Source organism: Cellulomonas sp. APG4, from assembly GCF_009996735.1.
Lineage (GTDB): Bacteria > Actinomycetota > Actinomycetes > Actinomycetales > Cellulomonadaceae > Actinotalea.
In genome coordinates this window covers 1-53,065 of the sequence record NZ_JAACYI010000004.1, presented here as the reverse complement: position 1 = coordinate 53,065, position 53,065 = coordinate 1, and the positions used below count along the sequence as shown (strand labels likewise).

At 73.4% G+C, this 53,065-nt stretch carries 70 protein-coding genes and 1 tRNA gene (1 of these 71 cut by a window edge); 13 read left to right on the top strand and 58 right to left on the bottom strand.

Annotated elements, in window-relative coordinates; translation table 11 throughout:
• On the top strand, positions 1-990 hold the 3' portion of the coding sequence (locus GXB85_RS04840) for a mechanosensitive ion channel family protein (protein WP_161916630.1). It extends 420 nt beyond the left edge of the window; the window shows 990 of its 1,410 coding nt (coding positions 421-1,410); its start codon lies beyond the left edge, outside the window; its stop codon occupies positions 988-990.
• Between the two features lie 21 nt (positions 991-1,011).
• Here the strand turns inward: GXB85_RS04840 and GXB85_RS04835 are convergent, their stop codons facing one another.
• Positions 1,012-1,785 (bottom strand): SDR family NAD(P)-dependent oxidoreductase, encoded by a 774-nt coding sequence (locus GXB85_RS04835; RefSeq protein ID WP_161916520.1) that lies wholly within the window; start codon positions 1,783-1,785, stop codon positions 1,012-1,014.
• A 269-nt stretch (positions 1,786-2,054) separates the two neighbouring features.
• Here GXB85_RS04835 and GXB85_RS04830 point away from each other — a divergent pair, with 269 nt between their 5' ends.
• Entirely contained in the window at positions 2,055-2,336 is a 282-nt protein-coding gene (locus GXB85_RS04830) for an adhesin (protein WP_161916519.1), read from the top strand.
• 104 nt (positions 2,337-2,440) lie between these two features.
• On the opposite strand, the gene GXB85_RS04825 is transcribed toward GXB85_RS04830, so the two are convergent.
• From GXB85_RS04825 to GXB85_RS04815, 3 genes are all read right to left on the bottom strand, one after another.
• Positions 2,441-3,625: an EAL domain-containing protein gene (locus GXB85_RS04825; RefSeq protein WP_161916518.1), complete on the bottom strand. Its 1,185-nt coding sequence runs from the start codon at positions 3,623-3,625 to the stop codon at positions 2,441-2,443.
• Between the two features lie 141 nt (positions 3,626-3,766).
• The gene (locus GXB85_RS04820; protein WP_161916517.1) at positions 3,767-8,080 is read right to left on the bottom strand and encodes an AAA family ATPase; all 4,314 of its coding nucleotides are present in this window, start codon (positions 8,078-8,080) and stop codon (positions 3,767-3,769) included.
• A gap of 192 nt (positions 8,081-8,272) precedes the next feature.
• Positions 8,273-9,379, bottom strand: coding sequence for a DNA glycosylase AlkZ-like family protein (locus tag GXB85_RS04815; protein WP_161916516.1), 1,107 nt, complete (start codon positions 9,377-9,379; stop codon positions 8,273-8,275).
• Positions 9,380-9,453: 74 nt separating this feature from the next.
• On the opposite strand from GXB85_RS04815, the gene GXB85_RS04810 reads away from it, so the two are divergent.
• The 6 genes from GXB85_RS04810 (at position 9,454) to GXB85_RS04785 (ending at position 14,735) form a co-directional block, all read left to right on the top strand.
• A complete protein-coding gene (locus GXB85_RS04810; protein ID WP_161916515.1) occupies positions 9,454-10,404 on the top strand; it encodes a pseudouridine synthase in 951 nt (316 codons plus the stop codon).
• 50 nt (positions 10,405-10,454) lie between these two features.
• Positions 10,455-11,462 carry an LLM class flavin-dependent oxidoreductase gene (locus GXB85_RS04805; RefSeq protein WP_161916514.1) on the top strand — a complete coding sequence of 336 codons (1,008 nt, stop codon included), beginning with the start codon at positions 10,455-10,457 and terminating at the stop codon, positions 11,460-11,462.
• A 295-nt stretch (positions 11,463-11,757) separates the two neighbouring features.
• The gene (locus GXB85_RS04800) at positions 11,758-12,426 is read left to right on the top strand and encodes a hypothetical protein (RefSeq protein WP_161916513.1); all 669 of its coding nucleotides are present in this window, start codon (positions 11,758-11,760) and stop codon (positions 12,424-12,426) included.
• 99 nt (positions 12,427-12,525) lie between these two features.
• Entirely contained in the window at positions 12,526-13,191 is a 666-nt protein-coding gene (locus GXB85_RS04795; protein WP_161916512.1) for a GNAT family N-acetyltransferase, read from the top strand.
• Positions 13,192-13,375: 184 nt separating this feature from the next.
• Positions 13,376-14,245, top strand: a complete 870-nt coding sequence (locus tag GXB85_RS04790) for a tyrosine-type recombinase/integrase (protein ID WP_202627599.1) — start codon at positions 13,376-13,378, stop codon at positions 14,243-14,245.
• Between the two features lie 199 nt (positions 14,246-14,444).
• Positions 14,445-14,735: a DUF732 domain-containing protein gene (locus GXB85_RS04785; RefSeq protein ID WP_161916511.1), complete on the top strand. Its 291-nt coding sequence runs from the start codon at positions 14,445-14,447 to the stop codon at positions 14,733-14,735.
• Between the two features lie 8 nt (positions 14,736-14,743).
• Here GXB85_RS04785 and GXB85_RS04780 read toward each other — a convergent pair whose 3' ends face one another.
• The 33 genes from GXB85_RS04780 to GXB85_RS04630 all read right to left on the bottom strand — a co-directional run bounded on the left by GXB85_RS04780 (position 14,744) and on the right by GXB85_RS04630 (position 39,472).
• Complete coding sequence (locus tag GXB85_RS04780) at positions 14,744-14,980, bottom strand: hypothetical protein (RefSeq protein WP_161916510.1); 237 nt, start codon at positions 14,978-14,980, stop codon at positions 14,744-14,746.
• Between the two features lie 5 nt (positions 14,981-14,985).
• The gene (locus GXB85_RS04775) at positions 14,986-15,519 is read right to left on the bottom strand and encodes a hypothetical protein (RefSeq protein ID WP_161916509.1); all 534 of its coding nucleotides are present in this window, start codon (positions 15,517-15,519) and stop codon (positions 14,986-14,988) included.
• A 3-nt stretch (positions 15,520-15,522) separates the two neighbouring features.
• The gene (locus tag GXB85_RS04770) at positions 15,523-15,729 is read right to left on the bottom strand and encodes a hypothetical protein (protein WP_161916508.1); all 207 of its coding nucleotides are present in this window, start codon (positions 15,727-15,729) and stop codon (positions 15,523-15,525) included.
• Between the two features lie 253 nt (positions 15,730-15,982).
• On the bottom strand, positions 15,983-16,489 hold the full coding sequence (locus GXB85_RS04765) for a holin (RefSeq protein WP_161916507.1): 507 nt from the start codon (positions 16,487-16,489) through the stop codon (positions 15,983-15,985).
• Positions 16,489-16,614, bottom strand: coding sequence for a hypothetical protein (locus tag GXB85_RS18525; protein ID WP_255465745.1), 126 nt, complete (start codon positions 16,612-16,614; stop codon positions 16,489-16,491). The genes GXB85_RS04765 and GXB85_RS18525 overlap by 1 nt, the downstream gene beginning before the upstream one ends.
• Positions 16,615-16,617: 3 nt before the next feature.
• Positions 16,618-17,469, bottom strand: a complete 852-nt coding sequence (locus GXB85_RS04760; RefSeq protein WP_370524002.1) for a D-alanyl-D-alanine carboxypeptidase family protein — start codon at positions 17,467-17,469, stop codon at positions 16,618-16,620.
• Between the two features lie 2 nt (positions 17,470-17,471).
• Positions 17,472-17,834 carry a hypothetical protein gene (locus GXB85_RS04755; protein ID WP_161916506.1) on the bottom strand — a complete coding sequence of 121 codons (363 nt, stop codon included), beginning with the start codon at positions 17,832-17,834 and terminating at the stop codon, positions 17,472-17,474.
• Positions 17,831-18,289 (bottom strand): hypothetical protein, encoded by a 459-nt coding sequence (locus GXB85_RS04750; protein WP_161916505.1) that lies wholly within the window; start codon positions 18,287-18,289, stop codon positions 17,831-17,833. The genes GXB85_RS04755 and GXB85_RS04750 overlap by 4 nt, the downstream gene beginning before the upstream one ends.
• 28 nt (positions 18,290-18,317) lie before the next feature.
• Positions 18,318-20,390 carry a right-handed parallel beta-helix repeat-containing protein gene (locus GXB85_RS18760; RefSeq protein WP_161916504.1) on the bottom strand — a complete coding sequence of 691 codons (2,073 nt, stop codon included), beginning with the start codon at positions 20,388-20,390 and terminating at the stop codon, positions 18,318-18,320.
• Positions 20,391-20,394: 4 nt separating this feature from the next.
• Complete coding sequence (locus tag GXB85_RS04740; RefSeq protein ID WP_161916503.1) at positions 20,395-20,940, bottom strand: hypothetical protein; 546 nt, start codon at positions 20,938-20,940, stop codon at positions 20,395-20,397.
• Positions 20,930-21,052 carry a hypothetical protein gene (locus GXB85_RS18520; protein ID WP_255465744.1) on the bottom strand — a complete coding sequence of 41 codons (123 nt, stop codon included), beginning with the start codon at positions 21,050-21,052 and terminating at the stop codon, positions 20,930-20,932. Before GXB85_RS18520 ends, GXB85_RS04740 begins: the two co-directional genes overlap by 11 nt.
• Entirely contained in the window at positions 21,052-21,840 is a 789-nt protein-coding gene (locus GXB85_RS04735; protein WP_161916502.1) for a hypothetical protein, read from the bottom strand. Before GXB85_RS04735 ends, GXB85_RS18520 begins: the two co-directional genes overlap by 1 nt.
• Complete coding sequence (locus GXB85_RS04730) at positions 21,837-22,943, bottom strand: hypothetical protein (RefSeq protein WP_161916501.1); 1,107 nt, start codon at positions 22,941-22,943, stop codon at positions 21,837-21,839. Before GXB85_RS04730 ends, GXB85_RS04735 begins: the two co-directional genes overlap by 4 nt.
• On the bottom strand, positions 22,943-23,743 hold the full coding sequence (locus tag GXB85_RS04725; RefSeq protein ID WP_161916500.1) for a hypothetical protein: 801 nt from the start codon (positions 23,741-23,743) through the stop codon (positions 22,943-22,945). The genes GXB85_RS04730 and GXB85_RS04725 overlap by 1 nt, the downstream gene beginning before the upstream one ends.
• Positions 23,743-26,649 (bottom strand): phage tail tape measure protein, encoded by a 2,907-nt coding sequence (locus GXB85_RS04720; protein ID WP_161916499.1) that lies wholly within the window; start codon positions 26,647-26,649, stop codon positions 23,743-23,745. Before GXB85_RS04720 ends, GXB85_RS04725 begins: the two co-directional genes overlap by 1 nt.
• 3 nt (positions 26,650-26,652) lie before the next feature.
• The gene (locus GXB85_RS04715) at positions 26,653-26,985 is read right to left on the bottom strand and encodes a hypothetical protein (RefSeq protein ID WP_161916498.1); all 333 of its coding nucleotides are present in this window, start codon (positions 26,983-26,985) and stop codon (positions 26,653-26,655) included.
• Positions 26,982-27,452 (bottom strand): hypothetical protein, encoded by a 471-nt coding sequence (locus tag GXB85_RS04710; protein WP_161916497.1) that lies wholly within the window; start codon positions 27,450-27,452, stop codon positions 26,982-26,984. The genes GXB85_RS04715 and GXB85_RS04710 overlap by 4 nt, the downstream gene beginning before the upstream one ends.
• Positions 27,449-27,940: a hypothetical protein gene (locus tag GXB85_RS04705; protein WP_161916496.1), complete on the bottom strand. Its 492-nt coding sequence runs from the start codon at positions 27,938-27,940 to the stop codon at positions 27,449-27,451. Before GXB85_RS04705 ends, GXB85_RS04710 begins: the two co-directional genes overlap by 4 nt.
• Positions 27,941-27,943: 3 nt before the next feature.
• Positions 27,944-28,369, bottom strand: a complete 426-nt coding sequence (locus GXB85_RS04700; protein ID WP_161916495.1) for a hypothetical protein — start codon at positions 28,367-28,369, stop codon at positions 27,944-27,946.
• Between the two features lie 49 nt (positions 28,370-28,418).
• On the bottom strand, positions 28,419-28,871 hold the full coding sequence (locus GXB85_RS04695; RefSeq protein WP_161916494.1) for an HK97 gp10 family phage protein: 453 nt from the start codon (positions 28,869-28,871) through the stop codon (positions 28,419-28,421).
• Entirely contained in the window at positions 28,868-29,323 is a 456-nt protein-coding gene (locus GXB85_RS04690; RefSeq protein WP_161916493.1) for a hypothetical protein, read from the bottom strand. Before GXB85_RS04690 ends, GXB85_RS04695 begins: the two co-directional genes overlap by 4 nt.
• Positions 29,323-29,889 carry a hypothetical protein gene (locus GXB85_RS04685; protein WP_161916492.1) on the bottom strand — a complete coding sequence of 189 codons (567 nt, stop codon included), beginning with the start codon at positions 29,887-29,889 and terminating at the stop codon, positions 29,323-29,325. Before GXB85_RS04685 ends, GXB85_RS04690 begins: the two co-directional genes overlap by 1 nt.
• A gap of 167 nt (positions 29,890-30,056) precedes the next feature.
• On the bottom strand, positions 30,057-30,296 hold the full coding sequence (locus GXB85_RS04680) for a hypothetical protein (RefSeq protein ID WP_161916491.1): 240 nt from the start codon (positions 30,294-30,296) through the stop codon (positions 30,057-30,059).
• A gap of 95 nt (positions 30,297-30,391) precedes the next feature.
• Positions 30,392-31,639 (bottom strand): phage major capsid protein, encoded by a 1,248-nt coding sequence (locus tag GXB85_RS04675; RefSeq protein WP_161916490.1) that lies wholly within the window; start codon positions 31,637-31,639, stop codon positions 30,392-30,394.
• Between the two features lie 57 nt (positions 31,640-31,696).
• Positions 31,697-32,503, bottom strand: coding sequence for an HK97 family phage prohead protease (locus GXB85_RS04670; RefSeq protein WP_161916489.1), 807 nt, complete (start codon positions 32,501-32,503; stop codon positions 31,697-31,699).
• Positions 32,481-33,722 carry a phage portal protein gene (locus GXB85_RS04665; protein WP_161916488.1) on the bottom strand — a complete coding sequence of 414 codons (1,242 nt, stop codon included), beginning with the start codon at positions 33,720-33,722 and terminating at the stop codon, positions 32,481-32,483. Before GXB85_RS04665 ends, GXB85_RS04670 begins: the two co-directional genes overlap by 23 nt.
• On the bottom strand, positions 33,719-33,892 hold the full coding sequence (locus GXB85_RS04660; RefSeq protein WP_161916487.1) for a hypothetical protein: 174 nt from the start codon (positions 33,890-33,892) through the stop codon (positions 33,719-33,721). Before GXB85_RS04660 ends, GXB85_RS04665 begins: the two co-directional genes overlap by 4 nt.
• A gap of 11 nt (positions 33,893-33,903) precedes the next feature.
• Positions 33,904-35,445, bottom strand: coding sequence for a terminase large subunit domain-containing protein (locus GXB85_RS04655; protein ID WP_161916486.1), 1,542 nt, complete (start codon positions 35,443-35,445; stop codon positions 33,904-33,906).
• A 16-nt stretch (positions 35,446-35,461) separates the two neighbouring features.
• The gene (locus GXB85_RS18755) at positions 35,462-36,109 is read right to left on the bottom strand and encodes a P27 family phage terminase small subunit (RefSeq protein WP_161916485.1); all 648 of its coding nucleotides are present in this window, start codon (positions 36,107-36,109) and stop codon (positions 35,462-35,464) included.
• 817 nt (positions 36,110-36,926) lie between these two features.
• Positions 36,927-37,139 (bottom strand): hypothetical protein, encoded by a 213-nt coding sequence (locus tag GXB85_RS04645; protein ID WP_161916484.1) that lies wholly within the window; start codon positions 37,137-37,139, stop codon positions 36,927-36,929.
• On the bottom strand, positions 37,136-37,813 hold the full coding sequence (locus GXB85_RS04640; RefSeq protein WP_161916483.1) for a hypothetical protein: 678 nt from the start codon (positions 37,811-37,813) through the stop codon (positions 37,136-37,138). Before GXB85_RS04640 ends, GXB85_RS04645 begins: the two co-directional genes overlap by 4 nt.
• Complete coding sequence (locus GXB85_RS04635; protein ID WP_161916482.1) at positions 37,813-38,760, bottom strand: hypothetical protein; 948 nt, start codon at positions 38,758-38,760, stop codon at positions 37,813-37,815. Before GXB85_RS04635 ends, GXB85_RS04640 begins: the two co-directional genes overlap by 1 nt.
• Before the next feature lie 97 nt (positions 38,761-38,857).
• The gene (locus GXB85_RS04630) at positions 38,858-39,472 is read right to left on the bottom strand and encodes a hypothetical protein (protein WP_161916481.1); all 615 of its coding nucleotides are present in this window, start codon (positions 39,470-39,472) and stop codon (positions 38,858-38,860) included.
• Positions 39,473-39,576: 104 nt separating this feature from the next.
• Here GXB85_RS04630 and GXB85_RS04625 point away from each other — a divergent pair, with 104 nt between their 5' ends.
• Positions 39,577-40,275, top strand: coding sequence for a hypothetical protein (locus GXB85_RS04625; protein WP_161916480.1), 699 nt, complete (start codon positions 39,577-39,579; stop codon positions 40,273-40,275).
• Between the two features lie 62 nt (positions 40,276-40,337).
• Here the strand turns inward: GXB85_RS04625 and GXB85_RS17785 are convergent, their stop codons facing one another.
• From GXB85_RS17785 to GXB85_RS04530, 19 genes are all read right to left on the bottom strand, one after another.
• Complete coding sequence (locus GXB85_RS17785) at positions 40,338-40,868, bottom strand: DUF4326 domain-containing protein (protein WP_202627598.1); 531 nt, start codon at positions 40,866-40,868, stop codon at positions 40,338-40,340.
• Positions 40,861-41,244, bottom strand: coding sequence for a hypothetical protein (locus tag GXB85_RS04615; protein WP_161916479.1), 384 nt, complete (start codon positions 41,242-41,244; stop codon positions 40,861-40,863). The genes GXB85_RS17785 and GXB85_RS04615 overlap by 8 nt, the downstream gene beginning before the upstream one ends.
• Positions 41,237-41,536: a hypothetical protein gene (locus GXB85_RS04610; protein WP_161916478.1), complete on the bottom strand. Its 300-nt coding sequence runs from the start codon at positions 41,534-41,536 to the stop codon at positions 41,237-41,239. Before GXB85_RS04610 ends, GXB85_RS04615 begins: the two co-directional genes overlap by 8 nt.
• Positions 41,533-42,201 (bottom strand): hypothetical protein, encoded by a 669-nt coding sequence (locus tag GXB85_RS17780; protein ID WP_202627597.1) that lies wholly within the window; start codon positions 42,199-42,201, stop codon positions 41,533-41,535. The genes GXB85_RS04610 and GXB85_RS17780 overlap by 4 nt, the downstream gene beginning before the upstream one ends.
• A complete protein-coding gene (locus GXB85_RS04600) occupies positions 42,198-43,007 on the bottom strand; it encodes a hypothetical protein (RefSeq protein ID WP_161916477.1) in 810 nt (269 codons plus the stop codon). The genes GXB85_RS17780 and GXB85_RS04600 overlap by 4 nt, the downstream gene beginning before the upstream one ends.
• Before the next feature lie 124 nt (positions 43,008-43,131).
• Positions 43,132-43,884: a hypothetical protein gene (locus GXB85_RS04595; RefSeq protein WP_161916476.1), complete on the bottom strand. Its 753-nt coding sequence runs from the start codon at positions 43,882-43,884 to the stop codon at positions 43,132-43,134.
• On the bottom strand, positions 43,881-44,306 hold the full coding sequence (locus tag GXB85_RS04590) for a hypothetical protein (RefSeq protein ID WP_161916475.1): 426 nt from the start codon (positions 44,304-44,306) through the stop codon (positions 43,881-43,883). Before GXB85_RS04590 ends, GXB85_RS04595 begins: the two co-directional genes overlap by 4 nt.
• On the bottom strand, positions 44,303-45,016 hold the full coding sequence (locus GXB85_RS04585; RefSeq protein ID WP_161916474.1) for a ParB/RepB/Spo0J family partition protein: 714 nt from the start codon (positions 45,014-45,016) through the stop codon (positions 44,303-44,305). Before GXB85_RS04585 ends, GXB85_RS04590 begins: the two co-directional genes overlap by 4 nt.
• A complete protein-coding gene (locus GXB85_RS04580; protein WP_161916473.1) occupies positions 45,013-46,578 on the bottom strand; it encodes a ParB/RepB/Spo0J family partition protein in 1,566 nt (521 codons plus the stop codon). Before GXB85_RS04580 ends, GXB85_RS04585 begins: the two co-directional genes overlap by 4 nt.
• Complete coding sequence (locus GXB85_RS04575; RefSeq protein ID WP_161916472.1) at positions 46,575-46,883, bottom strand: hypothetical protein; 309 nt, start codon at positions 46,881-46,883, stop codon at positions 46,575-46,577. The genes GXB85_RS04580 and GXB85_RS04575 overlap by 4 nt, the downstream gene beginning before the upstream one ends.
• Positions 46,880-47,227 (bottom strand): hypothetical protein, encoded by a 348-nt coding sequence (locus GXB85_RS04570; RefSeq protein ID WP_161916471.1) that lies wholly within the window; start codon positions 47,225-47,227, stop codon positions 46,880-46,882. Before GXB85_RS04570 ends, GXB85_RS04575 begins: the two co-directional genes overlap by 4 nt.
• On the bottom strand, positions 47,224-47,502 hold the full coding sequence (locus GXB85_RS04565; RefSeq protein WP_161916470.1) for a hypothetical protein: 279 nt from the start codon (positions 47,500-47,502) through the stop codon (positions 47,224-47,226). The genes GXB85_RS04570 and GXB85_RS04565 overlap by 4 nt, the downstream gene beginning before the upstream one ends.
• The gene (locus GXB85_RS04560; protein ID WP_161916469.1) at positions 47,499-47,807 is read right to left on the bottom strand and encodes a hypothetical protein; all 309 of its coding nucleotides are present in this window, start codon (positions 47,805-47,807) and stop codon (positions 47,499-47,501) included. The genes GXB85_RS04565 and GXB85_RS04560 overlap by 4 nt, the downstream gene beginning before the upstream one ends.
• Positions 47,804-47,968 carry a hypothetical protein gene (locus GXB85_RS04555; RefSeq protein WP_161916468.1) on the bottom strand — a complete coding sequence of 55 codons (165 nt, stop codon included), beginning with the start codon at positions 47,966-47,968 and terminating at the stop codon, positions 47,804-47,806. The genes GXB85_RS04560 and GXB85_RS04555 overlap by 4 nt, the downstream gene beginning before the upstream one ends.
• Complete coding sequence (locus GXB85_RS04550; protein ID WP_161916467.1) at positions 47,965-48,213, bottom strand: hypothetical protein; 249 nt, start codon at positions 48,211-48,213, stop codon at positions 47,965-47,967. Before GXB85_RS04550 ends, GXB85_RS04555 begins: the two co-directional genes overlap by 4 nt.
• A complete protein-coding gene (locus GXB85_RS04545) occupies positions 48,213-48,434 on the bottom strand; it encodes a hypothetical protein (protein WP_161916466.1) in 222 nt (73 codons plus the stop codon). Before GXB85_RS04545 ends, GXB85_RS04550 begins: the two co-directional genes overlap by 1 nt.
• Positions 48,435-48,437: 3 nt before the next feature.
• Complete coding sequence (locus tag GXB85_RS04540; protein WP_161916465.1) at positions 48,438-48,719, bottom strand: hypothetical protein; 282 nt, start codon at positions 48,717-48,719, stop codon at positions 48,438-48,440.
• A 78-nt stretch (positions 48,720-48,797) separates the two neighbouring features.
• On the bottom strand, positions 48,798-49,121 hold the full coding sequence (locus tag GXB85_RS04535) for a hypothetical protein (RefSeq protein WP_161916464.1): 324 nt from the start codon (positions 49,119-49,121) through the stop codon (positions 48,798-48,800).
• On the bottom strand, positions 49,118-49,384 hold the full coding sequence (locus GXB85_RS04530; protein ID WP_161916463.1) for a hypothetical protein: 267 nt from the start codon (positions 49,382-49,384) through the stop codon (positions 49,118-49,120). Before GXB85_RS04530 ends, GXB85_RS04535 begins: the two co-directional genes overlap by 4 nt.
• Positions 49,385-49,674: 290 nt before the next feature.
• Between GXB85_RS04530 and GXB85_RS04525 the strand changes: the two genes are divergently transcribed.
• Positions 49,675-49,995, top strand: a complete 321-nt coding sequence (locus GXB85_RS04525; RefSeq protein WP_161916462.1) for a hypothetical protein — start codon at positions 49,675-49,677, stop codon at positions 49,993-49,995.
• A gap of 203 nt (positions 49,996-50,198) precedes the next feature.
• Here GXB85_RS04525 and GXB85_RS04520 read toward each other — a convergent pair whose 3' ends face one another.
• Positions 50,199-50,408 carry a helix-turn-helix domain-containing protein gene (locus tag GXB85_RS04520; protein ID WP_202627596.1) on the bottom strand — a complete coding sequence of 70 codons (210 nt, stop codon included), beginning with the start codon at positions 50,406-50,408 and terminating at the stop codon, positions 50,199-50,201.
• 79 nt (positions 50,409-50,487) lie between these two features.
• Here GXB85_RS04520 and GXB85_RS18750 point away from each other — a divergent pair, with 79 nt between their 5' ends.
• Positions 50,488-50,760: a helix-turn-helix transcriptional regulator gene (locus GXB85_RS18750; protein ID WP_161916625.1), complete on the top strand. Its 273-nt coding sequence runs from the start codon at positions 50,488-50,490 to the stop codon at positions 50,758-50,760.
• Here the strand turns inward: GXB85_RS18750 and GXB85_RS04510 are convergent.
• Positions 50,722-50,794, bottom strand: a tRNA-Lys gene (locus GXB85_RS04510). The two genes, GXB85_RS18750 and GXB85_RS04510, sit on opposite strands and share 39 nt — an antisense overlap.
• A 435-nt stretch (positions 50,795-51,229) precedes the next feature.
• Here GXB85_RS04510 and GXB85_RS04505 point away from each other — a divergent pair.
• Both GXB85_RS04505 and GXB85_RS04500 read left to right on the top strand, forming a co-directional pair.
• The gene (locus GXB85_RS04505) at positions 51,230-51,958 is read left to right on the top strand and encodes a YciI family protein (protein ID WP_161916461.1); all 729 of its coding nucleotides are present in this window, start codon (positions 51,230-51,232) and stop codon (positions 51,956-51,958) included.
• Positions 51,946-53,065 (top strand): sigma-70 family RNA polymerase sigma factor (locus GXB85_RS04500; protein ID WP_202627595.1); only part of this gene is annotated, 1,120 nt, incomplete at its 3' end. The genes GXB85_RS04505 and GXB85_RS04500, both read left to right, overlap by 13 nt.

Below are 53,065 nucleotides of genomic sequence, written 5' to 3'. Positions count from 1 at the left end.
GCCCTGTGCGCGGTCGCGGGCGTGCTGCTCACGTTCGAGGGTGCACGCACCTACGGCGCGACGCTGCTCGCGTCCGCAGGCGTCGCCTCGATCGTGCTGGGGCTCGCCGCGCAGAGCACGCTCGCGAACGTCTTCGCGGGCATCCAGCTCGCCTTCACCGACGCGATCCGCGTCGACGACGTCGTGGTGGTCGAGGGCGAGTGGGGGCGGGTCGAGGAGATCACGATGACCTACGTCGTGGTCCACGCGTGGGACGACCGGCGTCTCATCCTCCCGTCCACGTGGTTCACGCAGACGCCCTTCCAGAACTGGACCCGGCGGGCCGCCGACCTGCTGGGCACGGTCGAGCTCGACCTGGACTGGGCCGTGCCCGTCGACGCGATGCGGGCCGAGCTCGGCCGGCTGCTGCAGGACAGCGAGCTGTGGGACCACCGGGTGGGCGTGCTCCAGGTGACCGAGGCGACGGGCGGGCACGTGCGCGTGCGGGCTCTCGCGAGTGCCGCCGACGCCCCCACCCTGTTCGACCTGAGGTGCCACGTGCGCGAAGGGCTGGTCGCCTGGCTCCAGCGCGAGCACCCCGAGGCGCTGCCGCGCACCCGGTGGTCGGCGCTCGACGAGCGTCCGGTCGGCCGGACGTCCTCGGAACCGGTCGGCCGGACGGCCCCGGAGGACGGCGACGTCTCACCGAGCGGGGGCGGGCCCGATGCGCCGCTGCGCCGCCGCCGCGACCAGCGGGCCCCTACGCCGCCCGAGGGGCAGCCGGTCACGGAGCCTGGGCACGGCGCAGCCGCGCGGGTACCGGCGACCCCCGTGCAGCACGACACGATCCGGCTCGACCGCACGTCGCGGCTCTTCACGGGAAGCCTCCAGGCGGTCGAGCGCTCGAAGGCGTTCAGCGGCCCGGGTCAGGACGTGATCGAGGAGCGCGAGCAGACCGCCGAGGGTCTCGTGCCGCACGACGAGGGTGACGACGAGTCCCGTCGCGGGTGAGCACTCCCCGCCGCGCGGGCCTCAGCGCGGCAGGGTCACGCCCGTGAGCTCGGCGAGGCGGACGAGCAGGGCGTCCTGCGCGGCGACGTCGCGTGCGAGCGGGTGGGGTGTCTGGAGCTCGTGGCGCTTGAGGTACTCGCCGGTGACCCGCGCGGCGTCGTCGTCGGACGTGGCGAGCCACACCTGGGTCGCGGCGCCGTCGTCGACCTCGTCCCACGCATCGGGGCCGCCGAGGCGGGTCTTGATCCAGCCCGGGTCCACCGCGGTGCTCAGCGTGCCCGGCCACAGGCGCGCGACGGCGAACGCGAGCATCACGTCGTGCAGCTTGGAGTCGGCGTAGGCCTGCATCCCGTCCCAGGGCCGCCGCGTCCACTGCAGGTCGTCGAGCTCGAACGTGCCGTCGGACTCGAGGCCCGAGGTCAGGTACACCAGGCGCGCGGGTCGGTCCATGAGCGCGGTGAGCAGGTACGGCGCGACGGTGTTGACCGCGAAGATGTGCTCGAGGCCGTCGACCGTCTCCGTGCGGCTGGGCGCGCCACCGCCGACCCCCGCGTTGTGGATCACCGCGTCGTACGGACCGGCACCTCGCGCGAGGTCCGCGAGGTGCCGTGTCTGGGTGAGCGACGTCAGGTCGCCGACGACGACGTCCGCGAGGCCCGGGAGGGCGGCGCGCACCTCGGCGGCGCGCTCGGGGGTGCGGGCGTGCGCGACGACGTCGTGGCCCCGCTCGCCGAGCTGACGCGCCGTCTCGAGGCCGATACCTGCGGTGGATCCGGTGACGAGTACGCGTGCCATGAGGTCTCCTCGAGCAAGTTCGCAGGTCACAGGCACTCCCGGCGGTGGGCGCCCGCTGCGGCGGCCACTGTGCCAGGTATGGCCGGGGCCCGCGTCGAACCGATGCGACGGGCCACGGGCCGTCTTGCCCAACGGACTGCGGTCGTCCGATGGGTGAAACCACCCGGGGGTCCCGCTTGCGCCGCCACCCGGATGTGGTGACGGTGGAAAGGCCCGAGACGCCCGGGCGACGCTCGGGCGACACCCCCGGCAACACCGAAGGAGCAGCCATGCTCACCCTGACCGACAACGCCCGCCACGCCGTCCAGGACATCGCGAACCGTGCCGGTCTCCCCGAGGAGGGCGGACTGCGCATCGCCGAGTCGAGCCAGCAGGTCGGGAGCTTCGAGCTCTCGCTCGTGCCGGCCCCGGTCGACGGCGACGAGGTGATCGAGGCCGAGGGCGCACGCGTCTTCGTCGAGCCGAGCACCTCGACCGTGCTCTCCGACCAGCAGCTCGACGCCGCGCCCTCGGGCGACGGCACGGGCTTCATGCTCGCCCCTCAGGGCTGAGCCCCCGCAGTCTTCCGACCGCCTCGGCGGTCCCGCCGGCCGTCGCAGCCCCGTGCTGCGGCGGCCGTCGTCGTGCGCGGGGGTGTCGCGAGCGGGACGAGGGCTCAGCGGGTGCGCGTCTGCGCGATGAGGGGGCTGCTCAGGAGCGTGGGCAGCGGGCCCGGGCGACCCACGAGGTAGCCCTGGGCCGCGTGGGCCCCGAGCGAGGTCCAGACGTCGAGGTCGTCCTCGTCCTCGATGCCCTCGACCACCAGCAGGGCGCCGCTGGCCTGCGCGAACTCGATGAGCGCACCCGCGAGCGCGCGGCGCAGAGGGCTCTCGCCCACCTGCTGGGTGAGCGACATGTCGAGCTTGATGACCTCGGGGGTCAGCTGGACGATGTGCTGCAGGCTCGCGACGCCGGCACCCGCGTCGTCCACGGCGATGCGCACGCCCTCGGCGCGCAGGGCTCCGCAGTGCTGCTCGAGCAGGTGGTAGTCCTCGATGACGTCGTGCTCGGTCACCTCGACCGTGATCCGACGGGCCGTGCCGCGGACGATCTCGAGCAGACGCGGGTCGGCGATGGTCGCGGGTGAGGCGTTGACCGACAACGAGATGGTCGGCCCGAGCGCCTCCGCACCCTCGAGGGCCGCCTCGATCGCGGCGAGCTCGAGGTCGACGCCGAGCCCCACCTCCGCCGCCGCGGCGAACCACAGGTCCGGCGTGCGCGCCGGCTCGGTGTCGAAGCGGGTGAGCGCCTCCACGGAGATGAGGCGGCCGTCGTTGAGCGAGAAGATCGGCTGGTAGACGCTGTGGAAGCGGCGCCCCGCGAGCACGTCGGGGATCGCCGGGAGCAGCCCCAGGTCCACCCCGGGGCCGGTCGCGGCGCTGCGACGCATCGCTGCGCGGAGCTCGATGCTCAGCTGCTGGTCGAGGAACCTCTCCCGCACCGCGAGGGAGAGCGAGGCGACCGCACCGATGAGGAGGAACGCGAGCCCGCGGATGACCCAGCTGATCGGCTGCTGCTCGACCCCTGCCGCGACGTCGACGGGCATGAACGGCCCCACGGCGACGGCGGACACCACGGCGGTGACGAGCGCGCCGCGAAGCCCGAAGGGCACGGTCGCGAGGATGACCGGCAGGTAGAACACGTGGGGCGTCGCGGTGTACGTGCCACCCGAGGCGTAGACGATCACCCAGCAGAGCCCGACGAGCACGGCGAGCGAGGCGGCGGAGATCCACGGGTTGGTGCGCGAGACCCGCATGATCGCGCGGTCGAGCAGCGGTGCGGTCGCCTCGCTCGTGCTCACGCGGACCTCCGGCGCAGGTGCTGAGGGTCGTGCTGCGGTCTCGACCCATAGTGACTGTCGGCACGCGCCACGGCGAGTGTGAGCCAGATCACGGCTCGAAACTTCATCCGCTCGGCTGAGTCCGCCCCGACCCCCGCCACGTCATGCCTCGCGCAGGTCGGCGAGGTCGGCCAGCACCATCTCGACCGTGGGGCTCGGCACCGCACGGCGCGCGTCCTCGACGAGGGGACCCGCGAAGGTCACGGCCTCGTCGCGCCGACCGGTCGCGAGCAGCAGCTGCACGTGGACGTACCGGGCCGCCAGTGCCTCGGCGCTCAGCTCTCCGCACGCGCGTGTGGCCGAGACGATCTGCTGCTGGATGTGGAACATGGCGGTGCCGGTGCGGGCGGACCGGGCGAGCTCGGTGATGAGCAGCATCCGGTCCTCGATCGCGGCGGTCGTGTCGGGGCCGTGCAGCCGGGCCTCGTCGAGCAGCAGCTGCTCGAGCGCCGTCGCGGCCGCGTCGTGCTGCCCGTGCGCCGTGAGCCCGGCCGCGAGGGCGCGACGCGCGGCCAGGGTCGCGTCGGCGAACCAGCCGTGCGCCTCGTTCGCCGCCGCGACCTCGGCGCGCAGCCGGTCGAGGTCGGGTGCAGCCCCGTCCGCCGTTCCGCCGGCCCGCCCACCGCTCGCCGCGTCCCCCGACGCCGCGTCCGGTCCGGCCGCTCCGGGCGCGGACGGCGGGGGGTCGTCGTGCGGCAGCGGGAGCGGGTTCCCGTGCTCGTCGAAGCGTCCCTGCGAGGTCCACACGACCGTGCGACCGTCCTCGTCCGTGCTGGTGACCCGGAAGTGGGCGAGCCACTCGGGGTCGCGGTCCCAGCGGGCCGCACCCCCGGGGCGCTCGAAGCGCGGCTCCGTGCGGCCGAGCCGGCGGGCGGCCGCGCTCGCGACCCGCTCGAGCCGGGTGGCCAGGTCGCCGAAGCGCGTGCTCGGATGGTGGTCGGGCAGGGTGCGCCACCGAGCGACGGCTGCCTCGAACGCGTCCTCGGGCAGATGTGGCAGCAGCGACTCCGCGACGGCCGTCTCGGCCTCCGCCAGCGAGTACGGCCGAGCCGGGTCGTCCGCGACCCGCGCCGACCACTCGCGCGCGACGGTGACGGCGTCGACGTCCCTGCCGAGCCGCTGCAGGACGGACACCGCGTTGCGGTACGCACCGTAGGGCTCGACCAGCGGCGCCGGCCAGGGGAGCGGAGGGACGACGGCGGGCGGCACCGCCCGACAGCCCGCGAGCTCGAGGTACAGCTCGAGCGCCTCCGTGTCGCGGCCGACCATCTCGTAGGCGTGCGCGAGGTCCTGGGGGCCGGGGCTGCGGTCGCTCGGGCCGTGCACCACCCGGTCGCGCCACACCCGCAGCTCGAGGTCGGCCACGGCGGCCTCGGGGTCGACCGGCACGTCGTCCGGGTGCGGCCTCGCGACGGGTCGCCTGACCTCGCGCGCGGCGCGCGTGCGCAGCTGCGCGACCGCGTGACGCAGGCCCGGGGCGAGGTCGTCGTCCGGGCCGTCGTCGAGACCCTCCTGCTCCGGCGGGTCGAGCAGGTCCTCGATCGCGTCGAGCACGACCAGGGCCTCGTGCGGTCGGCCGGCGGCCCCGCACGCCTCGGCCAGCAGGAGCAGGGCCGAACGGTGCACCCAGGTGCTGCCGTCCGGGTGCGCGAACGCCCAGACCACCGCGCGAGCCTCGTCGACGGCTTCCTCGGCGCGTCCGGCGGCCAGCAGCGCACGGCCCAGCAGCAGGTGCGCGCGCCGCGCGAGGTCGGCCGAGGGGCCGAGCGCCTCGGCGGCCTGTGCCGGGACGCCGTCGAGCAGGGCGATCGCGAGGTCGGGCCGTCCGGTGGCGATCTCGACCTCGGCGACGGCGGCCGCGACCTCGAGCCGCGCGACGTCGGAACCGGCGAGCCCGTGGAGCTCGTCGAGGTGGGTGAGCGCGGGGCCGCGCGCCACCGTGGCGTCGCCCGCCGCGACGTTGGCACGGGCCCACACCGCCCAGGCGTGACTCGTGCCGGGGTGCGTCGGCCCCAGCAGCTCGATCGAGGCGACCAGGGCGCGGTAGGCCGTCGTCACAGCCCTGCGGCCATCTCGCTGGAGAGCGGCGACCTCGGCGATGTCGAGCTGGAGGTGCAGCGTCAGGGGGTGCCGTGGCCCGAGCTGCCTGGACGCCGTCCGCTCGAGCGGCTCGAGCAGGCGCAGCCCCGCAGTGAGCCGTCCCGTCCGGAGCGCTGCCGCCGCAGCCGTCCGCAGCAGCGGCAGCACGTGCGGGTGCAGGGCCCCGATGCGCCGGACGTCAGCGTCGTCGAGTCCTGTGCCGATCGCGTCCACGCTGCTCCCGGAGGCGAGGTGGATGCGCTGGAGAAGGTGGAGGGCCCTCAGGTGCTCCGGCCCTCCGCGCTCGAGGCGGAAGCTGCGCACGCGCAGATCGAGGATCGCCCAGCGCAGGTCCCGGTTGAGCTGCTCGCGGATCGCAGGGTGCGTCCATCGTCGCCACGTGACGAGGAGCGCGAACCGCTCGAGCTCGGCGAGCAGCGTGACCGGCGCCTTCGCGCCGTCGTCGGCCGCACGCCGCTCGACCACCTCGTCCCACGCGTCGATCGCCTCGTCGACGTGGCCAGCGACGGCGAGGGCGGCCGCCTGCTCCTCACGCAGGTCGACAGGTGCGGGCCCCGCCGGCAGGGCAGTGACGAGCTCCGCGACGGCCTCGGCCTCGGCCACGTGCTCGGACCTGGCCTCGACGTCGACCCTGGTGGCCTCGGTGACCGCGGCGTCGTCGACCTCGAAGCCCTCGGCCCGCAGCGCGAGGACGACGGCGGCCCGGTGGCGGGCCACCTCGACCGGGAGCCCGGGGTCGCGCAGGCTGCGTGTGACCGCCTCGAGCAGGCGGGCCCGGAAGCGGGCGAGGTCCTCGCCCGAGAAGAACTCGGCCGTGTGCCCGGTCGCGACGCGCAGCTGGGACGGGTCGACGAACTGGTAGAGCGTCTGCTCGACCTGCTCGGCCCAGGCGTAGCCGGTGGGGGCCTCGTCCATCGCCTCGAGCAGGTCGGGCGCGTCGGCGAAGACGGTGCGCGCGACGTCGAGCAGCAGGCTCTGGTCCCAGCGCTCGTCGTGGGCCGGGCCGGGGGTGACGGCCGTGCTCGCCGCGCTCGAGCGGGAGCCGCCGTCGGGTGCGCCCGCGATCACGGCCGGGATGCCGCACGCCATGAGCGCGACGGCGGCCTGCACGGGCTCGGGCAGCTGCAGCCACATCTGCTGGTACATCTCGTCGAGCGAGGCCGGGAGCGCCGTGACCTGCTCGGGCGTGAGGTCGAGCACGCCGTCGTCGCCCACCCGCCGCGTGACCGAGCGCAGCGCGCACGCGAGCTCGAGCTGGAGCGGGTTGGTGAAGCGCTCGGTGAGGAGGACGACGGTGCGGTCGGTCGCGCCTGGCGCGTGTCGCCGCACCAGGGCGTGCAGGTCCTCCGCCCCGAGCTCGCCGAGGTGGGCCGACGGCGGCCAGCCGGCCGGGACCGCGCCGTCGTGCCGCAGCCGGCTCAGCCGCTCGCCGTGCGTCGCCGCCAGCGTGCGCAGCGGGTCGTGCGTCTCGAGGCTCCCGGGCCAGGCCGTGGTGAGCACGACGACGGGCGTGGTCCCGCCGAGCAGGCGGTCGAGCAGCTCGAGCAGCGTCGGGTCGGCGTGGTGGAGGTCCTCGACGGCGATCACCACGGGGAGCCCGGGCCGCGCGACCGAGCCGATGGTGGTGGCGGCGTCGTCCACCACGTCGCCGTGGTCGGTCTCGATCGTGGACGCGTGCGCGACCATGCGCCTGCGCGCACGGGACTCGCCGACCTTCTGGCTGGTCCAGCGGCCCAGGCGCCACACGAAGCTCACGCCCGGCAGGCCCAGCCCTGCGAGCTCCAGCACGGTGTCGGTGAGCTCGCCGCGCACCTCCTCGAGCGCGAGGCGGCCCACCTCGCGCGCGTCCGAGCCGGCCTTCTCGCGCAGCGTCGAGAGCTGGCGTGCGCGGGCCATGAGGAAGGGCAGGTGGCCCTCGAACTGCACGAGGTCCTGGGCGAGCGCGACCGACGGCGCGCCATTGCGGTCGGTCGCCGTGAGCCCCCACCAGAAGTAGGCGGGCAGGCTCCCGGCCTCGCGCTCGACCCGGCGCGGCCGCACCTGCTTGCGGCGCACCAGGGTCTCGCGGGTGGCCGAGCCGTCGTCGTCCTCGTGGGTCAGCGTGAGGGGCCAGTAGCGGCCGGCGCTCTGGCCGCGCTCCGCGAGGGCCCGGTAGGTCTCCTGGACCAGGCGCGTCTTGCCCCATCCGCTGGGTGCCTCGAGGCTCACCCAGCGTGGACCCGAGCCCGCCGAGGCCTCCTCGACCACGCGCACGAGCTCGTCGACGACGGCGCGGCGCGGTCCGCCCAGCAGGGGAGCGTCGGTCTCGTGGGGCACGCGGACCTCCTGCGTCGATCGGCGGTGGCCGCCCCCAGGCCGTGCCCGCAGGATCGCGGAGCCGGGCGGGCGCGGGCAAGGGTCTGCTCGGAGGGCGGGACCGGTCGGGTCCGGTGGCGGATCGCGCAGAGGCCGGACGAGCGCGCACGCCCGCGCGGAGCACGCGCCGGGCCCTCGCCGGGCACAGGCGCATCAGGCGCGGTGCAGGGTCCGGCCCACGAACGTGCCGAGGCGCGCGACCTCGGTGGCCAGCGGGTCGTCGACGGCGCCGGGCCGCTGCGCGACGGGCCGTGCGTCTTCCACCGTGACCGTGTCTCCCGCGAGCGACCAGGTGCCCGCGACGATCCCGTCGACCACGATCAGGTCGGCGCCACGGCTGACGGCGGACCGCAGCTCGGTCGGCACGACGTGGGGGTCCGCGGTGCCGGGCCCGAGCACCCACGGGTCGTAGCGCGGGAGCAGGCGCACGCTCGGCGTGGCGCGGGTCGCGATCAGCTCGTCGACGTCCGCCGCGAGGACGAGCTCGACCTCGCCGTCCACCTCGACCTGTGCTGTCCGCGGTGCGAGGCGGGTGAGCCAGTCGCGCAGGAGCGGGCGGCGCACGCCCATGCCGGTGCCGATCCAGTAGCCCAGGTGCTCGGGCGTCGCAGGGCCGTAGGTGCGCAGGTACGTCTCGATCGCGCGCGGGCCGGCCTCGTCGAGCGGGAGCAGACCCGGCCAGCCGGGATTGGTGTCGAGGCGCTGAAGCGTGAGCCGGCCGTCACGCGACGGGCCCAGGCACACGTCGCCGTGCCAGGCGAGCGGCTTGAGGATCGTGGCCTGCGGGTCCGTCACCGCCGCGCCCAGGTGGGCGTACCGAGGGGTGGTGGCGAGCGCCGCGGCGAGCTCCTCGCGCGTCAGTGGGCCGTCGGCGAGCGACTCGCGCACGGCGGCGCGGAAGCCGGGCCAGTCCGCGGGCTCGAGCCGGTAGTAGGTGCGCCAGCTCGCGCGCTCCCACATGCGACTCGAGACGCGCAGCGGGAGGTGGATCGCGGCCTGGGCGGGGGTCATCAGGTGGACCGCCCCACGGAACGCCCACGTGCGTACCAGCGCGCCGTCGGCGACGGCACGGTCGACGTCGCCCGGTCGCGACGCGCGCATGCGTGTGCGGATCGCGAGCTCGGAACGGCTGGGGTCGAGCTGCGTCGCGACGGCGCCGAGCGCACCGACCACCTGCGGGACGGTGTTGCCGTGCACGGGCGCGAGCGAGTGACGTCTCAGGCGCCACGCGAGCGCGTCCGCACGGCGGATCCGGTGCATGTCCGCCACGTTAGGCGCGGCCTCCGACACGGGACCACGGGGGCGCCCGCACGCCGCGCTCGTACGATCGGCGCGTGCCTCCCCGGTCCCCGCTCCCCGCACGGCACGGCCTCGACGCCGCGCGGCTGCGCACGCCGGACCGCGACCGTGCCAACCCGGCACCGTGGCCGACGATGGGCGCGTGGCTCCGCCACCGGCTGCCCGACCGCGTCGACGTCACGGCGATGCTCGCCCAGCGCCGGTTCGTGGACGAGGACGGCCGGGCCGTGCGCGACGACGACCCGTTCCTCCCGGCGCGGTACGTCTGGTTCCACCGGGACCTGCGCGACGAGCCCGAGGTGCCGGGACGGATCCACGTGGTCCACCGCGACGAGCGGATCGTCGTCGTCGACAAGCCGCCCTTCCTCGCGACCATCCCGCGCGGCGGGCACGTGCGGCAGAGCGTCGTCGTGCGGCTGCGCGCCGAGCTGGGGCTGCCCGAGCTCTCGCCGCTGCACCGGCTGGACCGCGTCACCTCGGGCCTGCTGATGCTCGCGACCGAGCGGCGCTGGCGGGGGCCGTACCAGTCGGCCTTCGAGCGGCGCGCGGTCGACAAGGTGTACCGGGCGCTCGCGCCGCTGCGGCCGGGGCTCGAGCTGCCGGTGGTGGTGCGCAACCACATCCGCAAGGAGCGTGGCACGTGGTGCGCCGAGGTGGTCGCGGACGCACCCGTCAACGCCGAGACCCTGGTCGAGCTCGAGCGTGAGGTGGGCGACCACGGCGTCTACCGGCTCACGCCTCGCACCGGCCGCACCCACCAGCTGCGTCTGCACCTGCACGGGCTGGGCATCCCGATCGTGAACGACCCGCTGTACCCCGAGGTGCGGGACGTCGAGGTCGACGACTTCCGCCACCCGCTCCAGCTGCTCGCGGCCGAGCTCGCCTTCACCGACCCCGTCGACGGGGCCCGGCGAGAGTTCCGCAGCGTGCGCTCGCTGCCGCTGGCGCCTGCGGCCGACGGAGAGCCTGGCACGCAGCCGCACTGACGGCACCGTCGGGGCCCGGGCCGTCCCGGCGTGCGGCCTACAGTGCGTCCATGCCCGACGCCACGCCCGCCCCCGTCCCGGCCCCCGGCCCTGACCAGGCCGAGCACGCGCCTGCCGTCTCCGTGGGGGTCATGCTGCCGCGTGACCTGCCCGCCGGAGAGGTGCTCGCGTTCGCCCGACGCGCCGAGGAGCTCGGTTTCGCCGAGCTGTGGGTGGTCGAGGACCTCGGGTTCCGCGGCGGGATCGCGCAGGCCGCGGCGGTGCTCGCGGCGACGGAGCGCATCCGCGTGGGCATCGGCCTGCTGCCGACGGCAGCGCGCAACGTCGGGTTCGCCGCGATGGAGATGAACACGCTCGCCGAGCTGTTCCCGGGCCGGGTCGACGTCGGCCTGGGGCACGGGCTGCCCGGGTGGATGCGGCAGGTGGGTGCGTGGCCGGCGAGCCCGCTGACCCTCCTGAGCGAGGAGCTCGACGCCCTGCGCGGCCTGCTGCGTGGGGAGTCGGTGTCGGTGGAGGGGCGGTACGTGCGGCTGCGGGACGTGCGTCTCGAGAGCCCGGCGCCGCAGCCACCGTCGTTGCTGGTGGGTGCGCGCAGGCCGCGCACGCACCGGATCGCGGGCGAGCTCGCCGACGGGACCGTGCTCGCCGAGCCGGTGACGCCCGAGTACGTCGCCGTCGCCCTCGGTCACACGCAGCCGCCGGCGGGGCACCGGGTGGTGGCCTACGACGTGGCCGCGGTGCACGACGACGCCGCCGTGGCCCGGCACCGCGCGCGGCCCGCGCTCGAGTGGATCGGGGAGCCCGACTGGTCGGTGCACATCGAGCCGCTGCCGTTCGCCCGCGAGCTCGCCGAGCTGCGCGCGTCGTGCGCCGACCGGGCCGAGTTCACGCGCCGCATGCCCGACGCGTGGGTGGATCGCCTCGCCCTGGTCGGCCCGGCCGACGTGGTGCGCGCCCGCATCGCCGAGCTGGGCCGCGCCGGGGTGACCAGCGTGGTGCTCATGGCCGCCGGCGTGGACGCCCGCGACGCGCTCGAGTCGTTCGCCGCCGTCGTCTGAGGAGGCCCTGCGTCACGGAGCTGGACGTCGGGGCCGCACCGCGTCGCCGGTTGCGCGGACTCAGCCCGCGCCCCTCCGCGAGGGTGACTATCGTCACCGCGACGCGGCGTGATCATGGACTCCGCCCTCGACGCGGCGCCGCTCCCGCCACGCGGGCCCTGAGCAACCCCACCCGGAAGGACCCTCGACGACGCCCCCGCGACCGGAGCCGAGCACCCTTGCGCGGCTCGCCCGCCCGTTCGGCTACCTGCTCATCGGTCTCGTCTGGACCGCGATCGCGGTGCTCGTGCTCGCGGTGAGTCCCGGCATCCTCGTGCTCGGCGCGGTCGACGGAACGATGGAGATCGCCGACGGGTGGGAGCGGATCGTGGCGTCGCCCTCCGAGCTCGTCGCGTTCGTGCTTGCCGTGCCGCTGCTCGTCGTGCTCTGGGGACCGGGCGTCCTGTGGTACCTGCCGTCCGCGACCTGGCCCCTCGCCGTGCTGTCGTTCGTCTACGTGGCACGGTCGCTCAGGCCGGGCTTCGCGCACGAGCGGCTCTCCTTCACCGAGCACGCGGCCCGCGGGGCGACGATCGGCCTGCCGACCGCCGCAGGCGTCGCGCTGTCCCTGCAGCCCGTGCGGCAGAGCCGCGTCACGGCGTGGCTCATGCGGTTCTACGTGTCCGGCTGGGTGCCCGACGGGCGGATGTTCCTCGCGACGCTGCCGGCCGGTCTCGCCTGGCTGCTCGCGTTCGTCGCACTCGCGCGGGACGTGCCGTCCGCGTGGCGCATCGCCGCGCTGGTCGCCGTGGCGCTGCTCGCCTCGTGGAGCATCGTCCTCGGACGCCGCGCCTGGGTCCGCCGGTTCTCGGCCGCTGCCGCACCGGCTGACGCCCCGGACAGGGGCGTCGCGGGGATGACGGCCGACCAGCGCCGCCGCCTCGAGGAGCTGCGTCGCGCGCGGGCGGCGCGCCGCGAAGCCTGAGATAGGGCGCGACCGAACCCGGGACGTCGAGCACCAGGCGAATCCGTGCACAAGGGCGGTGGGCCGCCGGTCCGCTGCTGACCTCGCGATACTGGGCCGATGCTGACGATGCCCGCCGAGCTCCCGGCGCACGGCTCGGTCCGGCTGCGCCCCTTCGAGGCACGCGACGTCGACATGGTGCGCGACCTCGCCACGGACCCGTACGTCCCGCTCACCGGCACCCTCGTGGCTGATGCGAGCGCAGAGCAGGCACTCGACTGGATCGACCGGCAGTACGCACGGTTGGCTGACGGCCGCGGCTACTCGTTCTGCGTCGCCGATGCGGGCGACGACCGCGCCCTGGGGCAGGCAGGCTTGTCGCTCGCCGTCGCCGCGACCGGGCGGGCGACCGCGGGGTACGGGGTCGCCCCGCGTGAGCGCGGCCGGGGAGTCGCCGCGCAGGCGCTCCGTGCTCTCACCGCGTTCGCGTGGAGCCTCCCGGTCATCCATCGCGTCGAGCTCTACGTCGAACCGTGGAACGTGGCGTCCGTGCGCACCGCCGAGCGCGCCGGGTACGCGCGCGAAGGTGTGCTCCTCAGCCACCAGGAGATCGGCGGGCGCCGCGTCGACATGGCCCTGTACGCGACGGTCAGGGCGGTGTGGGCCCCGTGGGGTTCGAACCCACAACCTACGGATGACACGTCTGCGCAGGTCGCAGACGTGATCGTCGGCCCCTGGGCTGGTTCGAGCGCCCCGGCGGCCGCTGACGAGGACGTCGCGTCGTGACCGTCGTACCCACAGGCTCCTCGCCAGTCGGCCAGTCCACCGACCCGTGAGGCCCCATGCCCGTCATCTGACCTTGGTCGATGCCCTTCGTGTCAACGACGACACGGAGGGCTTCCACATGACCCGCACCACCCGCCCCCGGTCCGGCACTGTCCCACGCCGCGGCGCGGGCACGTGTGCTGGCATGACAACAAACCAGGGATGGAACACCGCGATCACGAACTACTGCACCTCGCTGACGGCCGCCGGCCGTAGACCCGCGACGGTCACGCTCTACCGGCACTACCTGCGCCAGGCCGCCCAGCGCCTCGACAGCGGGCCGTGGGACGTCACCACGGGCGACCTCGAACTCCTCCTCGCGACGCTTGACCGCACGCCCCGCGCGACGCGCCGCGGCGGGCCCGAGCAGAGCCTGGCCGCGAAGAAGTCCATGCGCACCGCGATCGCAGGCTTCTACCGCTGGGCGCACCGCAACGGCCACGTCGACGTCGACCCCACCGTGCGCCTGCCGACCGTGCGTGTACCGCGGGGGCGGCCGCGCCCGGCGCCCGAGAGCGTCGTCGCGCAGAGCCTGCACGCCAGCGACGAGCGAGTGCGGCTCATGGTCGCCCTCGCCGTCTTCGCGGGCCTGCGCGCCGGCGAGATCTCGCGCGTCTCGTCGTGGGACCTCGACGGCGACCGCCTCACCGTCCACGGCAAGGGCGGCAAGGACCGCCAGGTCCCCATCGGCCCGCCCGAACTCCTCGAGGCGATCGCGAACGCGGACGGCTGGCTGTTCCCGAACGGGCGGGGTGGGCACCTGTCGCCGAACCACGTGTCGAAGCTCATGGCGCGGGCGATGCCGGACGGGTGGACGGCGCACACGCTGCGGCACAGGTTCGGGACGGTGGCCTACGCGGGCACGCGGGACCTGCTCGCGGTGATGGAGCTGCTGGGGCACTCGAGCCCGGACACGACTCGGATCTACGTTCAGCTGCCGGATCAGCACCTGCGCAATGCGGTCGCTGCGGCCGCGATGATCGGTGCGGCGGGCTCGAAGGTCGCGGCGGCGTGATGCCGAGGTGTACCCGAACGCGTCTGGTGTGGTCCAGCGCGGTGACGAGAGGATGTGGGTCATGAGGAGAGCACTGATCGCGGTCGTGGCGAGTGCTGTCGGGGGGCTCTTGCTGGTGGGGTGCTCGCCCGCGGGCGAGGAGCCTGCGCAGGCACCGCCCTCGGCGGAACCGTCGACGACGCCGGCACCGAAGCCAACGGTGAAGAGCGAGCCGGCCGCCGAGGAGCTCGAGTGGCCGGATGACCCGGACCAGCGGCGCTTCTACGAAGGCGTCCGCGGGGCGGCGGGATGGGAGGAGTCGAGCGCCACGGAGCTCGACGAGCTCGGCGTCGCGACCTGCAGGGACCTGCGTGGGTACTCGGGCGATCCGGCGCTAGCCGTCGCGTCGATGGAGGCCGCGTACATCGAGAACCTCGGGGTTGAGCACGGCGCCGCGAAGGGGATCGTCGCCGCGGCGATCGCGCGGTGGTGCCCCGAGGTCGCAGGCTGAGCGCGTCCTTACACAGGGGTGACGGCGCGCTCGGGCAGCCACGCGTTCCACGGTGCCCGGCCCGGGATCTCCTGCTCGACGCACACGAAGCCCGGGGCGCGGGCGATCGCGTAGACCTGTGCGGTCACGAGGTCACCGCCGTAGGTGCGGGCGCGTGCGACGGCGCGCCGCGGCTCGGGGAGCATCTTCTGCGGCCGCGGCTCCGGGGAGGTCACGAGCCAGCTCGAGTGCGTCGACCGGTCCATGCCGCCTACCTGCTCGTCTCGCGCGGGGAGACGTGCCACGAGCGATGCTCGATGTGCAGCGCCCGCGTCTCGCCGAGCACGTCCCGCCAGTCCTCGCGCGCCGGTGGCGCGCCGAGGCTGATCGCCCACTCGATGGCGTCTTCGAACGTCAGGCGCGTGACAGGCAGGTGATGTGTGGCGGCGGCGAGTGCCGGGATGTGTAGGTGGGGCAGCGTGTGGGGGCTGTTCCCGCTGGGGTGCCAGTGCATGCGGACGAGCTCAGCGTCCGCGCAGGCGACTCGGTACCGGTAGGCCCGCGTGGTGACCCGCCAGGCGCTCGTGTCCTGCGTCGGGATGATCTCGTAGTGCATCGTCGCGTCGAGGTGCCAGCCACCGCGCATCGCGAGGCCGAGGCCGTTGTTCAGGGTCCAAGCCCTCGTGTCGCCGACCTGGCGGCCGTGTTGGCTCAGCGTGATCTTCGCTGGCCCCAGGCATGACAGAGCCCGGCGGATCGGCTCGATGAAGGCCTCGAAGGCCTCCGGAGGCGTTCTGCCGGGCATCGGTCAGCGCGCGAAGGGCGCCAGCATCACCAGACGAAGCACCGCGTCGTCCTCGGTGTCGTCGTACTCGCCGCGGTCGAGCCGCTCGAGGAACTCGTCCAGTCCGAGACCGAGGTGGTCCTGGACCTGGCCGCTGAGCATCTCGCGACCCTCGGCGGTGTTCATCTCGACGATCTCGGGGGTCACGACGTCAACCGTCGGTGCACCCATGATCATCCCCTCCCATTTCGTCGATGAGCCCGATCCTCGCATGGATCTGGGCGGTGTGGTCACCGCTGCTCGGATGAACCACAGGGGACCACGTGGTCGCCCTGTGGTCCGCACGCTATGTCCGCCCCCTGACACGCAACGAAGCGCCCCCACCCAGCCCGGAGGCTGGGTGGGGGCGTCGTGCTCCCTGGTGCAGGGGGATGGCCGGGGAGTGAGGTCAGGCTACCGGCGCGGGCGCGCCCTGCGCGGGGTGTCAGACGTGGTCGCGCATCACCGTGCCGGTCTCGAACGGGGACGCCGGGCCGGCGACGACCCGACCCTCGGCGTCGACGGTCTCGACCACCACGCTCTCCGGGATGGCGGCGGGCACGGACTCGGGCAGGACCGAGATGAGCGCGAGCACGAGGGAGCCCGCGGCGGACGCGGCCGCGTTCGTGAGCACGACCTGCCAGTCGACGTCGGAGAGCAGGACCGCGGCCGCGGGGATGTTCGCGAGGAAGGCTTGAGCGAACGTGCGGACCACGCGGTCGAGTGCGGCCGCCCACCACGGGCGGGGTGTGCCGTCGACCTCGGGCAGGTTCACCCACGACGTCGCGATCGACAGGACGGCGAGGAGCGCGCCGGCGGACAGGCCGGCAAGCAGCGCCGTGGTGTCGCCGGCGACGATCGCCGGCAGGAAGGGCAGCAGGCCCACGAGGAAGGACCGGGCCGCGCGCTGGCCCGCCAGGGACCACCACGCGGCGGAGAGCAGCTCGGACATCACAGGACTCCGATCGAGCGAAGGAACCCCGCCAGGCCGGCGAGGCAGATGGACACCGCGAGCGCTGTGGCGTGCGCGATGAGGTGCAGCCCGCGGATGTCCGAGGGCTGGTGGTGGACGTGCACGGGTCAGTCCGTGAGGCGGCGTGCGAGCTCGTCGGCGAGGTCGTCAGCGCTCACGCCGGCAGCCGGTGTGGCCTCGTGGATCGCAGCCTCGATCTGCTCGGCGGTGAGACCGGGGAGGCGGCCGACCATGCCGAGGAGCGCGGAGATCGCGGTGGTGACCGCGATGACCTTTCCGGTGTTGGGGTCGCGGACCTGCTGGTAGGCGTGCGACCCCATGATCGCGGCCGAGAGGTTCGGGACGGAGTTGCCGACGCGGAACACCTCGGCGAGCCACTGCTTCAGGTCCTCGAGCTCAGCCTTCAGCTCGTCGACGTCTTCCTTGCTCATGGTGTCGTCCTCCGGGGTGAGTGGGGCGGGCAGGCCGCCGCCGCGGTGGGTGTCGTTGCGCGCCTTGTAGACCCAGTGCCAGGCCTCGGCGATCGCCCGGCCCTCGTTGTTGTCCCAGCCGTGCTCGGCCGCGACGGCCGCGAGTTGGCGGTACCGGGTGCCGGCGAAGCCACCCAGCCCGGTGATGTCGACGGCGACGCCGCGACCGTGGTTCGAGGTGCCGGGGGTGGCAGCCGCGGCCCAGATCGGCAGCCGGTACCACCGAGCACCCCGCCACGACTTGCCGACCCAGTCCACGGCGGTCGGGCCGGCCGTGGTGTACCGCTGCCGGAAGATCCGCTCCTGGATCTCGTAGGAGCGGTAGGCATCACCGGCGGAGGTGATCTGCGGGGTCCAGCCGTAGCGGCGCTCCACGTCGGCGCACAGCCGCGCCCAGGACAGTGCTGCGGAGATCTCCAGCCGCGCACCCGCTGGGCCGGGGACGGCCGGGGAGAGCAGCGCGGCGGGCAGCAGGCCGTTGAGCGCCACGGTCAGACTCCCTCCGGGCGTCGGGGTGGGGGCGGGCCGAAGCCCTGCCAGATGTGGTGCTCGAGAACGTCGATGTGGTCGCCCTGCGCGCGGATCACCAGCGCCTTGGCGACGTTCCCGTTCTCGGCCGCCTCGAGGCGCGCCTCGACGTTCTGCAGGCGCCGCTCGAGCCGGTCGATCAGGCCCTCGCGGTCCGCGATCGTGTCGCGGCGGTCCTCGGCGAGCTCGCGTCTCGCCTCCCGCTCGTCGGCGGCGATCTCCTGCCGACGGGAGCGGATCGAGTCGATGAGTGCCTTGAGGCCCCCGCCCCCGAGGAGGGCGGTGATCAGCAGGACGACCAGCCCGGCGGTCTCGGCTGGGCTCATGCCACCAGACCCGCGACCGTGCGCCACCGACGGACGCGAGCGCGGCGCGCGTGGGAGGTCTCCAGATGGAAGACCCACAGGTCCACGCCGCGGGCCGCGATCGCCGCCGTGAGGGCCGTCAGCACGGCCGAGCCGGGGATCCGCCCGTAGTGCCCGACAAGGACCATCGCCCAGTCGATCGTCGTGTAGGCCGCGAACGCGGCCGCGACGAACCACGTCGCGACCCACTCGGCCCGCCACCGATGCGTGAGCGACGCGACCAGCGCAGCTGCGCCAGCGAGGGCGCCCACGACGCCGAGGGCGTAGAGCCCGCCGGGGCCGATCGCCGCGACGATCGGCGGCGGCTGCCACACCAACACCCCGGCCGCCGCGAGCGCGGCGAAGCCGTAGATCACGGCACGTAGCGTGCGGGCCAGACGGCGCTGGAGGCGCGGCCAGTCGGCGGTTCCGGGCATGGCTGGTCTCCTCGTGGTCGTGCTCGAGCTAGGCCGCGGTCGTGACGTAGATCGAGGAGGCGTTCGCGCCCTCGACGAGCGGCGTGGGGGAGCGGACCGCGTTCGGGCCGACCCAGCAGATCGAGGCGGTGTCGGCGAACCGGATGCCGATCTGCGAGGCGGACAGTGCCCGGACCGTGTTCGCGGCGACGGTGACCCACTGCGAGGCGCCCTTCACGTCGATGCCGACGTAGGTTGCGGACGATGTCGCCCCGGTGCGTGAGGAGTTCCCGGTTACGGCCACGTGGACGCAGTCGTCGACAACGATGCCCTGCACGCAGTCCCACACGGTGTTCGACGCGACGCTGCCCCCGTCGGCGTTCTGGACCGACAGGCCCACATCGCCGGCGCGGAGGATCTCGTTGCTGGTCACCGTGACGTTCCAGTCGCGCGCGTTGACCGCCTGCAGCCCGACGCTGAGGCCGACGCCCGAGGTGTCGCGCACCTTGTTGCCCGAGACGGTCAGCTGCTCGTAGAACGACGTCGCACCCCGGGCGGCCGGGAAGATGTAGATGCCGACACCGGCCGCGTGCTGCACGGTGTTGCCCTCGACGCGCATCTCGCCCTGGGCGTCGGACTCGTTGTGCACGGCGATCCCGTGGTTCGCGGTCCGCATGACCAGGTTCCCCACGATGCGCCCCGACCGGCACTCGTGGTTGATGCCCTGACCGGCGGCCGACAGGACCGTGTTGAAGTCGAACCAGATGTCCTCGGCCGCGCCGTGGGTGTCCAGGGCGTCCCCGGAGGCCGTGAGCGTGGACGGCACCGTGTTGCGCGCGACGAGGATGCGCCGGGTGATGCCGGGCACGGCGGCCTCGTTGGTCGTCGAGAACGCGTGGCGGCACCGGTCGATGCGGTTGTGCTCGATCACGCAGTCCTGCGATGCGTTGACCGTCGTTATCCCGTACCCGTACCCCGCGCGACCAGCCCAGGTGATGCGGCAGTCCCGCACCCGCGCGTTGACGCAGTCGATCAGCGCGACGTGCCGGGTGTCGAAGCCTTCGCTGGTCAGGCCGTCGATCAGGACGTCGACGGCGGCGCGGACCACCAGGCCCGACTCGCCGGCGGTGTCGTTCCAGCGGCCGACCAGCTTGCCCGGCCCGTAGATCCTGACGTGGCGCGCCGGGCTGATCTTCGACACGCGCGCGTTCGTGGCCGTGGTGTAGGTGGAGCACAGCGGCGCAGCGAGGGTGATGCTGCTCGTCGTGGTCTGCACGACCTCGGCCAGCTCGCCCAGCTTGATGTCCGTGTTGTGCGAGTCGAAGAGCTCGTCCGACGCGACGCGCACCAGGTCACCGGGCTCGATGCCGTGCCCCGTGCCGACCGCGAGCGTCGTGGCTCCGGCCGCAGCGTTGCTCGTCAGCGACGCCGGTGCGTCCTCAGAGCCTGTGACCCGGACCGCCCCCTCCCCGGAGACGGGCACCTCGGAGAGGTCGAGCGTCCCGGCGACCGTGATCGTCGACCCCGACGGAACGGTGAGGTGGCTCGTGATCCGGCACGTGAAGCCCATCGGGACCAGAACGTGCAGACCAAGGCTGGCCCCGCTCGCGAACAGCGCGCTCAGCGCTGCGGTGTCGTCGGTGACGCCGTCGCCCACCACGCCGTTGTCCGCGGCGGAGACGAAGCCGCCGCCCCCTGCTGCGGAGGCGATCGCGGCGACCTCGGCACGGGCCGCACCTCCCGGGGTCGCGAGGATGCCCGCGAGCTGGCTGTCGTAGGTCCCGGTCGCGAGGTCGGCGAGATCCTGCGCGGCGGCCGCGGCGTTCTCCGCCGCCAGCTGAGACGCCTGGGCGACAGCCAGAAACCCGTCGGCGGAGATGAGCTCGACGGCGGGCAGGGAACCCGACTTCCACATGACGGCCCCGTGGCCCTCGACGCGGAACAGCTGGGACCGGCCGGAGGTCACCGCCACCGCGGCGAGGGGCGCGCCGGTCTCGTCCGTAGCCGGCAGGGGGCTGGTGTAGGTCGTGTCGTCGAGGGCGTACACCTGCCCCACGCCGCCGGGCGACAGGTTCCCGTTGACGTCCAGGGCCAGCTGGGGACGGAAGGAGAAGACCGCCACGGGATCAGTCCTCCTGAATGGCGTGCCAGGCGACCGAGACTGACCCGGTCGCCGGAGCCCCGTCGCCGGCGTAGACGCCGATCGTGCAGCCCGCCGTGGTGACGCCCGTGACGTAGGGGATGAACTGCGCGAGCGCGCCGGTCTGCTTCGCGGGGATGACGAGCGGGGCGGAGGTGAACCTCCCCGCCGGGAACGTCACCGCGGCGGTCCCTCCCGCCGACCCGGAGACCGACACCGTCTTGACGCCGACGGCCTCGCGCTTCACGACCGACGGCGTCGCGGGCACGGTGTGCCAGTCGGTGCCGTCCTCGGTGTACTCCAGGGCCAGACCCGGGCCGGCGTCGGCGCGGTGCACGTACACCGGCTCCGACGACGACGGGACGATCGGGACCGGGAGCGCCGCGAGGTCGGCGATCACCTGGGCTCGCTCGGTGGCGTTCGCGACCGGGATCGGGTCCCGCACCGACAACGACAGGCGCTGGGGGATCTCGTAGAGGTCCGGCACGGAGTCGAGGTCGGGGACCTCGTGGCCGCGGACGTCAGTCGGCATCAGGGGTCTCCTCGGGTTCGGTGCTTGCAGCGAGCTCGACGTGCCACACCTCGTGCGCGGCCGCGTCGACCGCGAGCGCGGAGCAGCGTGGGCAGATCGACCAGGCGGGCATCAGCCGGCCCGGGTGTAGGTGAGGGTGATGGCCATGCCGGTGGGGTGGGACGTGCCGCGGACGGCGCCGTAGCCGGATCCGACGGTGCAGATGCCCTTCGCGGCGCCGGTGCGCAGGTCCTCGGCGATGCCGGATGCGACCAGGTCCACGGCGACGAGGCCGGTGGCGATGCCTCCGGAGGAGGCGGGTGAGCCGGCGGGGCGTGAGCCGTGCGGGGAGCCCTGGAACGCGGGTGTCCCGGAGCCGTTGGAGCGGACCGAGGACAGGGTCATGGACAGGATGGCTTCTGCTCCCAGGCCGACGATCTGGTTCCCGTAGGTCGCGAGGCCCTTCAGGGGGCCTGAGCCGTAGGCGTCGCCCTGGTAGAGGTCGGAGCGGCCGCCGTAGCGGCCCGCGTTCCACCGGTCCCACGCGCCTCGGCTGGAGCGCCACGTCCCGGACCAGGTCGGCAGGATCGTGACCGGCCCGACCTTGACCGTCGTGGGCGGGGGTGGGGGGACGGGCGCGATCTCGTCGGGCAGCTCGACCTCGTAGCAGGGGCCGGTGACGACCTGCCCGGCGCCGGTGCGCAGCGGGTCGAGCTGGACGTAGACGGTCGTGATGCCCTCGTAGGCGTTCGGGTGGAACGGGAGCCCGACGGGCTGGGACCCGTTGATGGACACGATCGCGCGGTTCGCGTCGTCGTCGATCGAGATCAGGCGTGCGACCACCCAGGGCAGGCCGGAGCCGCCCGGGGGGATGCCCTTGGGCCCGGCGGCGACCTCCCGCCAGTCGTCCAGGGCGCTCATGCGCTCACCCCCACGTCCAGGCGCATCGCGCCGTCGGCCACGGTCAGGGGCAGGTCAGTGCCGACGACCCAGCCCCACTCGGTGCGGCGTGCGCGGCGGCGGCCGCGGCGCAGCGCGAGGGCGTCGTCGAGCTCGACGCGCGGATCCGCGGCCGCGTAGACGGTGCGGACCTGGGCCTTGCGCAGCTCGCTCCGCAGGGTCGTGTGCGCCATCGCCGCGACCTGGCCCGGAGTCGTGGTCAGCGGTGAGGACACGTAGCGCACGACCTCGCCGTACCCGGTGCCGTCGGTCGTGGCCGCCATCGGGCCGGTCAGCTGCTCAGCCACCGCCCGCACCGACTCCCGGGCGGGGGAGTCCGTCGCCGAGGACTGACCGACGACGACGTTGTACGCCTGGTCGCGGGTGTCCGAGCGTGGCGTCCGGATGAGGGTTCCGCCCTCGCCGTCGGTCAGGGTCATCACTGGCGCCGGCACATCCGGCAGGGGTGGGAGGAGGTTGACCTGCCCCCACTGGTCCGTGCGGATGCGCGCGGGCAGCGCCGCCGCGATCTCGTACAGCGCCGCGAGACGCTCGGTCTCCCACACGAAGCTCTTCGGGATCGGACGGTCGACCAGGTCCGGGTGGATCACCACGGGGATGCCCGGGACCATCAGGCGGCGGAACTCGGAGAAGAACGTGCCCCCGGCACGCGGGACCTCGGGGGAGCGGAACTTGGCCTCCTTGACGCGCTGCAACTGGCCCAGGCACACGACCTGCACCTGGCCCTCGTCGTCGAAGTCCCAGTCGTGCACCCGGAACAGGCCCAGGCGCGTGTCGGTCACGATCCGCGACGTCGGGGCCGTCACCTGGATCTGCGCCTCGATGATCTGCCCGTACCGCGCCAAGGGGTGCGTGGGCGACTCCGGCACCCACGACGTGCCGTGGTCCCACTCCGGCACCGTGAACGTCAACCGCTCGGGGACCTCCGCGTCCGCGATCGTCACCAGGCGCCCCGACGTGATCGGGATCCGCGAGGCCAGGACCCGACCATCCAGGCGCGACGTCAGCACCGGACGCCACCCCGCCGCCCCCGACAGGACCTCCGAGCTCGGGCCCTCACGCATCAGCGCGTCGTCCAGTCCGTCCGGTTGAACTCCGCCACGCTCGAGCCCGCCCACTCCGCGTTGAAGTCCGCGATCGTCGAGGCGGCGTAGACCGCGTTGAAGTCCGCGACCGTGGAGACCGCGACCACCACCGACGGCTCGGGGTCGTCGACGACGTCGAAGCGCAGCGACCAGATCCGCAGCCCGTCGAACCCGATCAGGCGCCGCACCGCGCCGTGCACCAGGATGTGCTCGGCCGGCGGCAGGTCGAGCAGCGTCCCGTCCGTGCGCACCACCAGCAGCGGCGACACGTCACGCAGGTGCTCGACGAGCAGCGCCGTTCCCGAGGGAGTCGTGCGCACCACCAGCTCACCCGACTCACCACCCGAGGTGTCCCACCGCACCACCGGCGTCGAGCGCCCAGGCACCGAGAACGACTGCGAGCGCAGGTGGGTCTCGCGGGGGTCGTCGTTGTCGTGCCAGGCGAAGGGGATGACGGTGCGGCCGTCGAGGGACTGCAGGACGTACTGGGCGTCGTGCGGGACGGTGATGGGGTCGGTGACGAGAGTGAGGTCGTCGACGCGGACGGTGTACGTGATGGGGACGTTCAGCGGTGCGAGGACGTCGGTGAGCAGGACCTGGCCGGTCGTTGCGGTCACGGTGCCGCCGCGGACGGGCCAGGTGTGGCCGACGGCGGCGCCGGTGACGGTGACCTGCTGGCCGGCCGTCAGGCCGGAGACCGCGAGCTGGACGACCTGGGGTGCGTTCGCGCCGACGAGGCTGACGGTGGCCACGGGGATGTCGACGAGGACGCCGGGCATCAGCGCACCCCCTGGGTCATGGCGTGGCGGCGGGAGGCCTGTGCGGAGGTGACCTCGGCGCGCGCGATCGCGCGGATCGGGCCCGCCTCGGTGACGAGGGTGAACGCGACCCCGTCGAGGGCGGCCGCGAGCTGGTCGGCCGACGTGCCGCCGGTGGGCGCGGTGACCGAGATGTGCGGGGCGATCTGGTCGGCGCGGGTGATGTAGGCGCCGCCGAACCGGCGGGCGATCTCCCCCAGGACCGCCTCGGACCTGGCGCGCTTCGACATCGCGAAGGGGATGTAGCCCTCACCGTCGGTCTCAGGCTCGGCCCATACGCGGCGCGCGCCGGCGGGAGCGATCTGGGCGACGTGGTGCTCGCGGATCCCGCCGGCGGCGTAGTACTCGACGACACCGCCGTCGGCCTGCATCACGCTCACACCGAGGCGACGCTGGATCGTCTGGATCCGCGACAGGGCGGCGTCGGCGTTCAGGTTGACCGACATCGGGATGCCGTACCCGGACCAGTGGTCGACGAAGGCCTGCATGTTCGACTCGGCCTGGGTCTTCTCGAACGTGGCCTGCACGGTCGCTTCGTCGGGGACGGCGAGCACGGACTCGACGAACGCCCACGCCTCGTCGGAGGTCATCCCGAACTGGATCGCGGCGTTCGCGAGCTCCTGCCGTGAGGCGTCCATCGTGGCGGTGAAGGCCTCGACGTCGCCGGTCTGCTCGAGCACGGCCTGCGCGTGCGCCATCCCAGCGCGGGCGAGCCCGTCGAGGACCTCGTTGTTCGCGCGGCCCTTCTCGGTGTTGATGTCGAGGGTCGTGCCGTTGTTCTCGATCGAGGCCGTGACGGCGTCGATCGCCTCCTGCATGCGCCGCTCCGCCTCGCGTGCGGTGAGCGCGGGCCCGTTGAGCTCGTCGAGCGCCCGGGTCAGGTCGTCGACCGCCGCGGCGGCCTGCTCGACGATGCCCTCACCCTCGGCGAGCTCGGTGTTGTACGCGCTCTGGGAGCCCGCCGCACCGTCGGTCGCGGCCGCGGTCTCGCCGACGGCCTCCCGCATGTACTCCGCCTCCTGGCGGGCCGTCGCGAGGTCCTCCGAACCGCCGGTCAGCTCACGACGAAGGGCGTTCGTCGCGCCCACCCACTCCTGCATGGACAGGCCCATGCCCTCCGCGCGCCGCGACGCCCCCGGGCTCAGGAACCCGTCGAGGATCTCGTTCGCCGCCGCGGCCTCCTCCGCGGTCCCGGCGATCGCGTCCGTCACGACCGACAGCTCGATCCCGAGCCGCTTCGCCGCCTCAGCACCGGAGAGCTTGTTCGTGTCCCAGAACCCAGGCTTCTCCACCAGCCGCTGAGCGACGACCTCGCGGGTCATGCCCGTGACCGCACCGGTCGCCTCGTCCAGAGAGGCACGCAGCTCGTCGACCCGCTGCTTCGCCTCGCCCTGGGAGTGCATCCACGCACCCAGCGCGACCGTCGCACCCGCGAGCGCCAGACCCCACGGTCCGGCGAGGACCGAGGCCGTGCCGCCGAGCGCACGGCCCAGGCGTGAGGAGCCGCCCTGCAGGGCGGTGACCGTCTCGGAGAGCTCCTTGAGCTTCGGGATGACGATCGCCGCGCCACCGACGACGGTGCCGAGGCCCGCGGCCGCGGCGCCCAGGTTCGCGACCCAGGACTGCTGAGCGGGGGTGAGGGTGGAGAAGCCCTCGGCCATCGTCCCGACCGCGGAGGTCGCGTTCGCGACGACGGGCAGGAAGTTCGCGCCGATGTCGATCGCGGCGTCGTTGATCTGGTTCCGGGCGATCTGCAGGCGTGCCTCGGTGGTCTCGTAGCGCTTGGCGGCCTCGGCGGCGAGCGCGTTGTTCTCGGCCCACGCCTCGGAGGAGTGCTGCAGCGCGCTGGTGACCTGGTCCGAGGCGAGGGAGGCGCGGCGCAAGGTGTCGGTGACGCGGATCCCCGTGAAGCCCATGCCCTCGAGGGCCTCGGTGGTGTTCCCACCCTGGGACTGCATGCGCGCCAGGCCCTGCAGGAACAGGGTGAGCGCGCCGGCGGCGTCCTGCCCCCACTTGCGGGAGAACTCATCGGCGGAAACGCCGGCGACGCGCGCGTACTCGGCGACGGTGTCGGCGCCCGCGGCGACGTCCTTGTCGACCTTGAGCATCACCTGGGAGATCGCGGTGCCGCCGGCCTCGGCCTCGATCCCGACCGACGACAGCGCGGACGCCATCGCCAGGACCTGGTCCGCGGTCAGCCCGACGGTGCGGCCCGCGCCAGCGATGCGCAGACCCATCGCGAGGATGTCGCGCTCGGTCGAGGCGCCGTTGTTGCCGAGCTGGACGATCGAGGACCCGAGCCGGTCGGCCTGGTCCGCGCCGATGCCCATGATGTTCGAGAACTGCGCGATCGACGTCGCAGCCTCGTCCGCGGTGAGATTCGTCGTCTCACCCATGTTGATCATCGTTCGGGTGAAGTCGGCGACGTCCTTGCGCTTCACACCGAGCTGGCCGGCCGCCTCCGCGACGCCGGCGATCTCCTCATGGGTCGCGGGCAGGGTCTTGGCCAGACCGCGCAGCTCAGTCTCGAGCTGGGCCATCTCCTCGGGGGAGCCGTCGACCGTCTTGCGCACGCCCGCCCAGGCGGCCTCCCAGTCGATCGCGGACTTCGTGGCCAGGCCCAGGCCGATCGCTACCGCGGCCGAGATCTTCAGGATGCTGCGACCGGTCGACTCCATCGCGACGGCCTGCTCACGGTTGGCCTTGACCACCGCCGCGGTGCGCTGCGCCTCGCGGGCGATGTCCTCCCGCGCGGCCGCAGCCTGAAGGTTCGCCAGACGCCGCTGGGCCCGCTCCGCGGCCTTGGAACCCTCGTCGTAGTACTCCGAGAGGATCCGCACGCGCACATCACGGGACCGGTCCGACACGGCTCACCTCCCTGCGTTCGCAGCAGCAGTGGTCACGCACCGGTCGCACTCACCCGTGGTGCCGGAAGCCATGTGGACGTGGGCGCCGCGCACCTTCGCGTCCTCGTCCTGTGCGGCCGCCTCGCGGCTCACGCAGCCCGGGCACACGTCGATGTGCGCGTGCCGTGGGCCCTCGTCGGGGTGGTACCCGCAGCTCGAGCAGCGCCGCGCCTCGTACCCCACCCACGCCAGGGCCGCGTCCTGGTCGGCCTGCGCCCACCCCAGGAACACCGACAGGGGGATGCCGCGGGGCCCGCAGTACGCCATCCGCGCGGCGTACAGCGGCTCGCGGCTCAACCTTTTGGGATTGCCCCCGACGGCACCGAGTAGTGCAGCTCCGTGAACAGGCGGTGGTACAGGTCGTCCTTCTCCCCGGTCGTCCACTCCGGGCGCGCGAGCTGGGCCCGCCACCACGCCTCGTCGCGCAGGTCCTCGTCGACCACGCACGCCGCGGCGAGCGCGGCGAGCAGCCCGTCGCGGTCGATGTCGTCAGCGCGCGAGTGCGCGTCGACCAGGGCCTCGAAGTCCTTGGGGTCCAGGGCCTCGAACGGGACGTCCTCGAAGTTGCCCAGGAACGCCGCCACGGCGGCGTCGTAGGCGTCCTGCGCCGCCGGGACGTCGTGGGCCTCCGGGGCCGCCTGGGCGGCCAGGAGCAGGGTCTGGGCCGCCGAGACGGCCTCCCGGTCCGCGGCCGGGTCGGTGACCTGGACGCGGACCGAGAGGCGCCGGCGGGCCTTGCCCTCGAGCCGCTCGCGCAGGCTCACGCCGCCGCCGGGATCGGGACGTCGGCCGCGGGCTTGCGGGTGATCGTGAACCCGATCGTCAGCTGGTGCGCGGCGTCACCGACCGACCGGACCTTCCCGACCGTGTTGACCCGGCACGGGAAGACGTCCGAGGGCTGGGTGGGCACGTCCCCGCCGTCCATGAAGATCATGAACCCGTTCAGGCCCTGGGTCAGGACCGTGCGGACGTCGTCGCCGGCGAGGTCGGCGTAGAACGTCAGCGAGGACGCGTCGGCGGTCTGGCGGCCCGGGATGCTCGAGGTGAACCGCGACCCGAGGTCCGGGGTCGGGATCTCACCACCGGTGAGCTGCCACCCGGACAGGTCCGCGATCTCCTGGGTGAGGTTCGTGCCGGCGTCGAGCTCGATGCGGGTGTACGCCAGGGCCGCCGAGGCGATCGTCGGGACGAACGTGACGACCGAGATCTCGGGGGCGAAGAACCGGTTCGAGGTGGGCAGGGGCGTGCTCATGACTCACTCCTCGTGGGTGTCGGTGGTGGACGAGTCCGCGGGCGGTTCGTCCTCGTCCCCGCCCAGGGCGGTCGGGGTGTCCTGGGGGGCGGGCAGCCGCACGCCGGTCGCCGTGAGCGCGGCGACGAGCTCGTCGTGCTTGCGGTGCTTGGCGAACGACGGCAGTACGGCCAGGTGCACGCCGTCGGCGGTCAGGCCCTCCACTTCCTTCGGGTCGCCCACGTAGCGGGCCTGGGAGCTGTCCAGGCCGGCGTCCTTCATGTACGCGGTCGCCTCGGCCTTCGTGCGCGCCAGCACGAGCGTCAGCGGGCCAGGGTCGGTGGCGTCGTCGTCGACGAGCTCCCACCCCGCGCGGATCCAGTGGTCGGCGACCTGGTTCGGCACCGTCCACAGCGCCCGGGTCTTGGGGTGGCGCAGGTTCTTGGGCATGACGAGATCTCCCTCGCGGGGTAGGGGGCGTGCGGTTGGGGGGGCTGGTTCAGCGGGTCATGCCGATGGCCGTCAGGGCCTCGTCGACGGCCGCGACGGACTCCGAGACGACCATCCCGCCGGTGGCCTGAGCGGCCGGACGCAGGTACGGGCGAGCGGACTGCTCCACCCACGCCGCGTCCCGGATCCCGAAGACGGGGTGGCGGAACGAGTCGCGCAGGATGCCCTCGAACGCGCGCGCGTGCGGCGCGGCCGCCGTCGAGGCGACGATCGTCACGCCGGGCGCACGCTTGGAGAACGAGACCCGCAGCGACAGGGCGCCCGGGATCCGCGAGGACCACGCCGCGTTCGCCTGCGCACGGCGCAGCGTCGTCTCGCCCGCGCGCCGCAACCTCGGGCGCAGCCTGGTGTGGACCTCCTTGGGCAGGCGCGCGAGATCTGCGGCGACCAGGCGCAGCCCGGGGGCGCCGCCCTCGTCGACGTAGTGCGTCGAGACCGTCACAGCAGGCTCGAGCCCTCGACGGTGAAGATCACGTTGCACGTCGCGCCCTGCTCGTGCTGGATCGGGATCCAGTCCATCGCCCCGCCCACGACCGCGCGGTCCCATGCGCCGTCGACCACGACGTCGTCGCGCAGCGCGGTGTCGAGCTGGCCGATCAGCACCGCGGCCCGCGAGCGCAGGGTGGCCATGTCGGTGTCGCCCGAGGTGATCGTCATGAGCACGCGGACGGTGAAGTCCTCCTGCAGGCGTGGGCGACCCATGCCCTGCTGGCGGGAGACGTCGACGGTGTACCCGGGGCGGTCGGGGCCGTCGGTGAACCCGACGCACAGCGCCTCGAGCATGACCTCGCCAACGTGTGGGCCGTCGAGGACCTGCAGGCCCGTCGCTTCGCCGGAGATGTCGATGAGCTTGTCGACGACGGCGTGGATCCGCGTCGGTCCGGCGCTGGCCATCAGTGCGGCCCAGGCACGGTGAAGGGCTTGATGAGCTCGAGCGCGCGTCGAGGGAGGGCGAAGCCCATCTTCGGTGTCGGGTCGGCGTCGGCGGCCGCGGTGTACGCGCCCGCCCGGGCGCCGCCGCCGGCGCGGCCGCGCTGGGACTCCCACAGGTGTGCGGCGATGATCTTCACGGCCTGCTTCAGCGATGCGCCGTGCTCGCGGGTGGTGGCCTGCACGGTCCACTTGCCGGCGACCGTCGAGGGCACGGTGACGATCCCCGAGAGGAGGTTCGTGTCGATCAGGTCGGCGTCGACGACGTTGCCGTGAGGGTCGGTCACGGTCCCGACGGAGACCAGGTGGGTCGCCGGCAGGACGAGGTTGCGCCCGTTCGGGTAGACCACGTAGGTCTGCGACGCCGAGACGAGCGGTCCGACACGGAGCTCGACCTGCTCGAGCGCGGCGTCCAGGACCTCGCTCAGGAGCGCGCTGGTCGCTTCCTCGTGCGTGGGCGTCATCTTCAGGAACGTCGCGAGCTCCGCCTGGGTCACGAACCGCTCGTCGGCGGGAGGCGGCTCGCTCATCGCGTCTCGGGACCCTTCGCGCGGCGGACGTCCTCGGGCCGGGTCACGGTCGCCGCGACCTCCCGTGGGGCGCTCTCAGGCCGCTCCGGGGCGGTCGCACGGGCGCGGGCGCGCGTGGCCTCCTGGTCGTCCTGGGGGCGCCCCACGGGGCGGTCAGCGGCCACGGGTCACTCGTCCCCGCGGACCACGGCCTTGACGGCCTGCTCGGTCTCCTCGGCGCTGTCCTGCGTGGACTTCTGCCGCGACTGGGCGTGGTCGAGGTCCTCCGCGGTCGTGACGAACCCGGGGGTCTGGTCCGGGGTGCCGTCGGCCTTGAGCGAGGGGACCGCGACGACGTCGACCTTGGCCGACGCCGGCAGCTCGGCCGCGCCCTTGTCGGGCTCGTGCTTGGGCTTCGTGCTGGCCATGACGGCCTCCTTCTGGATGCGGGGAGCGAGGGTCGTGCGGTCACCGGAGGTGGGCGTCCTCGGGGAGGCGCCCACCTCCGGTTGGGTACGGCGGCTCAGGCCGCGCGGACCGTGAGCGCAGCGGCCGCGGCCGTGTTCTGGACCTTGCCGTCCAAGCGCTGGAAGCCGAGGAACCCGACCTGCAGGAAGTCGGCGTAGCGCTCGGTCAGGCGCATCGTCTGGGCGCCGCGCACGCGGCGGACGATGTACGCCTGGCGGATGTCGCCGAAGACGATCGGCTCCGCGCCGGCCGCGACGGCGGCGAGCCCGTTGTCGACGGTGTACGGGTGCCCGTTGATCGTCGAGGGCGGGCCGCCCGCGATCGCCGGCACCCACAGCGGCCGGTCGTTGCCGTCCTTCAGCTTGCGGACGTCGCGCAGCGCCGTGTCGTGCAGGATGTAGCGCTGGTTGCCGTTGCGGTACGCCGGGTCGATCGCGTGCTCGAGGTCGACCAGGTCGTCGTAGGCGATCGCGCCCACGGCGGCCGTCTGGCCGCCGAGCGTGAGACCGGTCACCAGACCCTGGGGCTGCCCGGTGCCGGTGCCCGTGGCGAAGTGCGCGGCCGCGGCACGGGCGATGCGCTCACCGAGCTTGCCGGCGAGCCAGCCACCGATGTCGAACGCCGAGTCCTGCAGCAGCTGCAGCGAGGCGCGGACCATCTTCGAGGTGTACGTGTACGCCCCGAGGGTGCCGTTGCCGAACGTCAGGTCCTGCTCGGTGACCTGGGTGTTCTCCGCGAGGATCGCACCGACGTTGCCGGTGTCGTCGCTCGTCGGCCATCGCAGGTCGGCACCCGTGGCGGTCTCGATGTCCTCGGCGTGCTGCGCGATGCCGCCGAAGGCCTTCTGGGCCTCGACCATCCGACGCAGGAACTCCTCGGGCACCGTGTACCCGCCGGCGGTGTCCGTGCCGGCCGCGAGCGCGCGGATCTCCTCGGAGGCGACGAAGCCGCGCTCGAGCAGCTCCTGCTCGTCGGCGGAGAGGCGACCCAGTCCGCGGCGCAGGAGCTTGTCGAAGGCTGCCCGGTAGGCGTCCGCCACGTCGGGCCTCTCCTCGCCGGTGCGCGGGTTGGTGTCGCGCTGCCCGGGGGCGATCGCGTCCATCTGGCCGCGGAGACGCTCGGCGCGCTCCTCGTCCTCGATCTCCCGGCTGAGGCGCTCGACGTCGTCGAGCGCGCGGGTGTAGGTCTCGCCGTCCTCCTGGGTCGGCTCGTACCCGTCCTTGGCCCGGCGGGCCTGGATGTCCTGGACCTGGGCCCAGGCGGTGGCGCGCTCCTCCAGGAGCTTGCGCAGGCGTGCGTTCACGATCACTCCTCAGTGATGTGTAGGGGTCGGCCGCGAGGGCCGTGCTGGTAGTGCGGCTCAGCCCCGGGAGGTGAGGCTGTAGCGCGCGGCGAGCGCGGTGGCGCGCTCGTCCTGCCTCGCGAGGACCCGGGTGGCGTCGGCCGGCGCGGGGTCGCTGGTGGTGCTGTCGTCCCGGGTGGCGTCGGCCGGCGCGGGACGGGCCCCCTGCGGAGAGGGGGAGTCGGTGGGGAGGCCCCGGGCGGCGCGGACCTCGTCGGCCATCTTGCGCAGGCCGGCGTCGGTGTCCTCGTAGGCGGGGAACGTGACGGCGGAGACCTCCAGGAGGCGGACCTCGAGGATCGTGCGGAGCACGGCGGTGGCACTGGTGTCCTTGCCGTCGGCGCCGGTGACGGTGACCTCGATCTCCTCCCAGCGGTCGCGCACCACGTAGAAGCCGAAGCTCATGCCGGTGATGCGGCGCTTGTCGAGGTTGCGGACGAGGTCGCGGACGTAGGACAGCTCGGTGTCCAGGTCGGCGTCGACGGCCAGGCCGATGTCGTCGGTGGACAGGCGCAGGTCGCCGGCCGAGACGCGCGAGACGAGCATGCGGGTGTCGTGGTCGACGAGGAACCGGGCGTCGCCCTCGGCGAGGGTCTTGTCGAACGCGCCCTCGGCGATCTCCTCGTACCAGCCCCACTTCAGGGGGTTGCCGATGGTGGTGCGGGAGTTGAACACCGCGGCGTGCCCGACGAACCGGCGGGCCTCCTCGTCGCCGTCGGCGCGCAGCAGGCGCGCGTCGGTGTCGGCGAGCGCGCGGGTGCGCCGCTCGAGGACGGGGGACGCGCCGGCGGTCTCGACCGGGCTACGCGTCAGCGTCGTCGTCATCGTCGCCTCCAGGCGTGTCGTCGTCGTTGTCCGTCTGGGAGGAGGCGGACGCGTTGTAGGGGCGGTAGGGCTCGTTGCCCCACGGGACGGGTGCCATGTCCTCGAGCTCGCGCGGCTCGTTGGGGACCATCCAGCCGTGCTGGATGCCCGATGCGTAGAACGCGGCCCGGGCCTTGGAGTCGCCGCGCAGGAGGCCCTCGACCTTGAACTCGGCCTTCTCGGTGGTCGGGTCGCAGATCTCGCGCGTGATGCGCTGCTCGATGCGGTGGAAGTAGGGCTTGAGCGTGATCACCACGAAGGCGATGAACTGCTGCTCCATGCCCGAGCCCCAGGAGGTCGACTTCTCCTGGTCGTTGATGATCCAGCCCGGGACGCCGAACAGGCGGGCGATCTCGGTGGTCTGGAACTTGCGGGTCTCGAGGAACTGGGCATCGGCCGGGGACATCGACAGCTGGTGGAACTTGGTGCCCTTGTCCAGGACCGCGACCTCGTAGGCGTTATCGATGCCGGCGAGCTTCGCGCGCCACCGGTCCTTGAGGATCGTGGCCTTGTCCTCGTCGAGGTCGGCGTCGGTCGAGAGGAACCCCGACTGGAGCATGCCCTTCTCGTACATCTGGTCCGCGAGCCGCTCGGCGTGGGAAGCCAGGCCGAAGGTGCGGCGCACCCGGCCGACGACGGAGACGCCCTGCACGCCGTCGGTCGAGAGGTTCGGGATGTGCATGATCTCCCGCTCGGTGAGCGGGAGCTTGCCGTCGACGGTGAACTTCTTCACGTAGGGCAGGCCGACCGCGTCGCCGTCAACGACCTCGACCCTGACCCGCGCGGGGTGGATCGGAACGAGCTCGACGATCCGGCCGTCGCGGGCTCGCACCTTGCGGATGTACGCGTTGCCCCACAGCGCCAGGTGGGAGACGGCCGTCTCCCACATCTCGAACGGCGTCGTCCCGGCGCGCTCAGCCACCAGCGCCGGGATCCGGACGTCCTCGCGGCTGCCTCGCTCCCGCACCTTGATCGGGCACCCGGCGACGCCGGCCGCGAGGATCTGCACGCACCGCAACGCGGCGCCCACCGACAGTGGGTCTCCGGTCGCCCCGTTGGACCACAGGTCCCCGGGGCCGTCGAGCTCGGACATCAGCCGCCCGCCCGTGAGCGGGTTGTTCGGGTTCTCCAGGTACGTCGAGCGCGCCACGAGCCCCGACAGGGCGTCCAGGGCCCTCACCGGGCGTCACCGCCGGGCTCGGCCTTCCCGGGTGTCGCCGCGTTCGTGAGGACGGCGAGCGCGACGAGCAGGACGCCGCCGGCCAGCACTCCCCACCAGAGCCCGGCGAGCATCGCGATCGCCACGACGATCGCGACGAGCCCGGCCACGAAGAGGGCAGCTGCGAGCACGGCGGTCCTCCTCACCAGATGTTCGGGCCTGAGTCGCCGTTGGAGTACCACCACTCGGCGCGCTGGACGCCCATGACCGCGCACACCGCGAGGTCGATCTTGCGGGGGCTGTCGGGCTTGTCCTTGGCGATCTGCGAGCCGCGGTAGGTGGTCTTCAGCACGGTGTTGCCGACGTGGCGCGCCAGGCGCGCGTCGCCGTCGTGGGTGAGGTCGCGGTCGATGACCCGCTCGTAGAAGCGCTGGGTCGCCGGGCGCATGCGCTCGGGCGTCTGGGGGAAGTACTCGACGGGGATCTTCTCCTCGAGCAGCTCCTCGGCGGCGTCCTGCCACAGGAACTCGTCCCAGGCGATCTCCTTGACCTTGAACCGCCGGCACGCGCGACGGATCTCGTCCTTGACCTCGCCGCGCGGGACCTTCCACACCGACCCGTCGTCGGGCTTCTCCCACAGGCCCACGACCTGCAGCCGCGGCCGCTCCTCGATCGTGACGGCCAGGATCGCGGTCGCGTCGTTGGAGCGTGACCCGTCGAAGGCGAGCACGACGGGCGTGCCGTCCTCGATCGTGCGCTCTGGGTCGCGGCACGCGTCCCAGGTGCCGTCGGGCAGCCACGGGTTGGAGGAGGTGACCCAGATGTTCAGGCGCTTGGTCTTGAACTCGGGCGGGAGCATCTTCCGCGAGACCGCGGACATCTTCTCCAGGTGCAGGAAGTCCCCGAGGGCCGGGTTCGCCTCGAACCACACCCGCTCGTCGAGGTAGTCGTCGTGCTCGCCGAGCTTCGCGCTGTAGACGCGGCCACCGAAGCGGGGGTCGACGGTCTCCCCGGAGACGATCTGCTCGAAGTACTCGTGCTGGGCCTTGGCCACCGACGTCTGGCCCGTGGTGTCCGTCATGACCCCGAAGGTCGAGATCGCGACCACGAGGGGCTGGTCACGGGTGTCCGAGCCCTGGTTCATGACGTTCCACAACTCCCAGTTGGGCTGGGCGTGGAGCTCATCGAACAGGACCCGGGAGGGGTTGAGACCCTCCTTGGTGAACGCCTCCGCGGAGAGCGCCTTGTAGACCGACCCGGTCGCGGGGTACTCGATCGCGTCGCGGTAGACCTTGAAGATCCCGCCCTGCTTCGCGTCGAGGTCCGGGGACATCTCGACGGAGGTACGGACCTCCTTGAAGATGAGCTTGGCCTGGTCCTTGTCCGCGGCGCACGAGTAGACCTCAGCGCCGGGCTCGTCGAGCATCCCGTCCAGGGCCAGGCCTGCGCCCAGGAGCGACTTGGAGTTCTTCCTCGGCAGGAGCACGAGGTACGTCCAGTAGACGCGCCGGCCGAACGCATCGGTGCGCAGCACGTCGCACACGAGGTCGCCCTGCCACATGCGCAGCTGGACGACCTGCCCGCGCAGCAGGCCCTTCGTCAGCCGCAGGTAGGACTCGATCAGGTCACACGCGAACAGCCCGTCGGTGTTCGACTCGCGCCACCGCGTCTTGGCCGGGTCCCACAGCTCCGGGCCGCGGGGGAGAACCTCGGGGAACCGGGGCGGGGAGTAGCGCGGCAGCACGACGCCGCCGCCGATGTCAGTCGCTCTTGGCAGCCCTCTTGCGGGCGGCAGGACGCTGTGCCCGACGCGTCGGGGCACCGCGCCCCGCCGCGCGCCGCTCGAGGAGCTGCTCGAGCGTCGACTTCTCCCCGACCCGCCCGACCTTGACCCCGAGGCGGCCGCCGTCCGAAGGGTTGAAGCCACAGAGGCCCTCCCACTTCGTGATTCGGTCCTGCAGCACGCGGAGCATGGTCACGGCCGGGTGCGCGACCAGCCCGCCGCGCTGGCCGGCCACCCACGGGCCGTCCTCGTGGAGCGCGCGCTGCAGGTGCGCCTCCTCGTCGTAGGCCCGGCATAGGCGCTCGAGGATCCGCCCGTCGCGCTGCAGCGACAGCCACGAGCCGCCGTTGGTCCACAGCGATGTCCAGGCGAGCACCGCGAGCTCGCGAGCGCAGATGTCGCACCCGGGCGGGCCGTCCGCTTCGTCGTCCTCGCCGGCGTCGCGGGGGAGGAACGGGCACTCGGTGGCGCGATCGGCAGTGCGCAGCGTGCCCGGCACCTCGGGGACACCCGAGGCCTGGGGCAGCTCGACGACGACCTCGGGCAGGGGCCGGCCACCGGAGTCCCGGCCCTTCGAGCGGCCCGTCTTCTCGCGCTGCTCGAGCGGCTTCGGGGGTCGGCCCACGGTCGGCTCCCTCCCCGGCCCCGATTTCGAGTTGGTGACCTCGGAATGGTGATCTCGTAGGAGTTCTGAGCGTGTGTGCAGACGCCTGGGCGCGGGTCAATGGCGGGCCTTTGACCTGGACTTTTGCACCGCCCCCTGGGGGTAGATGCCCAGGTCAGCGGCCGTGGGCGGCGCGCCCGCCCGCCGCGCGATTGCATTCCCGAGAATGCTCCGGACCGGAATAGGAATTGCGGTCATCGGAATGCCCGAGGTCCCATTCCATGCCGGGCTCCACCGGCTCCCCACAGCGCGGGCAGAGCACGAGCTCACCGTCGTCGATGCGCTCCTGCCACGCCGCGCGCAGTCGCTGGTGCTCCGCGCCGTAGCCGCGCTCGGTCGTCGTGCCCCGCGCCCGGTCCCTACCCCTGGTGCAGGTGGGGCAGGAGCGGCGGTAGCCCGGGGCGCCGCACGAGATGCAGGGCAACGCTGGTCTCCCGCCGTCGTCGGTCTCACGCCCCGGGCGCCGATCGCATCGGCTGGGTTGCGCGGGCGGTCCAGGGCGACGGCGGGGACGGATCGGTAGGTGAGGTCTGGCGCCGTCGGGTCGCTCGACGGTTCGACGCCCACGGAAGTTGGGCCGCCAGACCTCGCACCGCTCGCGCGGGCGACCTGCAGAACCCGGGGTGCGTGCGGCCCCCGGGAAGCACGAAGGCCCAGCCGGATCGGCTGGGCCTGGAGACACCTGTCCCTACGAGCCGTGATCCTACGCGCTCGAACGGTCCTGACGCCAGCACGTCCCCGGCGTTCCGGGGTCGGCGTGTCGTCGTCCCAGGTCCGGTCACCTGGGCCATGGGTTGGGCAGGTCGTGCTGTTCGTCGTGCCGGTCACCGGTGGCCGGGTCGTCGAGGATCGTCACCGTGACCTTCTTCGGAGCCGTCGCGGTCCACCGGACATCGACGACCACGCCGGGGTCGATGCCGAGGGCCTCGCACAGCACGGCCATGCGCCGGCGTTCCTCCTCGAGGATCGTGCGCAGGGGGACGGGGCTCATGATGCGGCGTCCCTCGTGTCGGTCTGGTCGATCGGGTCGGCGAGGGCGATCTGGATGTGGTTGCCGAGGATCCCGATGTTCGAAGCGTCCCACGCCGCACCGCACGACAGGCAGGCCGCGACGAGCGGCTCAGTGCGCACGCGCAGCGAGTCGAGACGGTCGCAGGCCATGCACCGCACGTGCGGCCGCCACGCGGGGGAGTCCCACCCGGTCGTCACGCGGGCCCGCCCCCACCAGCCGAGCACGAGGGCATCGACGTAGCGGAGGTCGTCGGCGTCGAGGTCGTGCGCGCGAGCCGCGAGGAGCTGGAGGTTCGGGACCAGCGCGCGGGGCTGCTCGCGGAGGAGGTAGCTCACGACCCGGGCTGCCTCGGCCTTCATCGAGGTGAGCGCGTCCAGCGCGTCCATCCGCGCGGCCGGCTTCGACTCGTAGGCGCCGGCGGAGTTCGACGGGCCCGTGGTGCCGCCGACGGCGCGCTCGAGCTGCTCGACGAGCGAGGGGTGCTCGACGACGTGCGGGCGGTGGTCGAACCTGCCCTTGGCGCGGTTCCACACGGGCTGGTGCTCGCGGGTCGTCGAGGGGCGCGTGAGGTCGTCCACCCGGTCCTGGATCCGCTGAGTCAGCACCTGGCCGGCAGCACGGTCGTCGGTCTTGGTCTGGGCGTGGGTCGTCATCAGGAGTCTCCTCGTGCAGTCGTTCGAGAGCGCCCACCACGTCGACCGCGGCGGCGAGATGGTCGTGCGCCAGACCCAGCCCCACCAGACCCGTCACTGCCCAGGCCCGACCCGTCCCGACCCGACCCGAGAGAACTCGTTCGTATAGGGCTCGGAAGTGAGTTCGAAGTCGACTTCGCCGGGCGCTGCGCGGGGTCGTCGCCGGGCGCCGTCGCGGGTCGCACACGCTGGGGTGCGGGGTCCGCGCCAGGCGCTGGCGCCGGTCGCTGCTGCTGCTCCAGGTCGACGTTTGGCTCGGTCGGGTAGCCGTGCTTGGTCAGGTAGTCCGCGGCCCACACGCCCCACAGAGGCGTCGCGGGCGCGGGGCGCAGGGGGTGGTCCTCGTCCCACTGCGGGTTGAGCTGGCGCGAGGAGTTGCAGCGCATGCACGCCACCACGAGCGTGTCGACGGTGGCGGGCTCGCCCAGGCCCTCGCGGTGGTCGAGGGTGCGGGTGCGCGCTGAGGTCTTCCCGCGCCACTGGGTCAGGACCCCGCAGTACCGGCAGTTGTCGCCGTCGCGCAGCGTGACCGGCACCGTCAGGGCCGGGTTGCTGTTGTCGCGCTGGCGCTGCCGTTCCGCGTCGATCTCCGCCTTCAGGCGCATGTGCATGAACTCGGGATCCTCGATGAGCTTGTACGCCTTGATCCCGTCGAGCTTCACCTCGCTCAGCAGGCCGGCGCGCTTGCACAGCGCGACCAGGGCATCGGTCCGGGGACCGCCGAGCATGTACGCGGTGCCGACGTCGAGGTGGTAGTCGGTGGTGTGACCCGCGCACTGCAGCATGCAGCGGGCCAGCCAGCCGAAGACCTCGTTGACGACGGTCTGCGGGTCGACGCCCCGGAACCCCGCGATCTGCATGACCTTGGGGTACGTGGCGGCGTTGTCGCCGCTCTTGAGCCAGGGCATCGGCCGAGGATCTCCGTTCGCTCGAGGAGGGGTTCAGTCGGAGCAGCGGCACTCTCCGGTCTGGGGGTTGATCACCCCGCCGCAGGAACCGCAGCGTTCAGGCGTGGGCACGGTCGGACACCTCCTCCCCGGGCTCGCACGACGGGTGGGTCGTGTAGGACGGGTCACGGGCCGCCAGGACGGCGTCCAGCTCGCGGGAGCACACCAGGCACCGGCGGGCCCGGGCGCGCAGCGCAGTGGGGCTCGCCGGGCACGAGGCGGTGTGCTGGCGGTACAGGGGCTCGTCGGGCTTCGGCTCGTGACCCGCGAGGACCCGGGCGACCTGCCGGCCCTGCCCGTTCGTGTGCGGGAACACCGACCCCGACGGGTGGGAGAACGGGTCGATCAGGACCTTCGAGCCCGCCTCGGTGGTCACCTGCAGCACGTAGGCGTCACACCGCGCGCACTGCTGGACGCCCGGCACCGTCGCGGAGCGGGCCAGGAGCATGCCGATCGCGAGCTGCCACGTCTCCACCGACGGGTCCCGATCGACCCGCGCGGCACGGCGGACACGGGCCCTGGTGTCTGCCTCGGCCTGCGAGCCGCCCACGACCTTCAGCTCGTAGTACTGCAGGCCCATCGACGCGGCCGCGAGCGCGAGGTGGTGGGCCTTGCGCTTCCGGTTGTTCTCCGCGCGCTGGGTGTGGGCGAAGTCGGGGGCGGCGGCGCTCACTGGTGGACCTTCGAGTCGGCTAGCGTCCCCGCATGGCGGAAGCGAGTGTGCTCAGACGAGTGTGGAACTGGGCTTGCGGCCCGGTGGCGTACAGCGATGTACGAATGCCATTCATCGCGCAGGAGCCGGGTGTCGTGTCCGTTGCGCCCGTCACCCTCGTGCTCGACGACATCAGGGAGCTGATGGACGCACTCGTGCACATCAACTGGCCAACGCCCTACTACGAGGATGTCGTCGTCCGCGCGCGCGGACGCAACTACGCCAGGGACGAGATCGACAGCATCGGGCCTGGGGCGTGGTCGAACGCCACTGTCAGGGCGCGCATTCATGACGGAGGCGGCGCGGCCTCGGAACTCCACATCCTCGAACAGCACCACGGCTACATCAGCATCGCGGCAGGCGACGCATGCGAGCGGGAGTTCAAGGAGCACACCCTGCGAGTACTGGCGGGCGGCCGTCGTCAGATGCCACGTGCGCGGTGGCTCGGCGTCGTCGGCCTGAGCCTCGCCGCGGTCGTCGCTGTGGGGGGACTGTGGCTGGTCAATGCCCTGGACGATCTCCCTTCGCGGGTGCTCGGAGGGTCGCTCACTGTGGCGGTCATCGGGTGGGGGTGGGGGCGCTATCGAGCCCTCCGATCTAGTGCCTTGGGGAGAGGCCACCTGCGAGTCGACACCCTCCACACGCGCAAGGAGCTGGCGGACCACGCGCGGGACCTGAAGATGCGACTGGTCTTCGGCCTCGGCGGCATCGTCGTGGGCAGCGTGATCTCCGGGCTGGTCCTCCCGCTGATCCGCGGCCAGTAGCGTCGCGCGAGGGCATCGACGGTCGGCATCTGGGCTGGGAGCCCCGGCCGGGCGGGCGTTGCTCACGGGGCATCTCCGTCAGGGTGCGCGGCGATGCCGGTCCGGCCGGCCGTGGTGACGCGGAGGACGACGCCGGCCATCGCGTCCTGGTCGGCGGGGTCGATGCCGCGGGTGGTGGCGAGCTGCCCGACGGCGGTCATGGCCTCGTCTTGCGTCAGGGGCAGGGAGGTCGAGAGCATCAGCTCGACGTACAGGTCGAGGGCGGGGCGGTTCGCGAGCTCGAGGAGAACATCGGCGTGGCAGGCGCCGCCGGCGGTGCACCAGCACGCGAGGTCGCGCCCGGTGAGCTTCGGCAGGGCGCGCAGGATGCGGTCGTGGCGGTCGCGCTCGAACACGATCGAGCGGGACGGGGTGGTGAGCCAGTGGCGGTAGAGCCAGACGGCGTGCTCGGTGTCGCGGACCGGGCCCCAGCCGAGACCGTTCGGCTCGCCGGCCTTGAACGGGTTCCCGTACACCGTGGTGCGGTCGACCTTCACGGCGCCGGCGGGCAGGCGCCAGCCCTTCTTGCGCGACAGGCGGATCCGGTCAGCCACGGCCAGCCTCCCCACCGTGGTACTCCGCGCAGACCCGGCACGCGAACACTGCGGCGTGGATGACCGCACCGTTCTGGCCCTCGACCCAGTGCCCGCACGCTGGCGGCGCCGCGGGGTCGGCCTCGAAGAGGTGCCACACGAAGGGCGGGTCCTGGATCGTCGCGATGTGCGATCCCACCCGGCCGAGCGGGTGTCCGGTGCCGCGCAGCTCGAACGCGTGCCGCACCGGCTCGGCGTCGGGGTCGACGACCGCCCACAGCGCGAGCTCACGCGGACTCGTCGCCGCGACGCTCAGGATCTGCGGCCAGCCCGGCATCTCCACGACGGGCTGGTCCGTGATCGGGACGGCGAACTTCCACACGGTCAGGTCACCCACGGCCGCCACCGCCAATCCGGTTCGCGAGCGCCATCGCTTCGTCCCAGGTGGGAGCGGCACGGAGGACGTAGCCGCCGGGAACGTGTGGGGCATGGGTGGCGACGAGCCAGACCTTGATGCCGAAGATCGCGGCCCGGCGCACGCGCGGCGAGCGGGAGTGCCGGGACCCCTCGCACCTGGTGCACAGGGTCACGGGCTGGTCGGGCGCGTGGACGCGGCCGGTGCCCTTGCACGCGCGGCACGCGATGCACCCGCAGTTCAGGCGGGACGGGGTGCGGGTTGCGGCGTTCACGCGTCACCTCGCAGCCAGGTCATGAGGTCGTCGACGTCGCGGGCGAGGTGGTCGACCATCCGGTACATCAGCTCGGGGGTGCACGGGTCCTCGAGGAGGATCGCGGTGCGCTTGCCCTGCCCGACGGCCCAGCCGAGTTCGAGGTGCGCGGAGCGGCCGCACGGCAGGACGAGCACGAAGGTGTCGGCGCGCTGCATCGCGTCGAAGTCCGAGGTGTAGCCCTGGATCGAGCGGGGGTGCTCGAGTGCCTTGAGGTAGTCGTCGACGCTGCTGCGGTCGCGCTCGCGCTGCAGGTCGACGTCGGACCAGTGGAACCCGCCGTTCTCGCCCGGGTTCTTGAAGTCGTACACGCCGATCCCGGCGGCGCGGATCGCGTCGACGACCCAGGGCTGACGGTCGTTGCGCCACGACGACGCGACGTACACGTACTCAGCCGGGCGCTGCCGGTCCAGCTCCCGCTCCCACGCGGTGAGGGGGAACAGCTCGATCGACTCGGAGTACTCCGCAAGCGTTACCGTCTCGCCCCGGGTCGCGGCCGCGAGCGCGAGGGTGGCGTGGACCTGGGCGATGCCGACGGATGCGGCCTGGGGCTGGCCGTTCATCTGGCGGGCGTCGGTGAGCTCGGTGAGGGCCTGGTCGCGGTGGTGGGTGTAGGGGTCGGTCATGACGCTGCCCTCCAGGTGGATGGGATGTGGTTGCTCTGGCGGTCGCGGAGGACCGTGCGGTCGGTGATGTGGAGTCGGGCGGCGATGTCGGTGTCGGTGTGGCCGCGGCGGGCGAGGGTGGCGACCGCGAGCGCGCGTTCTGCCGGTGTGAGGGGGCGGTCGGGACCGAGGTCGCCGGCGATCGCGCGTTCGACGGCGACCTGGTCGATGTCGCCGTCGTCGGGGTGCTCGAGGGCTGGTCTGGCGGCGGGGTCGTCGATGGTGTCGTCGTCCCAGGCGAGGGGTGGGGCGTAGCCGCGGCGGGCCGCGCGGGCTCGGGTCGCGGCTGAGGGGCCGGGGCGCATGGAGAGGGCGTCGTAGGCGGTCGTGACGGCGTCGTGGGTCTGGCGGGTGATCCACTGGCCGGCCTGGTTCAGGACGACGGACGAGCGGTGCCTGGTGGGCATGTGCTGCTCGATGTCGGCGTGGCGCCAGCCGAGGGCGAGGAGCGCGGCGATGCGACGGCGGGCGCCGACGGCGGGGACGAACCCGTCGGGGTCGGGGCGGGTGAGGAGTCGCTCCGGGGTGACGGCGAGCAGGCGGGTCGCCGCGGCGCGCTGGCAGGCGGCGTAGTGGCCGTCCAGGACCCGGCCCACGGTCGTGGGCGAGACGCCGGCGGCGATCGCGATGCCGCGGCGGGTCATCCCAGCGGCGAGGAGCCGGTGCAGGTGCGCGCGCACGACGGTGACGTCGACGTAGCTGCGGTCCACGCCCTGGGCGACGTCGAGGCGGTAGCGCTTGTAGTACGCCGGGGCCGACGCACTCATCGGGTCTCACCCCGCAGGACCGCGATCGCGCGCTGCACCAGGTCGAAGGCTTCCGCGGATCCGCCAGCGTCGGGGTGGGTGTGTCGCTGGGCTCGGCGGGCGACGTGGTCGAGCACGGTGTACCTCATGGGGTGACGACCTCCAGTCCTTGGGCGCGGAGCTTGTCCTCGAGAGGCTCGCGGGACAGGCGGGTGAGGGCGGCGGTCCAGGCGTCGCGGTGGTCCTCGGCGCGCTGGGCCATCTCCTCGTCGGCGCGGATGCCCAGGAGCAGGCCGGTGAAGACGTCGCCGACGCTGACGAGGTAGCCGCGGGGGCGGGCCAGGTGGCGCAGGACGAGGGGCTCGCTGTAGGCCTTGCCGGCTGCGACGAACCGGGCGACGAGGGTCGCGTTCACGAAGCCCTGGAGGGGGTCGAGGTCGGTGACCGCGAGCGCGCCGGCGAGGAGGGAGGGGACGTCGGGGTAGCGGTCGGGTGGGGAGCTCCAGCGGGCGACGGTGAGGGACTTCCCGTCGATCAGTGCGCCGGCCTCGGTGAAGGTCACCTCGGTGTCGGTGGTCTCCACGCGCAGGCTCTCGGCGTTCCACTGGGTGCGGTCGTCCTTGCCCGACGGGGGCTTGAAGACCGCGAGGACGTCGCGCACGGCTTCGCGGGGGAGGTCGATGACGGGCAGCTCGTCGGCGAGGACGTCGGGTACCTCGACGGACGCCGCGGCCGCGGTGTACCCGTCGACGGCGGAGACCACGGCCTGGGTGGGGTAGGCCAGGGCGATGCGGATCCGCCCGAACACGTCGTCGTCGTCTGCGCCGGCGTGGTGCACGACGGCGGAGAGCGCGGGTCGCAGGTCGCCGTTGCGCAGGTACAGCGTCGCGGTGCTCACAGGCCCGCCTCCAGCTCGAGCGGGGTGACCGCGATCGCGGGGTCGCTGGTCGACGTCGCCCCGCACGTGCGGGTGCACCACCAGTGGCCCGGTGCGGTCACGCGGAGGGAGGGCAGGTGCACCGGCTCGACGAAGGTCCAGAGGTGCCCCTGCGTGGCGCACGTGCGCTTCATGCGGCACGGCCAGCACAGCAGCTCAGCGCCCTGCACGACCCACGGCGGGGTGTGCGGGGGGTCGTAGTCCGCGGCGAGCGCGGCCAGCGACGCGGTCAGCTCGTCGACCGAGGCGAAGTGGTGGGCGTGACCGGTGTAGGTGTCGGCGTAGGGCTCACCGCAGGACGAGCACGACGCGGTCACGCACGGGGTGATCGACCTCCGCACCCACGACGGCGTCGTCGCGGGGGTGGGCTGGGTGGTGGTCATGAGGTCGCTCCCGAGGTGACGGGCTGACGGGTGGCTGCGCGCTCTCGCTCGTCGAAGCGGATCGCGTCCTCCCAGCACTGCCCGCACCCGGCCTTGCCGAGGACCTTGCGGGTCTCGGTGTGCCCGCAGGCGGCGCGGACGGCCGGGGCGAGGCGGTGCTCGGGGGTGAACCAGGCGGGGCGGGGTGCGCGGACGCTGGCGGTGCCAGTCGAGGAGCGGCGGACCTCGCGGGCCATCTGCGTGGCCTGGGTGACGGTGATCTGCTTCTCGGCGACCATGTCCTGCGCCTCGGCGGGGAGGTCGGCGATCATCAGGCCCTGGGAGACCGTCGACGTCGAGTACCCGGTGCGGCGCGCGATCTCGCTCACCGACAGGCCACGGCGGCGCAGACGCTTGAACGCGGCCGCGCGCTCGATCGGCTCGAGCGCCTTGTGCATCGCCGCCGCGAGCATCACCGCGGTGTCCCGCTCGTCGTCGCCGGCCTTCACCGCCAGGCACGGCACCGTGGCGACGCCGGCGAGCTTCGCCGCGGCGAGACGCCGGTGCCCGTCGAGGACGACGAACCCACGCCCGGTCTGCGCGACCACCAGAGGCTGCAGCACACCGCGAGCGCGGATCGAGGTCGCGAGCTCGGTCAGGTCACCCAGGTCCTTGCGGATGTTGCCGCGGTGGGGGTGGATCCGCTCGAGCGGGATCATGTGGCCGCTCACGGTTCGGGGCTCTCGGGCTCGAGGGCGGTCCGCTCGGCGTCGGAGACGACGTACCCGAGGGACTCGAGAAGCGCGTACCAGGCGCGCAGACCCCGGTAGGGGCGCCACCAGCCCTGCCAGGTGACGGGCTCGTTCGCGAGGACCAGGCCGAGCAGGAGGCGGTGCGCGGGCGGGGTGTCCGCGATCGCGGTGCGGACCGCCTGGTCGACGGCGTCCTCGGGGTCGACCTCGTCATCCGCGGCCTGCGCGAGGATCGCGTCCCGGTCGACGCCGAGCCACCGCTCGAGGCGGTCCGGGTCGTCGTGCTGCCACGACGGCGCGAACGTGTCGGGGTCGTCGAGCCACGCGCCGAGGAGCATCTCGAAGCCGGTGAACGCGAGGAGCTCGCGCTGCTCGGCCTGGGTCAGCTGCTTGCGGGCCAGGAGCCCGCGCACGAAGTCCTCCCGGGTGGTCTGGGTCGCGTCCGCGAGCTCGGCGAACCGCTCCCGCGCCGCCTCACGCTCGGCGTCCCGCTCACGCTGCGCGACCAGCCACGGCGGGTCGACCGGCGCGGGCCGGGCCTCCTCGGTCGCGACCTCCTCGAGGTTCTGCGGCCGGTACACGTACAGGTCTCCGGAGAACCCGCGGATCGCCCACGCCCACCCGGCCGCGACCTCCTCGAGGATCTCGGTCGCGCGCTCGAGCGTGACCCACGAAGTGCCGTGCGTGCTCGGCATACGGACGTCGGGGTCGTAGGCGAGCGCGCGGCCCAGGCCCGCCGGGACGCCGTCCTTGTCGACGTCCGCCAGCTCGACCGCGTTCGCGGCGCGGAGCAGCTTCAGCAGCGGCTCCATCGCCTTGCGTCGGGTCCTGCGGCGCTGCGCGGCCGCGAGCTGGTAGGCGAAGTCGTCGGTCCCGATCACGTCCGCGAGCGCGGCCTGGGTGTCAGGGTCGTCGTCGAAGTCGGTCAGGGCGGCGGCGTCCTCGAGGGTGGCGCGGTGCTCGTGGACGGCGGCGCGCGCGGGGCCGGGCATCATCGCGAGGCGCAGGCGGGAACGGACGGTGGTCTCGGAGCGGCCGGTGCGGGCGGAGATCTGGGCGACGTCGACGCCGAGGTCGAGGAGACCCTGGTAGCCGTCGGCCTCCTCGACGGGGGTCAGGTCGGTGCGCTGGATGTTCTCCAGGAGCATGAGCTCGAGCTGCTCGGCCGGGGTGAGGGTGTCGTCGACGACGGCGGGCAGGTGCGTCAGGCCCGCGAGGCGGGCCGCGGCCGTGCGACGGTGCCCGATCACGGTGCGGTACTCGCCGGGCTGGTCGGGGTCGGGGACCAGGAGGAGGTTCTGACGGACGCCGTGCGCACGGATCGAGTCGGTCAGCTCGGTCAGGTCGCCCAGGTCGCGGCGCGGGTTGTCCGGGTGCGGGTGGACCAGGTCCAGGGCGACGAGGGACGACGGCGCCGTCGTCGGGGCGCCCGTGGTGAGGGCGTCCAGGCCGGTCGTCGACGTCGACGTCGTGTCCGGGGCGGGCACGGGCCGGCGACCGCGCTTCGCGGGGGCCTTCGCCGCCGTGGTGGTGGTGGTCATGGTGTTCCTTCCGTGGCCGTCGAGACCGGTGTGCGAGCGGACCGTGCGGGGCAGGTCGCGAAGTGGGTGATCGCGGGGACCTCGTGGTCCTCGATCGGGTGGTCAGGTGTGATGGGCCGGCACCGGGTGCGGCCGAAGTTCATGGCGTGGGATGGGGGCAGGCCGTCGGCGGGGTCGAACGTGAGGTCCAGCGGGATGCGCTTGCGCTCGGTGCCCGGGACCAGGCGGGTCGGGATGATCACGACGAGCTGGATCTCCTGCCCGCACCCGGCCTTGCACGGCTGGATCACGCGGCCCGTGCTCACGGCGGCGCCCCGATCCGCACGTACACGCGCACCCGGGCGGCGTGCGCGGACCCTCCGGTCGAGGGGACGGTCTTCGGGTAGCGGTGCCCGTCGACGTCGATCACCGCGGGGCGGATCAGGCCCGCCTTCGCGGCCTTCGCGAAGAGCCCACCACGCGCCTTGTCCGGCACGCCGACCTCGTCGAGGCGGGCGCGAACGTCGTTCACGGTGAACTCCGCGCCCGGGCGGACCGCGGCGATGATGTCGAGGAACGCGTCGACGTCGTCGGCCAGGAGGTCGTCGATCGACAGCTGCTGCCCGTAGTCCTTCGCGGCGGCCGCCGCGGCGGGGGTGGTCGTGCTCACGAAGCACCACCCCCGCGGGGCAGCGACCCGAGGAGGCGGACCTCGAGGCGGGACGAGCGGATCGCGCACGAGTCCACCTGCGCGCTCCCGACCCCGGCGAGCAGGTGTCGGCCCGCGGTCCCGTCACCAGCGACCAGCGTCGTGCGGTCGAGGTCCTTGAGGACCTCACCGCCCGCGCGGATCATCGCCATCCGCGCCGTGTACATCTCGGTCCGCGACGTCGCGGCCGCGCACGCCAAGAGTGCGTCCGTCGCGCTCAACCGGTCCCCGCTCACCACCGACCACCGCCCGCGAGGGCGAGCTCCACGACGAACGCGAAGGCGATTGCGGTGAAGGCGATTGCGGCACCGGGGCGGCGCGACCAGAGCAGGGCGGCGATCATGACGAGTGCACCCACCAGAGCCACCCACGGCAGACCCACCCACAGGAGGACGAGGAGCACGACGAGCACGAGGTTCGCGAGGACCAGGATCACCAGGGACCCGACCATGCGGGCACCCGAGGCGCGCTCGGCCTCGTCCAGCGGCCACGGCACCGGCGGCGTGGTCGGCCGCTCGAGCGGGCTGCGGCCCCACTTCACGACGCCACCACCCGGGTGCGGGCGCGGCGCGCGCCGCCGAAGAACCTCGCCACCCGGTACGCGTGGGTGAACGCCGCGTCACGGACCGCGAGGCCGGCCAGATGCTCACGCTCGACCAGCGCGCCGTACTCGAGCGCGCGGGCGAGCTGGGCCGGGGTCACGATGCACCGCCCGGCGCCTGCGCCGCGATGACGTCGGCCGTGAACCGCGCGTCCGCGGCGGTCTGGGTCAGGACCCGGGCGAGGCCCCGCGCAAGCGCGGTCTGGTCGACGTCGACGCCGGCCTCGGTGCGGGTGACCTTCGCGTCGATGTTCCCGATCACCACGGCGCCCGGGCTCAGGACCTGGCCGCCGACCCGGAGCTCGATGAACACGCTGACCGGGACCGAGTGCGGGGTGGTGGCCATCACGCACCACCCGTGGCCTGGACGAGGGGCATGAGGTCGTCGCGCTCGGGCTGACGCTCGAGGACCTTGCCCCACCGCGCGAGCGCGCCGCGCACCTGCGGGGAGTCGGTCCCGTAGATCGCCGAGAGCGACTCGATGCGGCGGTAGGCCGACTCCTCGAGCTCGAGGCGCGGCATCGTCGCGGCCGAGCGGACCGGGGACAGGACGCGGGTCGTGGCCATGAGTCAGCGCCCCTGGTTCTGCCGGCGAAGGCGACGCTTAGCGCGTGCGGTGGGCTGGCGGCGCTCACGTCGGGACAGGCCCGTGGACGGGATCTCGCCGAGGGAGAGGTCCACCAGCTCGTGGGTGCCGCGCGAGTCGCCGAAGAGCGTGAGAGCGGGGCGGGCGAACGCCTCGCCGTCCACGAACGTCCCGTGCTCGACGATCCGGACGGGCTGGCGCCGGAGGGTGTCGCGCTGGGCCCTGTCGAAGCGAGCCCCCCGCGGGGCCTTGGTGGTGGTGGGCATGGTGTGTGGTGTCCTTCCGAGTCGTCGAAGACCGTGGGGTTCATGGCCGGGCCGCCGGGGGAGTGCGGCCCGACCCGCTCAGGGGCTCGCCGTCCGGCGGCGAGCGGTCGGGCGGGGGATCTGGTCCGCTGCGGCGGCGAGCACGGCGTCGAACTCGGCACGGGCCGCGTCGAACCGGTCCAGGGCGCGGTCGAAGCGCTCGAGCGTCAGGTCGAGGTCGTCCTCGTGGCCGCACAGCGCGTCGAGCGCCGATCCCAGGCGCTTCGTCGCGACCAGCAGGCCGTTGCGCGCCTGCGCGCGACGCTGCGCTGGAGTGGTGGGGTGGCCGTTCACGCCGCGGTCGTCGAAGAACCGAGCGGGGGGCTGGCGGCCTGGGACGTCGGCCGGGGTCGCGGTGCTCATGCCGTCACCGCCAGAGGGCGCCCGGCCGAGGAGGGGAAGCGAGGACCCTCCCCGACCGGGCCCACCACCGACGCTGCGACCGGCGGCAGGAGGGGACCGCCAGGAACGTCGGGGGTGGGCTCGTCCGCCCAAGGGGGCAGGACGGACGAGTCGTCGGTGCGGGCCGGGGCCCACGCGGCGAGCAGCTCCTCGACGTCGGCCTGCGAGCGCTGGGCGCCAGCGGACACGAGGATCCCGCCGCGCACGTGCGTGGTGATGATCATCGGGCACCGCCCGTCATGGGGCGGCAGCGGCCGCGGTGACCGGCGGGCAGGGCGCAACCGCCGGTGCGGAGGCACTCGATCGCGAAGGTGTGGCGGGCCTCGGTCGGGAGCGACGGAGGCGTGTCGCCCCCGACCGGGCTCTGGGTCGACGACGGCGAGGCGGAGACGGACCCCGCAGTGTCGCCCGGGCCCCCTACGGTCGGGACATCAGCACCAGGCACCCCCGTGCCAGGTGCGCCGACGACGGGCCCGGCGGGAACCGGGAACCGTCCGACCGAAGGAGACGAGTCATGGGTGTGCTGCGATACGAGGGTCAGCAGGCCGGGGGCGACTTCCTCGAGGACCGCGTCCTCGGTCAGATCCTTGCCACAGCCAGGCATGCCGCACTGAGCGGGGTGCCGGTCATGGTGGGCCTGCCCGGTCGCGCGCCGAGTCGGACGTTCGTCCTGCTCGGTCCCGGGATCGGCGTCCAGGCCGAGGTCCGGGACCAGGACGACTTCGTCGAGGGCTTCAATACCCAGCTTGCGAAGCTGACTGCTGCCCCGCCCACCGGGAGGGAACCCGCGCCTACTGCTGCGAGCGCGCAGGAGCTCGACGAGCGCGACGGCTGAGTCGGGCAGCGCGTCGGCGCGGTAGTTGGCACCGCGCACGATGTGGGCGAGGGCGGGCTCGTTCCACCAGCCGTCCCACCAGGCCGACGTGAAGGCGGCGGTGGCGCGCTCCAGGTCGCGCTTGCGCCCGTAGCGCGTGATGAGCGCCACCAGGACGGCCTGGTAGGCGACGAGCCCGGTGACGACGGCCCACTCGAGGGCGCTCACGACGCGCTCCGAGAGACCTCAAGGAGCGCCTCGATGTCCGCGCGGCGGAAGCGCCGGCGGCCCGACGGCAGCGTTGCCGAGGGGACCTTGCCGCTGTCTGCCCACCGCTGGAGGGTGCGGATGGTCACGCCCGGGAGGAGAGCGACCGCCTCAGCCGAGGTCAGCCAGTCGTTCTTGGACCGTTCTGTCGCGTCGTGACTGGTCATGTCGCGAGACGCTAGTCCTGACGTGACTGTTCGTCAAGCACCTAGACAGGATTGACGCGACTGGCCTAGATTGACGCGCATGGCAGCAACAGGCCCCGCAGAGGCAACCGTCACCCGTGACCTCGACGTCGAGATCGGTCGCAACGTCCATCACCTGATGTGGGATCGCCGTCTGACGCAGACCGCGATGTCCGAGGCGATGGGTATGACGCAGTCCGTCCTCAGCAAGAAGCTGCGCGGAGCGATCACGTGGACCGCCCGGGATCTCGCCGGTGCGGCCACGGTGCTCGGCGTCACGATCGACGAGCTGGTGTGGGCCCCGAGGGGTTCGAACCCTCAACCTACGGATTAAAAGTCCGCAGCTCTGCCAATTGAGCTAGAGGCCCGGGCGCGACGGCGGCGCCGTGCACAGGCTACGGCGTACAGGCTCCTCGTCGGCAGGTGACCAGGTCGGCATGGTGGTGGGTCACCAAGGACGAGGGCGAGCGGTGCGGGCGAGGCGTCGCGAACGGAGCCGTCGTGCAGGGCGGCGGGCGCGCCGCGGTCGTGGCTCGTCCAGGACCACCGGCGCGTCCGGCAGGGCTGACGTCGCGTCGCGCGCGGTGCGCGCCGGGCCCAGCATCGCGAGGGCCCAGGTCTGGTCGTTCATCGTGACTCCTGGCAGCGTTCCGTCGTGGACGGGTGCCACGCCGTGCGGCACGCCCTCCCGACGTCGCGCCGGGCGCTCGCAGGACACCCTCCGCGAGGTGTCCTCCCGGGACGACGTCGTGCGTCGTGGGGGTGAGGACCGGGTTCGCCGGTCGCGTGACGAAGGAGAGACCATGCGCTACCTGATGCTCGTGCGAGTGCCCGAGGACGCCGACCCCACGCCCGAGGAGGCCGACCCCACCGTCTGGCACGCCGAGGCGCTGCGCCGCGGGCAGTACCTGTTCGGCGAGCGGTTGCGACCGCCGTCCGACGCGACGACGGTCCACACATGGGGCGGCGAGCTCACGGTGACGCACGGACCCTTCGCCGAGGTGGCGGAGCAGATCGCCGGGTTCGACCTGCTCGACGTCGCGAGCCCCGAGGAGGCGATCGAGGTCGCGGCCGGTCACCCGGTCGCGCGGTTCGGCTCGCTCGAGCTGCGCCGCGTGTGGCCGCACGAGGAAGGGCCGGACGGGTGGTCGCCCGTGGACGCGCCCCGGGAGGACGGCGACCTGCTGCCGGGTGAGTCGACGTACCTGCTGCTGATGGCGGCGGTGCCAGGGGCGCCCCAGGACGATCGCGACGTCGACGGGCTCACGACCGGGCAGTGGATCGAGGAGATGGGACGCCGCGACGCGGACCGCGGCGGCGCGCCGCTGCGCCCCGCGGGCGAGGCCGTGACCGTGCGCGTGCGCGACGGACGCACCCTGGTGACGCACGGCCCGTACGCCGAGCTCGCCGAGCAGGTCGCGGGCTACAACCTGCTCGACGTGCCCGACCTGGACGCCGCGCTCGACGCGGCCGGCTCGCACCCCGCGGCGAGGGTCGGGGTGATCGAGGTGCGCCCGCTGTGGCCGATGTGACCTCCGGTACGGCGGACGACGCCGTCGACGTCGCGCTGCGGCGCGCGTTCGCCGACGAGTGGTCCCACGTGGTCGCGACGCTCATCCGGCTCACGGGCGACTGGGCGCTCGCGGAGGACTGCGCGCAGGAGGCGTTCGCGCGCGCCGCCGTCCGGTGGCCGCACGACGGCGTCCCGCTGCGGCCCGGCGCGTGGCTCACGACGGTCGCGCGCAACGAGGCCCACGACAGGCTGCGGCGCCGTGCGACCGAGCGACGGCGGATGCGCGACGTCGCCCTGGTCGAGGAGCGCGCGGCCGCCGAGCACGTGGTCACCGGGGGCGAGGACGTGCCCGACGACCGTCTGCGGCTGGTCTTCACGTGTGCGCACCCCGCGCTGCCCCTCGACGCGCGCGTGGCGCTGACGCTGCGGACGGTCGCGGGGCTCACGGTGCCCGAGATCGCGCGGGCGTTCGGGGTGGGCGAGGCAGCGATGGCCAAGCGCCTGGTGCGCGCGCGCCAGAAGATCACGCATGCGCGCATCCCGTACCGCGTGCCGCAGCGCGACCAGCTGCCCGCGCGGCTGGGCGGGGTGCTCGCGGTGGTCTACCTCGTGTTCACCGAGGGCTACTCGGCGAGCGCGGGCGACAGCCCCGTGCGGGCCGAGCTGTGCGCCGAGGCCGTGCGCCTCGCGCGCCTGCTGACCGAGCTGCTGCCGCACGAGCCCGAGGTGCACGCGCTGGTCGCGCTCGAGCTGCTGCACGACGCGCGCCGTCCGGCCCGGCTCGACGCCGACGGCGAGCTGGTCCCCCTCGATGCGCAGGACCGCGCGCTCTGGGACCGCGCGACGGCTGAGGACGGCGTGCGTGCGCTCCGCACGGCGCAGCGGCTCGCCCGGGGTGACTCGCCCTACCTGCTGCAGGCCGAGATCGCCGCCTGCCACAGCACGTCGTCGTCGGCGGCCTCGACCGACTGGCGCACCGTCGTCCACCTGTACGACCGTCTGCTCGCGATCGCGCCGACCCCGCACGCCGCGCTCGCGCGGGCCGTGGCCCTCGGATCGGCGGGCGAGCCCGCGCGGGGCCTGGCGGCGCTGCGCACGCTCCTCGCCGACGACGGCGCGGCGGCGA

Coding starts and splice junctions, on each gene's coding strand:
- GXB85_RS04625 (WP_161916480.1), top strand. CDS start 39,577: ATGCCATTCATCGCGCAGGAGCCGGGTGTCGTGTCCGTTGCGCCCGTC.
- GXB85_RS04735 (WP_161916502.1), bottom strand. CDS start 21,840: ATGAGCGCCCTGGACGACTGGCGGGAGGTCGCCGCCGGGCCCAAGGGC.
- GXB85_RS04590 (WP_161916475.1), bottom strand. CDS start 44,306: ATGACCACCACCCAGCCCACCCCCGCGACGACGCCGTCGTGGGTGCGG.
- GXB85_RS04540 (WP_161916465.1), bottom strand. CDS start 48,719: ATGCCCACCACCACCAAGGCCCCGCGGGGGGCTCGCTTCGACAGGGCC.
- GXB85_RS04700 (WP_161916495.1), bottom strand. CDS start 28,369: ATGCCCAAGAACCTGCGCCACCCCAAGACCCGGGCGCTGTGGACGGTG.
- GXB85_RS04705 (WP_161916496.1), bottom strand. CDS start 27,940: ATGAGCACGCCCCTGCCCACCTCGAACCGGTTCTTCGCCCCCGAGATC.
- GXB85_RS04770 (WP_161916508.1), bottom strand. CDS start 15,729: ATGGGTGCACCGACGGTTGACGTCGTGACCCCCGAGATCGTCGAGATG.
- GXB85_RS04790 (WP_202627599.1), top strand. CDS start 13,376: ATGACAACAAACCAGGGATGGAACACCGCGATCACGAACTACTGCACC.
- GXB85_RS04775 (WP_161916509.1), bottom strand. CDS start 15,519: ATGCCCGGCAGAACGCCTCCGGAGGCCTTCGAGGCCTTCATCGAGCCG.
- GXB85_RS04635 (WP_161916482.1), bottom strand. CDS start 38,760: ATGCCCTGGCTCAAGAGCGGCGACAACGCCGCCACGTACCCCAAGGTC.
- GXB85_RS04690 (WP_161916493.1), bottom strand. CDS start 29,323: ATGGCCAGCGCCGGACCGACGCGGATCCACGCCGTCGTCGACAAGCTC.
- GXB85_RS04740 (WP_161916503.1), bottom strand. CDS start 20,940: ATGCCGACTGACGTCCGCGGCCACGAGGTCCCCGACCTCGACTCCGTG.
- GXB85_RS04505 (WP_161916461.1), top strand. CDS start 51,230: ATGCGCTACCTGATGCTCGTGCGAGTGCCCGAGGACGCCGACCCCACG.
- GXB85_RS04520 (WP_202627596.1), bottom strand. CDS start 50,408: ATGACCAGTCACGACGCGACAGAACGGTCCAAGAACGACTGGCTGACC.
- GXB85_RS18750 (WP_161916625.1), top strand. CDS start 50,488: ATGGCAGCAACAGGCCCCGCAGAGGCAACCGTCACCCGTGACCTCGAC.
- GXB85_RS04680 (WP_161916491.1), bottom strand. CDS start 30,296: ATGGCCAGCACGAAGCCCAAGCACGAGCCCGACAAGGGCGCGGCCGAG.
- GXB85_RS04545 (WP_161916466.1), bottom strand. CDS start 48,434: ATGGCCACGACCCGCGTCCTGTCCCCGGTCCGCTCGGCCGCGACGATG.
- GXB85_RS04550 (WP_161916467.1), bottom strand. CDS start 48,213: ATGGCCACCACCCCGCACTCGGTCCCGGTCAGCGTGTTCATCGAGCTC.
- GXB85_RS04670 (WP_161916489.1), bottom strand. CDS start 32,503: ATGACGACGACGCTGACGCGTAGCCCGGTCGAGACCGCCGGCGCGTCC.
- GXB85_RS18520 (WP_255465744.1), bottom strand. CDS start 21,052: ATGCCCGCCTGGTCGATCTGCCCACGCTGCTCCGCGCTCGCGGTCGAC.
- GXB85_RS04580 (WP_161916473.1), bottom strand. CDS start 46,578: ATGACCACCACCACCACGGCGGCGAAGGCCCCCGCGAAGCGCGGTCGC.
- GXB85_RS04755 (WP_161916506.1), bottom strand. CDS start 17,834: ATGAGCCCAGCCGAGACCGCCGGGCTGGTCGTCCTGCTGATCACCGCC.
- GXB85_RS04530 (WP_161916463.1), bottom strand. CDS start 49,384: ATGATCATCACCACGCACGTGCGCGGCGGGATCCTCGTGTCCGCTGGC.
- GXB85_RS04805 (WP_161916514.1), top strand. CDS start 10,455: ATGCCCGACGCCACGCCCGCCCCCGTCCCGGCCCCCGGCCCTGACCAG.
- GXB85_RS04525 (WP_161916462.1), top strand. CDS start 49,675: ATGGGTGTGCTGCGATACGAGGGTCAGCAGGCCGGGGGCGACTTCCTC.
- GXB85_RS04795 (WP_161916512.1), top strand. CDS start 12,526: ATGCTGACGATGCCCGCCGAGCTCCCGGCGCACGGCTCGGTCCGGCTG.
- GXB85_RS04830 (WP_161916519.1), top strand. CDS start 2,055: ATGCTCACCCTGACCGACAACGCCCGCCACGCCGTCCAGGACATCGCG.
- GXB85_RS04685 (WP_161916492.1), bottom strand. CDS start 29,889: ATGAGCGAGCCGCCTCCCGCCGACGAGCGGTTCGTGACCCAGGCGGAG.
- GXB85_RS04815 (WP_161916516.1), bottom strand. CDS start 9,379: ATGCACCGGATCCGCCGTGCGGACGCGCTCGCGTGGCGCCTGAGACGT.
- GXB85_RS04765 (WP_161916507.1), bottom strand. CDS start 16,489: ATGTCCGAGCTGCTCTCCGCCGCGTGGTGGTCCCTGGCGGGCCAGCGC.
- GXB85_RS17780 (WP_202627597.1), bottom strand. CDS start 42,201: ATGACCGACCCCTACACCCACCACCGCGACCAGGCCCTCACCGAGCTC.
- GXB85_RS04780 (WP_161916510.1), bottom strand. CDS start 14,980: ATGGACCGGTCGACGCACTCGAGCTGGCTCGTGACCTCCCCGGAGCCG.
- GXB85_RS04535 (WP_161916464.1), bottom strand. CDS start 49,121: ATGAGCACCGCGACCCCGGCCGACGTCCCAGGCCGCCAGCCCCCCGCT.
- GXB85_RS04600 (WP_161916477.1), bottom strand. CDS start 43,007: ATGAGTGCGTCGGCCCCGGCGTACTACAAGCGCTACCGCCTCGACGTC.
- GXB85_RS04750 (WP_161916505.1), bottom strand. CDS start 18,289: ATGCCCGGAACCGCCGACTGGCCGCGCCTCCAGCGCCGTCTGGCCCGC.
- GXB85_RS04835 (WP_161916520.1), bottom strand. CDS start 1,785: ATGGCACGCGTACTCGTCACCGGATCCACCGCAGGTATCGGCCTCGAG.
- GXB85_RS04730 (WP_161916501.1), bottom strand. CDS start 22,943: ATGCGTGAGGGCCCGAGCTCGGAGGTCCTGTCGGGGGCGGCGGGGTGG.
- GXB85_RS04645 (WP_161916484.1), bottom strand. CDS start 37,139: ATGAGCCCCGTCCCCCTGCGCACGATCCTCGAGGAGGAACGCCGGCGC.
- GXB85_RS04725 (WP_161916500.1), bottom strand. CDS start 23,743: ATGCCCGGCGTCCTCGTCGACATCCCCGTGGCCACCGTCAGCCTCGTC.
- GXB85_RS04640 (WP_161916483.1), bottom strand. CDS start 37,813: ATGACGACCCACGCCCAGACCAAGACCGACGACCGTGCTGCCGGCCAG.